This window comes from Bacteroides sp. 2_2_4 (assembly GCF_000157055.1).
Lineage (GTDB): Bacteria > Bacteroidota > Bacteroidia > Bacteroidales > Bacteroidaceae > Bacteroides > Bacteroides ovatus.
Map to the genome: position 1 here is coordinate 138,503 of NZ_EQ973366.1, position 53,669 is coordinate 192,171.

37 protein-coding genes, 3 tRNA genes and 2 pseudogenes are annotated in these 53,669 nt (G+C 42.2%); 7 read left to right on the top strand and 35 right to left on the bottom strand.

Going from position 1 to position 53,669, the window contains the following annotated elements; genetic code table 11:
- The 5 genes and pseudogenes from BSCG_RS29045 to BSCG_RS05770 form a co-directional block, all read right to left on the bottom strand.
- Positions 1-168 (bottom strand): annotated as a pseudogene (locus tag BSCG_RS29045) (DNA primase); the annotation flags it as partial.
- 163 nt (positions 169-331) lie between these two features.
- Entirely contained in the window at positions 332-1,405 is a 1,074-nt protein-coding gene (locus BSCG_RS05785) for an AAA family ATPase (protein ID WP_008776963.1), read from the bottom strand.
- 5 nt (positions 1,406-1,410) lie between these two features.
- Positions 1,411-1,698, bottom strand: coding sequence for a helix-turn-helix domain-containing protein (locus BSCG_RS05780; RefSeq protein ID WP_008776964.1), 288 nt, complete (start codon positions 1,696-1,698; stop codon positions 1,411-1,413).
- 124 nt (positions 1,699-1,822) lie between these two features.
- Positions 1,823-2,731, bottom strand: coding sequence for a hypothetical protein (locus tag BSCG_RS05775; protein ID WP_007479974.1), 909 nt, complete (start codon positions 2,729-2,731; stop codon positions 1,823-1,825).
- Between the two features lie 236 nt (positions 2,732-2,967).
- Positions 2,968-3,051 (bottom strand) — tRNA-Leu (locus BSCG_RS05770).
- 163 nt (positions 3,052-3,214) lie between these two features.
- Between BSCG_RS05770 and BSCG_RS05765 the strand changes: the two genes are divergently transcribed.
- A complete protein-coding gene (locus tag BSCG_RS05765; protein ID WP_008776965.1) occupies positions 3,215-4,297 on the top strand; it encodes a mannose-1-phosphate guanylyltransferase in 1,083 nt (360 codons plus the stop codon).
- Positions 4,298-4,444: 147 nt separating this feature from the next.
- Here BSCG_RS05765 and BSCG_RS05760 read toward each other — a convergent pair whose 3' ends face one another.
- The 3 genes from BSCG_RS05760 to rpsO all read right to left on the bottom strand — a co-directional run bounded on the left by BSCG_RS05760 (position 4,445) and on the right by rpsO (position 7,161).
- Positions 4,445-6,094, bottom strand: coding sequence for an AMP-binding protein (locus tag BSCG_RS05760; protein WP_008776966.1), 1,650 nt, complete (start codon positions 6,092-6,094; stop codon positions 4,445-4,447).
- A gap of 35 nt (positions 6,095-6,129) precedes the next feature.
- Positions 6,130-6,705, bottom strand: coding sequence for a helix-turn-helix domain-containing protein (locus BSCG_RS05755; RefSeq protein ID WP_004296396.1), 576 nt, complete (start codon positions 6,703-6,705; stop codon positions 6,130-6,132).
- 186 nt (positions 6,706-6,891) lie between these two features.
- Positions 6,892-7,161, bottom strand: a complete 270-nt coding sequence (gene rpsO / locus BSCG_RS05750; protein WP_004296393.1) for a 30S ribosomal protein S15 — start codon at positions 7,159-7,161, stop codon at positions 6,892-6,894.
- 155 nt (positions 7,162-7,316) lie between these two features.
- Between rpsO and typA the strand changes: the two genes are divergently transcribed.
- Positions 7,317-9,116 (top strand): translational GTPase TypA, encoded by a 1,800-nt coding sequence (typA, locus tag BSCG_RS05745; protein WP_004302390.1) that lies wholly within the window; start codon positions 7,317-7,319, stop codon positions 9,114-9,116.
- A gap of 80 nt (positions 9,117-9,196) precedes the next feature.
- On the opposite strand, the gene BSCG_RS05740 is transcribed toward typA, so the two are convergent.
- From BSCG_RS05740 to pckA, 5 genes are all read right to left on the bottom strand, one after another.
- Positions 9,197-9,721, bottom strand: a complete 525-nt coding sequence (locus BSCG_RS05740; RefSeq protein ID WP_004296410.1) for a chromate transporter — start codon at positions 9,719-9,721, stop codon at positions 9,197-9,199.
- Positions 9,718-10,275 carry a chromate transporter gene (locus tag BSCG_RS05735; RefSeq protein WP_004310700.1) on the bottom strand — a complete coding sequence of 186 codons (558 nt, stop codon included), beginning with the start codon at positions 10,273-10,275 and terminating at the stop codon, positions 9,718-9,720. Before BSCG_RS05735 ends, BSCG_RS05740 begins: the two co-directional genes overlap by 4 nt.
- A gap of 31 nt (positions 10,276-10,306) precedes the next feature.
- Positions 10,307-12,796 carry a glycosyl hydrolase family 95 catalytic domain-containing protein gene (locus BSCG_RS05730; protein ID WP_008776967.1) on the bottom strand — a complete coding sequence of 830 codons (2,490 nt, stop codon included), beginning with the start codon at positions 12,794-12,796 and terminating at the stop codon, positions 10,307-10,309.
- A gap of 117 nt (positions 12,797-12,913) precedes the next feature.
- On the bottom strand, positions 12,914-14,224 hold the full coding sequence (locus tag BSCG_RS05725) for a MutS-related protein (protein ID WP_008776968.1): 1,311 nt from the start codon (positions 14,222-14,224) through the stop codon (positions 12,914-12,916).
- Positions 14,225-14,373: 149 nt separating this feature from the next.
- Complete coding sequence (gene pckA, locus BSCG_RS05720; protein WP_004302393.1) at positions 14,374-15,981, bottom strand: phosphoenolpyruvate carboxykinase (ATP); 1,608 nt, start codon at positions 15,979-15,981, stop codon at positions 14,374-14,376.
- Between the two features lie 281 nt (positions 15,982-16,262).
- Here pckA and upp point away from each other — a divergent pair, with 281 nt between their 5' ends.
- Positions 16,263-16,916, top strand: coding sequence for a uracil phosphoribosyltransferase (gene upp, locus BSCG_RS05715; protein WP_004302394.1), 654 nt, complete (start codon positions 16,263-16,265; stop codon positions 16,914-16,916).
- 4 nt (positions 16,917-16,920) lie between these two features.
- On the opposite strand, the gene BSCG_RS05710 is transcribed toward upp, so the two are convergent.
- The 4 genes from BSCG_RS05710 to BSCG_RS05695 all read right to left on the bottom strand — a co-directional run bounded on the left by BSCG_RS05710 (position 16,921) and on the right by BSCG_RS05695 (position 21,984).
- Positions 16,921-17,796 carry a helix-turn-helix domain-containing protein gene (locus BSCG_RS05710; protein ID WP_008776969.1) on the bottom strand — a complete coding sequence of 292 codons (876 nt, stop codon included), beginning with the start codon at positions 17,794-17,796 and terminating at the stop codon, positions 16,921-16,923.
- Positions 17,797-17,834: 38 nt separating this feature from the next.
- Complete coding sequence (locus BSCG_RS05705) at positions 17,835-19,472, bottom strand: hypothetical protein (protein WP_004302396.1); 1,638 nt, start codon at positions 19,470-19,472, stop codon at positions 17,835-17,837.
- A 66-nt stretch (positions 19,473-19,538) separates the two neighbouring features.
- A complete protein-coding gene (locus tag BSCG_RS05700; protein ID WP_004296422.1) occupies positions 19,539-20,630 on the bottom strand; it encodes an HlyD family secretion protein in 1,092 nt (363 codons plus the stop codon).
- 22 nt (positions 20,631-20,652) lie between these two features.
- Positions 20,653-21,984, bottom strand: a complete 1,332-nt coding sequence (locus tag BSCG_RS05695; RefSeq protein WP_008776970.1) for a TolC family protein — start codon at positions 21,982-21,984, stop codon at positions 20,653-20,655.
- A gap of 390 nt (positions 21,985-22,374) precedes the next feature.
- Between BSCG_RS05695 and BSCG_RS05690 the strand changes: the two genes are divergently transcribed.
- Entirely contained in the window at positions 22,375-22,971 is a 597-nt protein-coding gene (locus BSCG_RS05690; protein ID WP_004310707.1) for a hypothetical protein, read from the top strand.
- Between the two features lie 151 nt (positions 22,972-23,122).
- Here the strand turns inward: BSCG_RS05690 and BSCG_RS05685 are convergent, their stop codons facing one another.
- Positions 23,123-25,636: a YfhO family protein gene (locus BSCG_RS05685; RefSeq protein WP_004310708.1), complete on the bottom strand. Its 2,514-nt coding sequence runs from the start codon at positions 25,634-25,636 to the stop codon at positions 23,123-23,125.
- Between the two features lie 151 nt (positions 25,637-25,787).
- On the bottom strand, positions 25,788-27,206 hold the full coding sequence (ahcY, locus tag BSCG_RS05680) for an adenosylhomocysteinase (RefSeq protein ID WP_004302401.1): 1,419 nt from the start codon (positions 27,204-27,206) through the stop codon (positions 25,788-25,790).
- A gap of 183 nt (positions 27,207-27,389) precedes the next feature.
- On the opposite strand from ahcY, the gene BSCG_RS05675 reads away from it, so the two are divergent.
- On the top strand, positions 27,390-28,592 hold the full coding sequence (locus BSCG_RS05675; protein WP_004310709.1) for a PAS domain-containing protein: 1,203 nt from the start codon (positions 27,390-27,392) through the stop codon (positions 28,590-28,592).
- A gap of 137 nt (positions 28,593-28,729) precedes the next feature.
- Here BSCG_RS05675 and BSCG_RS05670 read toward each other — a convergent pair whose 3' ends face one another.
- Both BSCG_RS05670 and BSCG_RS05665 read right to left on the bottom strand, forming a co-directional pair.
- Entirely contained in the window at positions 28,730-30,418 is a 1,689-nt protein-coding gene (locus BSCG_RS05670) for a S41 family peptidase (RefSeq protein ID WP_004310710.1), read from the bottom strand.
- A 45-nt stretch (positions 30,419-30,463) separates the two neighbouring features.
- A complete protein-coding gene (locus tag BSCG_RS05665; protein WP_004310711.1) occupies positions 30,464-31,453 on the bottom strand; it encodes an adenosine kinase in 990 nt (329 codons plus the stop codon).
- Between the two features lie 77 nt (positions 31,454-31,530).
- Between BSCG_RS05665 and BSCG_RS05660 the strand changes: the two genes are divergently transcribed.
- Positions 31,531-31,604: transfer RNA gene (locus BSCG_RS05660), tRNA-Asn, on the top strand.
- A 28-nt stretch (positions 31,605-31,632) separates the two neighbouring features.
- Positions 31,633-31,706: transfer RNA gene (locus BSCG_RS05655), tRNA-Asn, on the top strand.
- A gap of 144 nt (positions 31,707-31,850) precedes the next feature.
- On the opposite strand, the gene BSCG_RS30105 is transcribed toward BSCG_RS05655, so the two are convergent.
- The 14 genes and pseudogenes from BSCG_RS30105 to BSCG_RS05590 form a co-directional block, all read right to left on the bottom strand.
- A complete protein-coding gene (locus BSCG_RS30105) occupies positions 31,851-32,069 on the bottom strand; it encodes a hypothetical protein (RefSeq protein ID WP_157453715.1) in 219 nt (72 codons plus the stop codon).
- A 1,579-nt stretch (positions 32,070-33,648) separates the two neighbouring features.
- Positions 33,649-34,353 carry a ComF family protein gene (locus BSCG_RS05650; RefSeq protein ID WP_004310712.1) on the bottom strand — a complete coding sequence of 235 codons (705 nt, stop codon included), beginning with the start codon at positions 34,351-34,353 and terminating at the stop codon, positions 33,649-33,651.
- A gap of 30 nt (positions 34,354-34,383) precedes the next feature.
- Positions 34,384-35,187, bottom strand: a complete 804-nt coding sequence (locus tag BSCG_RS05645; protein ID WP_008776974.1) for an inositol monophosphatase family protein — start codon at positions 35,185-35,187, stop codon at positions 34,384-34,386.
- A 116-nt stretch (positions 35,188-35,303) separates the two neighbouring features.
- A complete protein-coding gene (locus tag BSCG_RS05640) occupies positions 35,304-36,443 on the bottom strand; it encodes an aldose epimerase family protein (protein WP_008646389.1) in 1,140 nt (379 codons plus the stop codon).
- A gap of 29 nt (positions 36,444-36,472) precedes the next feature.
- The gene (locus tag BSCG_RS05635; protein WP_032849707.1) at positions 36,473-36,994 is read right to left on the bottom strand and encodes an RNA polymerase sigma-70 factor; all 522 of its coding nucleotides are present in this window, start codon (positions 36,992-36,994) and stop codon (positions 36,473-36,475) included.
- Between the two features lie 226 nt (positions 36,995-37,220).
- Positions 37,221-40,475 carry a DUF5107 domain-containing protein gene (locus tag BSCG_RS05630; protein ID WP_008776975.1) on the bottom strand — a complete coding sequence of 1,085 codons (3,255 nt, stop codon included), beginning with the start codon at positions 40,473-40,475 and terminating at the stop codon, positions 37,221-37,223.
- Between the two features lie 39 nt (positions 40,476-40,514).
- Positions 40,515-42,404: a hypothetical protein gene (locus BSCG_RS05625; protein ID WP_008776976.1), complete on the bottom strand. Its 1,890-nt coding sequence runs from the start codon at positions 42,402-42,404 to the stop codon at positions 40,515-40,517.
- 26 nt (positions 42,405-42,430) lie between these two features.
- Positions 42,431-44,308, bottom strand: a complete 1,878-nt coding sequence (locus tag BSCG_RS05620; protein WP_083792328.1) for a hypothetical protein — start codon at positions 44,306-44,308, stop codon at positions 42,431-42,433.
- A gap of 36 nt (positions 44,309-44,344) precedes the next feature.
- Entirely contained in the window at positions 44,345-45,421 is a 1,077-nt protein-coding gene (locus tag BSCG_RS05615) for a cellulase family glycosylhydrolase (protein WP_008776977.1), read from the bottom strand.
- A 23-nt stretch (positions 45,422-45,444) separates the two neighbouring features.
- Entirely contained in the window at positions 45,445-46,923 is a 1,479-nt protein-coding gene (locus BSCG_RS05610) for a RagB/SusD family nutrient uptake outer membrane protein (protein ID WP_008776978.1), read from the bottom strand.
- Between the two features lie 20 nt (positions 46,924-46,943).
- Entirely contained in the window at positions 46,944-50,159 is a 3,216-nt protein-coding gene (locus BSCG_RS05605) for a SusC/RagA family TonB-linked outer membrane protein (protein ID WP_008776979.1), read from the bottom strand.
- A gap of 162 nt (positions 50,160-50,321) precedes the next feature.
- Positions 50,322-51,308 (bottom strand): FecR family protein, encoded by a 987-nt coding sequence (locus BSCG_RS05600; RefSeq protein WP_008646404.1) that lies wholly within the window; start codon positions 51,306-51,308, stop codon positions 50,322-50,324.
- Between the two features lie 321 nt (positions 51,309-51,629).
- Positions 51,630-53,159 (bottom strand): hypothetical protein, encoded by a 1,530-nt coding sequence (locus tag BSCG_RS05595; protein WP_008776981.1) that lies wholly within the window; start codon positions 53,157-53,159, stop codon positions 51,630-51,632.
- A gap of 13 nt (positions 53,160-53,172) precedes the next feature.
- Positions 53,173-53,669: pseudogene (locus BSCG_RS05590) on the bottom strand (hypothetical protein); the annotation flags it as partial.

Genomic DNA, 53,669 nt, shown 5'->3' on the forward strand with positions numbered 1-53,669 from the left:
AAAGTCATACCAAAGGTTGCGGTCAGTGTTCACCTTGAAAGACGGTTCGTGTTCCTCCCTGAACGGTGATTTGTACCATAAGCCGTTGCCCTGCTGCTTGACAGGAGAGTAGCCTAAACTGTGCAGATAGTCTGCGATGGGTATTTGTTTCACATCTTCGATATTCATAACATTTTCTTTTTTGGGGATTAAAAAATAGTTGAAAAGTGCACCAGTCCTGTTTAGTCCGTTATATATATACCCGTACCATACTAAACCTGCCTGTTCCGATACAGGGAAATAGTAAGTCCGTTCCTCTTGTATATACACCCGGACTAAACCAAACTGACTTTTAATAATGGAAATCGGGATTATAGCGGTAGCCCTTGCCCTCTTTCACAATCATACGCTTGTTCACAAGAAACTTGTTAAGTGACACAAGGACATTGCGTCCACGCTCGTAGCCGATACTCGCATAACCCTGCTTCAATGCCGCTATGACATTGGAATAGCCTTGTACCACCTGCTTGCCGAAACCGTTCTCCAACGCTTCCCGGTGTTGCTGTTCAGTCAGTTCCGTAAGCGGAAAATTCCTGTCCTGCTTAGGTTGTTGGAATACATAATCATCCACGATTTCGGGTAAAGCGTTGTCATTGATACGGAATGCGAACGGGTCAAATTCCCGGTCACGTATGTGCATCGCCTTTACCTCGCTTATGTTGCCGTCCTGCTGGCTTTTCGTGATTTGCAGGACGGTTTCAGCCTTGTTGTTCAGTTCCGTACCGATATGTCCTCTTGTATTGTCATCCCCCTTGTTCAAATGTAGAACAGTGTGGATATGCAGGTTATATCCGCTTGACCAGCGCATCAAGAGGTTGATTAGGTCGGTTGATTCGCTGGGGCTGTTGATGTCGTACATCAAGTCACGGATTCCGTCAATGATGAGTAACCCCACATCGGGCATATTTTCAAGCATATAGCCGATAATCTGTTTCCGCTTGTCGGGGGTCTGCTCCCTTAGCACGATGAAAACAAAATCGTCCCTGTCCTTGTCGGTAGGCAATCCGGCAAGGCGCAAAATACGCTCCATGACCTTATGGCAATGGTATTTGCTCTGCTCGGTATCTACATAGAGGATTTTCCGTTTGTTCGGTGGCAGGTATGCCGAATACTTCAGTACCTCGTCATTCTTCAACGCTGCCGCAACGATAGCGGAAATGTTGAATGTCTTTTTGCTCTTGGCTTTACCCGTGGATGCGCTGAAATTACCCAGCGTGCCAATGGTAGAGCCGTTCACCCAGAGTATTTCGGGCGGTACTTCGTAAGTGTCCGTAACCTTTAGATGAATGGTTTTCCAAAGGGCTGCGAAATCCTCTTTCTGCATGGTGACGTCCTGCCCGGCTTCTGTCGCTTTTCTATTTTCCATAGCCGTTATTTCTTTAGAGGACGGTTAAGGATATACTTCTGCGCTTCCTGCTCTATCTGCGCCTGCGTCTTGACCGGGTTCTGACGTAACCATGCTTCCAACTCCGCTTTCTCAAAATAAAGCATTTTGCCCTGCGGCTTGTAATGGGGTATCAAGTTACCCGAAGTCAGCTTGTACAGGTAACTTTTAGAAAGGTTCAAAAACATGCTCGCTTCATCGAAGCTAAGCACGTTCTTTGAAAGGAACAACATTTTTTCGAGTTCGGAAACTCTTAACTCTAAATCTCTTTCCATATTGTTTAGGAATTTAGGTGAAACAATATGAAGGTGCGCACCCTCGTTTTTTTGTTAACGGGGGCAAAGTTAAGAGCTTGAAAATGAAGTCTAATTGACCTTTGTTTGAGCGTTCAATCTATGCTCAACCTTTTTGCAGTTGTTTGATGTATTTGTCTATGATTTCATATCCTTTCGGATAGATATTTTTCGCTTGGTCTGTCGCACTCGACAGGTCAGTACGTGTAAGCGGTTCACCTTTTATCTTCTTCAATATCAGCTTATTGTTTGCTATAACAGACTGCCATTCATAAACGATGTAATTATAACAGCTAAGTTGCATCATAAGATAGGCTAACAGACGGGTATTATTAACTTTCAATACCCCATTCAGTTTGCAGTTGAAAAAATCGGTAAGTATTTTGGCACTGACGGTAGTAGTAAACATATTCGCTTCATTCACACAGTCGGTCAGAAGTTTGATTTCATTGGCTTTCAACGTGGACTTGAAAGGATTGCTTTTGCCCACAATCTTGGTTGGATTAGTATCTGCACTTTCCTCTTTCTCTTTTGGCAAGGCTTGCTCTTGGATGGCAACCGCATCTGTATGGTAATTGCTTTCCTGTTCTTGCAGATAGCGCAAATACTTGGAAAGCACGACAAGATTAACGATAATGGACAAATAGGGAAGCCGCCCATCATAACAGGACGGTTCATGCAAATATGCATCCATATCAAAATCAGAGCAGCGGAAACCGATATACTTTTTTCTTTCATCAGAATTCAAGTCCTCAAAATAACCACTTTCCCACAAAAAATCGGGAATATCCATATCCAATACAATGTTACGCACGACACGGTATTTTTGTTGGATGGCTACAATATTTTCAGTCACACGGAAAATTTCTTGTCGCAAATAATCCTTTAGCTGGGCTTGCGTCAAATATTCACGTTTTAAAAATAGTGCATCTACTTTAGTTTTATAGTCATGAGCTATACAACTATCTAATATCTTCTGTATTTCTCTGAAATTGGTTTCTATATGATTTTCCATAATCGTGTGCCTTTAAACGTTCTTACTACAAATATAAGGTAAGAATCTCACTTTTCCCGAAAACATCGGCAATAATAAGGAAGAAAAGATAGGATAAGCGTTAAGAAATTATAAAGATATGGGGAAGAAAACTATTAAAGTACACCTTTTCTTTGTATTCGTCATTCAGTACACATTTAGTACGCCCTATAAAAGCAGAAAACCCTGATAATCAGGTGATTATCAGGGTTTATTCGTACCCAGACCCGGGGTCGAACCGGGATGGAAGTGAATCCACTGGTGTTTGAGACCAGCGCGTCTACCGATTCCGCCATCTGGGCGCATACTTGATTTCTCAATTGCGGTGCAAAGATACGACATTATTTTGAATCCACAATAGTTTGGCAAAAAAAAGGGAAAAAAATAATAAAACATATCTTAAACACTTCTCTATTCAGAGAATAAACCGTACATTAGCAGAAACTTTAAAATAGAGTCACTATCATGACAAACCAGGATAATTATTGCGTGATTATGGGTGGCGGCATTGGAAGCCGCTTCTGGCCGTTTAGCCGCAAAACATTGCCCAAACAATTCTTAGATTTCTTCGGAACGGGCCGTTCACTTTTACAACAGACTTTCGACCGGTTCCAAAAGGTTATCCCAACAGAAAATATTTTCATCGTTACCAATGCAATGTATGCGGGCTTAGTGAAGGAACAATTGCCCGAAGTGAACGAAGAACAGATTCTGCTGGAACCCGCAAGACGAAATACAGCTCCGTGTATAGCATGGGCCGCTTACCACATCCGGGCACTGAACCCGAACGCCAATATCGTAGTCGCTCCTTCAGACCATTTAATTTTAAAAGAGGATGAGTTTCTTGCCGCTATCGAAAAAGGACTTGATTTTGTTTCACGCTCGGAAAAGCTACTGACATTAGGAATTAAACCCAATCGCCCGGAAACAGGGTATGGATATATACAAATAGACGAACCCGCAGGAGAAAACTTCTATAAAGTAAAAACATTCACTGAAAAACCGGAACTGGAATTAGCTAAAGTATTTGTAGAGAGCGGAGAATTTTATTGGAATTCCGGCCTATTTATGTGGAATGTAAATACAATCATCAAAGCAAGTGAAGATTTACTGCCTGAATTAGCTTCCAAACTGGCACCGGGAAAAGATATTTATGCCACCGACAAGGAGAAAGCATTCATCGAAGAAAACTTCCCAGCATGTCCTAATGTATCCATCGACTTCGGCATTATGGAGAAAGCGGATAATGTGTATGTATCATTAGGAGATTTTGGCTGGTCCGATCTTGGAACTTGGGGATCACTTTATGATTTATCGGAAAGAGACCCGGAAGGCAATGTTACGCTGAAGTGCCATTCACTTATATATAACAGTAAAGATAATATGGTAGTACTTCCGAAAGGCAAACTGGCCGTTATCGATGGACTGGAAGGATTTCTGATAGCCGAATCGGACAACGTTCTTTTGATTTGTCGCAAAGATGAAGAACATGCCATCCGTAAATATGTAAACGATGCCCAAATGCAACTGGGCGATGATTTCATTTAATAACACGCAACTTGACGCCGGAGACAAAACCGGATAAGAGCATACAAATAGTGAACGGTGAACAAACCGCATAATTGATTGCAGAGAGTTCACCGTTCACTGTTTATAATCAAAAAACTTTGTGTGTCTTTAAATAATCATGAGTTTCTAAATAATCTCTATTCCCTGCTCCTTGCAAAGTTGCAGTCCCAGATCTTTCAATCTGAACTTCTGAATCTTTCCACTACCCGTCATCGGGAATTCATTCACAAAGAAAATATATTTCGGAATCTTATAACGGGATATCTTATTTCTGCAGAAATCACGTACATCGGCTTCCTGCATTTGTACTCCTTCCTGCAAAATAATAAATGCTCCGACTGCCTCACCATACTTTTTAGAAGGAATACCAGCCACCTGAACATCTTTCACTCCGTCAAGCTTATAAAGAAACTCTTCTATTTCGCGCGGATAAATATTCTCGCCACCACGAATAATCATATCTTTGATACGTCCGGTAATCCGGTAATTTCCATCTTCATCCTTAATACCCAAGTCGCCGGAATGCAAGAAGTTGTTTTCATCAAGCACTTCCGCCGTTGCTTCCGGATTCTTATAATATCCTTTCATGGTATTATAACCACGGTTACACATTTCACCTTGTACCCCAACCGGACATTCTTCACCTGTTTCAGGATCAATCACCTTCACCTCCGTAAATTCGAAATCATGTCCTACCGTATTACAACGTACATCGAACGGATCATCAATACGGGTGGCCGTCATACCGGGAGCGGCTTCTGTCAATCCGTAGACGCTGGTCACCTTCATATACATTTTCTCTTCTACCTGCTTCATCAGTTCGACAGGACACAGCGAACCGGCCATAATACCTGTACGAAGACAAGACATATCAAAGAGATCGAACATCGGATGATGCAACTCGGCGATAAACATAGTCGGCACACCATAAAGAGCCGTACAACGTTCTTTATGAATAGAGGCCAGCACAACCAACGGGTCGAAACGTTCTACCATCACTTGTGTACAACCATGAGTCAGACAGTTCATGGTAGCCAATACTACCCCAAAACAATGGAACAACGGAACGCAACAACAAAGTTTGTCATCTGCCGTGAACTTCATGTGTTCCCCCGTCAGAAATCCATTATTGGTGATATTATAATGTGTCAACATCACCCCTTTCGGGAAGCCGGTAGTGCCCGATGTATATTGCATATTTACTACATCGTGACAATCCACTTTGCTTTTTAGTTCGTTCAAACGGTCATCTTCCACATTATCTCCCAACAGCAGGATCTCCGCTGTATTATACATACCACGATGTTTTTCCTGACCTACATATACTACATTTCGCATATACGGAAAGCGTTCGCTCTTTAAATGTCCACGCTCACAAGTCTTCAATTCAGGAAGCATCGTGTATGTCATCTGCACAAAATCACTATCCTTCTCACCATTCACAATACAAAGCGTATGCATATCCGAGTTCTGGCAAAGATACTCCAATTCCGATTGCTTGTAGTTCGTATTCACTGTAACATATACCGCACCAATCTTCGCGCAGGCATATAGCAATGTCAACCAATCGGGAACATTAGCCGCCCAGATACCCACATGGGTACCACGTTCCACACCAATGGCAATAAGCCCTTTTGCCATATCATCCACACGACGGTTCAACTGACTCCAGGTAAAACGGAGATTTCGGTCGGAATATACGATATATTCCTTATCGGGAGTCTCTTCAGCCCAGTGTTCCAGCCACTGCCCCAAAGTACGATCAAATAATTGCATGTAATTATACTTAAGTCTTGGTTCCTACTATTTCATTAAATCGGTGTGTAAACTACTGCCAAGATTTTTGCAGCCTGTCCCTCATAAGCATGTACATGATGAGGAACAATGGAATCATAATAAATGCTATCACCCTCTTCCAGCAGATAGGTGTTCTTGCCATAGCTGATTTCCATGATACCTTCCATAACCATGATAAACTCTTCTCCTTCATGAGAAGAAAGCACGAAGTCAGTATCTTCCGTCGGCATCACATCGATAATAAACGGTTCCATGTGACGGTCCGCCTTTGACTTGGACAACGAGTGATATTCCATGTGTTTGCGAGAGTGAATCGCATTATTGGAAAAACTGATCGCATCTTTGGCTTCTTTCTTACGGCATACGACCGGTCCGACTTCATCCTGATCATCAAGGAAAGTACCCAGACGTACTCCCAACACACGCGCAATCTTAATCAGCGGTGCGAGAGAAGGTATATCAATGTTATTCTCAATACGTTCAACCTGTTCGATAGCCAAACCTGAACGTTGCGCCAACTCTTCTATGCTTATTGATTTATCTTCGCGGAGGGCTTTAATTTTCTCGCCAACAATCTTACTTGTATCCATTTTGAAAGCATTTTAGTTATCAAAGGTGATAAATTATAATAATTAAGCTGCAAAAATAGCAAAATCTTTAGATGAACACAATTATAACCGAAGAAAATACGACTATCAGGAAGAAAAAGAAGAAACTAAAAAAAAGCCGTTCCTCTATCATGAGGAACGGCTTTAAATCTTTTCGCGACAAGTAGATTACTTACGCAAACCGAGCTCTTTAACAATAGCACGATATCTTTCGATATCTCTTGCTTTCAGGTAGTCGAGTAAGCGACGACGCTTACCTACCAACATCGTTAACGCTCTTTCAGTACTATAATCTTTTCTGTTGAGCTTCATGTGCTCAGTCAGGTGAGAAATACGGTAGGAAAACAATGCCACTTGGGCCTCAGCTGAGCCGGTGTCAGTGTTAGACTTTCCGTACTTTCCGAAGATTTCTTGCTTTTTAGCAGCGTCTAAATACATAATTCTTAGAATTTTAATTGATAAATTATTCTTTTGAGCGTGCAAAGATAGGCATTATCTTTATATCACACAACGATTTACAAGAAAAAATTGCTATCATTGCGCATATTTCTAATCCTATTTTCGTACCTTTGCAGCCAAATAATAGGTATTATATGCAAAATATTCGAAACATTGCAATCATTGCCCATGTTGACCATGGGAAAACAACGCTGGTTGACAAGATGCTATTGGCCGGAAATTTATTCCGCAGCAACCAAAATAGTGGTGAACTTATCCTGGATAACAACGATTTGGAACGTGAACGTGGTATAACGATTCTCTCCAAAAACGTATCCATCAATTACAACGGTACAAAAATTAATATTATTGATACTCCGGGACACAGCGACTTCGGTGGTGAAGTAGAACGTGTATTGAATATGGCCGATGGCTGTATTCTGTTGGTAGATGCCTTCGAAGGTCCGATGCCACAGACTCGTTTCGTACTGCAAAAAGCGCTCGAAATCGGTTTGAAACCCATTGTGGTAGTTAATAAGGTAGATAAACCTAACTGCCGCCCGGAAGAAGTTTACGAGATGGTTTTCGACTTGATGTTCAGCTTGAACGCAACGGAAGATCAGCTAGACTTCCCCGTGATTTACGGTTCCGCCAAGAACAACTGGATGAGCACCGACTGGAAGCAACAGACTGACAGTATTACTCCGCTACTGGATTGTATCATCGAAAATATTCCGGCACCCAAACAATTGGAAGGTACTCCCCAGATGTTGATTACTTCTCTGGATTATTCTTCTTATACCGGTCGTATCGCTGTAGGCCGCGTACATCGCGGTACATTAAAAGAAGGTATGAATATAACGCTTGCGAAACGTAACGGTGATATGCTCAAGAGCAAAATCAAAGAGCTCCATGTTTTCGAAGGTTTAGGCCGCGTGAAAACAAACGAAGTTTCTTCCGGTGACATCTGCGCACTGGTAGGTATCGACGGTTTCGAAATTGGAGATACTGTTTGTGATTTCGAGAATCCGGAAGCATTGCCGCCAATCGCAATCGACGAACCGACCATGAGTATGCTGTTTGCTATCAACGATTCTCCTTTCTTCGGTAAAGATGGCAAGTTTGTGACTTCACGTCATATCCACGACCGTCTGATGAAGGAGCTCGACAAGAATCTGGCTCTCCGCGTAAGAAAAAGTGAAGAAGACGGTAAATGGATTGTTTCCGGCCGTGGCGTACTCCACCTTTCTGTATTAATTGAAACAATGCGCCGAGAGGGATATGAATTGCAGGTAGGTCAGCCGCAGGTTATCTTCAGAGAAATCGACGGTGTGAAATGCGAGCCGATTGAAGAACTGACCATCAACGTACCGGAAGAATATTCCAGCAAAATTATAGATATGGTTACTCGCCGTAAAGGTGAAATGGTCAAGATGGAAAATACAGGTGAACGTATCAATCTTGAGTTCAATATGCCTTCACGCGGTATCATCGGTTTGCGTACCAATGTACTGACTGCCTCTGCCGGCGAAGCCATCATGGCACACCGCTTCAAAGAATATCAACCGCACAAAGGAGAAATCGAACGTCGTACGAACGGTTCTATGATTGCTATGGAAAGCGGAACAGCTTTTGCTTATGCCATCGACAAATTGCAGGATCGCGGTAAATTCTTTATCTTCCCGCAGGACGAAGTTTATGCAGGACAAGTAGTAGGCGAACACTCTCATGACAACGACCTGGTTATCAACGTAACCAAATCGAAGAAATTGACGAATATGCGTGCTTCCGGTTCGGATGATAAAGTACGCCTGATTCCACCTATCCAGTTCTCACTTGAAGAAGCACTGGAATATATTAAGGAAGATGAATATGTAGAAGTTACTCCTAAAGCAATGCGTATGCGTAAAGTGATTTTGGACGAAATCGAACGTAAACGTGCAAACAAGAACTAACTATTCTTTCATAATATTATAAAAGAGCCCCCGGTTAAACGCAGTGTTCAACCGGGGGGCTCTTTTTCCCATAAGTATTACTAATACAACAGTAATCCTACCACACCCGCCAGACAAATCAACAGAATAGGATGAAGATTCCATTTCCATGTAACCAAAAAGGCGGCTGCGAAAATACCGATACTTTTATAGTCTATAAAATTCTCTCTATTCATCATAAGTAATGCAGCCGAAGCAATCAGCGCGACCGACATAGGAAGCAGTCCAGACATAGCCGCTTTAATATACTTATTATCCTTACACTTCGCAAAGAAATAAGAAATGAGCAACACCAAAATAAAAGAAGGCAAGCAAACGGCTACAGTGGCCAACACAGCTCCCCAAACACTTTGTGTTACCGCATAACCTACGTAAGTAGCACTATTTATGCCAATCGGTCCCGGAGTCATCTGCGAAATTGCGACCACATCCGTAAACTGTTGAGGAGTCAGCCAATGATGAAGATCCACTATTTCATGTTGAATCAGGGAAAGCATCGCATATCCACCCCCAAAACCGAACATACCTATTTTAAGATACACCCAAAGTAATTGCCAATATATCATACCTGTTTATTCGCTATTTTTTCTTTCAACCATAATGTATATACCAATCCCCCTATAATTCCGGCCACCACAATATAAATAGGTGATAAGCCGAACTGCCAGATCAACACGGTAGCTATGGCAGGAGCAATCAACTGAAAACACTTCAGTTTCAAAGCTCTAACAGCAGAAATGCAAGGAAACAGAATCAATGCTACCACGGCAGGACGTATTCCATTAAAGATACGAATCATCACTTCATTATCCTGAAACTGTGCAAAAAACATGGCTATCAGCATCATGATAACGAAAGAGGGAAGAATCGTAGCCAATGCACACACCAGGCTACCACCCACCTTATACAACTTATATCCTACAAAAATAGAAATATTCACTGCAAACACACCCGGAAGCGACTGCGTCAAAGCAAACATCTCCATAAATTCTTCTTTATTCATCCATTGCTTGTTAACAATCTCCCGTTCAATCAACGGAATCATGGCATAACCGCCACCAATAGTAAACATTCCAATCTTCGCAAATGTCACGAATAATTTTAAATACTCCAGTACCATCCTTTCTTTCTAATTTTCCGATATTTTGTGTTTATTTTTTAATGAGCCCTTTGGCTGCATCATATCCAATCTGATAACTGCGTCCTTTCACAGTTTTAAAGGAGATAGTCTGATCCGCATACTTTATGACACAGTCGCCTCCTGCATTAGAGCGTACAACAGCTTCTTTCAATTGATGATTCTCCCAGATCACATCCACCTCAAAATTTCCTTTTGCACAGATACCACTGATAGAACCGTCTTTCCATGCATCCGGCAAAGCCGGTAATAATTGAATAAAGCCCATGTGACTTTGGAGCAGCATTTCGGTGATTCCCGCTGTCCCACCAAAGTTCCCATCAATCTGGAAAGGCGGATGCGTATCCCACAAATTATCCATGGTTCCGTTCTTCAATAAATTGCCGAATAAAGTATAAGCATGATTACCATCCTGCAAACGCGCCCACTGATTCAACTTCCAACCCATACTCCAACCGGTAGCACCATCACCACGATGCACCAATACCACTTTAGCAGCTTTCGCCAGTTCGGGAGTAGTGACCGGAGAAACAGTATGTCCCGGATGCAGGCCGAACAGATGATTCACATGACGATGTTCATCTTTCGGATCATCAATATCCACCGACCATTCCATCAACTGACCATAACGACCTATTTGATAGGGAACGAGATTGGCAAGCACATGCTCCCATTGCTTACGTTCTTTCTTATCTACACCCAACACTTTGCTTGCTTCAATCGCATCCATCAGAATTTCACGCACTACGGCATGCACAAAAGTAGCTCCCTGATCGATAGGACCATGCTCGGGCGAAGTGGACGGAGCAGCCGTATAGGTTCCATCCGGCTTATGCCACAGGTAATCGACTGCAAAATCCGCACTACTCTTTATTAGTTCATAGCCGGTTTCTTTCAGAAATTTCAAGTCTCTTGTATAGTCGTAATACTCCCATATATGAGTAGCCAGCCAGGGACCTGCCATCGGATTGAAGTTCCACGACATATCCTGACTTTCCAACGGAGTGGTAAAGCCGAAAATATTGCCGGAGATAGATGCCGTCCATCCTCTTGCTCCGAAATAAGCTTGTGCAGTCTTCTCCCCCGGTTTCACCAGTGTACGGATAAAGTCAATCAACGGAAGCACGCACTCATTCAAGTTGGTAGAACAAGCAGGCCAATAATTCATCTGGATATTGATGTTATTATGATAATCCACACGCCACGGTCCATCGACATTATTGTGCCAAATCCCCTGTAGATTAGCAGGCATATTGCCCGGACGGGAACTGGCAATCAGAAGATAACGTCCAAATTGATAATACAACTCTTCCAGATAATAATCCGGCTGTCCTTTCCGATAATTTTTCAGACGTTGGGAAGTAGGCAGATTCACTCCTTTCACCGCTGGGTTCAGATTCAGCCGAACCCGGTTGAACAGAGTAGCATAATCATTATAATGTTGATTGAATAAAGCTGTATATCCCTGCGCCACTGCATTATTCATCCACTGCTTTGTCGTTTCTTCGGGATTAACGCCTATATATGTTTTCGGATCTTTGAAATCCGGATCAAAGTTAATCTTATAGTCAGTGTCCGCTGTGATATAAAATACAACTTCGTCTGCATCCTTCACCGTCAACTTTCCATCTGCATTAGACAGTGTTCCTCCTTTTGTTTCTGCCTGGATGCGCACAACATACTTCATTCCATTATTATCCAAAGAAGCTGTGTAAACCAGTCCTTTATTTCCATCAGAAACCATGCTGCCGGTAGACAGGGGATTGGGCGCATAACTGAAAACCAGATTTTGTTTCCCCGATTGATCCGCGCTGAAACGTACCACCATTACATTGGCGGGGTAAGAGATAAAAAAATTGCGTTGATAAGCCACACGATCCTTTTTGAATTGTACGACTGCCATAGCCGAATCCAAAGAAAGAATGCGCTTATAATCGCTCATTCCTATCATATTCAGTCCGGTTTCTACATAAAACTCTCCCATTGTAGTAAAGCTACCGAAACGGAAAGGATTTTCTCCGTCAGCTTCATACGACACTTCACTATTGAAGTTCTGTCGCGTTAGCATTTCAGCCTTTTTCTGATCTCCCTCTGTAAATGCTTTGCGTATTTCATCTAAAAGATGGGCCGATTGTTTATTGACATTCCAATAATAGTCCGCACCTTTCGCTGTGTTCGGACCACCGCGCCAAAGCGTTTTTTCATTGAAAGTGATACGTTCGGCTTCCACCGATCCCATAATATTTGCGCCGAGGCTACCGTTACCAATAGGCAATGACTGTGACTCCCAACTGGCATCCAGATTATGTCCGCTTCCTGCTGTTACCGGTTTATTTTCATCTTTCCACAAATCCGGTCTTCCGCCATACCAGGCAGCATATCCCTGCAAAGTATTCGGAGTATCAAACCAGATGGAAAGTCCTTGAGTATAATCTGTTTCTCCCGCATAAAGCCCGGAGGTAAGGAATAGGGAACTAATAAGAAGGAAATAAAAATTCTTCATGGTCGTCGCGTCGTTATTTAAGATTAATAACCTATTTATAGTCTGTACAAAAGTAGTCAAAATATATATCTAATAAAAATAAAACAGAATCTCAACAACCTCTATAATGAGGTAAAATTACATCAAACCATCCGACAGTATTTTTTTCACGACCCAATACCCGACTCTGGCCTCTGAAATCCCTGACAACAACCGATGAGGACAGACAAACGCATCATCAATAATTTCTGCTTCCATATAATAAAAGCAACAGGAAGAATCCTTTTCAAAGGCTTTCGCATATTCCAAAATATGTGTCGATATCAAGAAATGACAATGAAAGAAGCTTTTCAGTAATTCATTGACGGCAACGGAGGCTTCAAACGCATCTTTAGCATTCGTCCCGCGAAACATCTCATCTAATACCACCAAACAGCGTTTTCCGGTCACAGCTTTTTGCATCACTTCTTTAATACGGAGTACTTCCGCCATAAAATGACTTCGTCCGTCCCGCAAAGAATCCGGCAGATTAATAGAGGTATAAATCCCCTCGTAAAGAGGACAAATCATTGATTTCACAGGAACAGGCAAACCGCAATGTGCCAACCAGACAGCCAAGGTCAATGCTTTTAAAGTTGTTGACTTTCCCGCCATATTAGAGCCTGTAAAAATGCATATATTTCCCCGGGACATCTGCCAACTGTTTGGCTGCGCATCTTTCACAAAAGGATGAACGACTCCCTCCACCGAGAAGTCCATTGTCGGTACCATTATCGGCATACAACAGAAGTTCTTCTCTTTTGCCACCCGGTGAGCTGTACGGCAGACATCAAGTAGATATATAACAGACAGAAGTTCCTTCAAAGATAACAACCGAGTACACCGGAACAGATAATCGAATTTGTCTATGACAAAGTTAGATAGTCGTTTTTCCTCATCAGAGGTCTGCTCCAATACTTCCTCCAATTCACTTCCATGGAGAATATTATCAATCATAGCAGCAGATTCTTTCATGAGTTGCGGGGCGCCCTGTGGTAGTTCTGTCGCCCATTCCTTCAGACAATGCAAGAGATGAACCACTAATTTCACCCCTCTGCAGATCACATAACGGGTCGAATCATATCGCACCAGACGGTCGATAACAGTAGCACATGAAAGTAAAATATGAGCTTCCCGTATCTGGTCACGATAAGCCAGGTAATACTCAATAAAATCCAGCTCTTCTTCATTCAAAAGAAGTTCGGGCAAAGCATCCCAGACAATAGCCTCCTGTCTTTTACGGATTTCCCCCAAATCACTTAGCGGATACATAATCCAGTTCAACATCAGCGCTTTTCCTTCTTTTGTCTCTGTTTTGGAAAACAAAGAGAAAAGAAATTGCTCATTATTAGCAGTCTCTGTAATGCTTAGATCCGCATAGGTCTGTTTGTCAGTAGCTAGATATACCATAACCGCCTTTAAAGGTTAGTACTCCTGTTTTGGCAAATATAGGGAAAAGTTTTAAACAAACAGCATTTATTCTCATAGAAAGGCACAGGCATAAACAAAAAAGGCGGTTCGAAATCGAACCGCCTTCCATATTATATCTGATTCTCCAATTAGAGTTTCGGACCAGCAGCAACCAAAGCCTTACCAGCTTCGTTACCAGTAAATTTAGCGAAGTTCTTGATGAAACGTCCAGCCAAATCTTTTGCTTTTTCTTCCCATTGGCAAGCACATTCGTAAGTGTCGCGCGGGTCAAGGATCTTCGGATCAACACCCGGAAGTTCTGTAGGAACAACGAAGTCGAAGTAAGGCATAACCTTAGTAGGAGCTTTGTCGATAGAACCGTCAAGGATAGCGTCAATGATACCACGAGTATCTTTGATAGAGATACGTTTGCCAGAGCCGTTCCAACCAGTGTTCACCAAGTATGCTTTAGCACCAGCTTTCTTCATCTTCTTAACCAATTCTTCACCATATTTAGTTGGGTGCAATGACAAGAAAGCAGCACCGAAACAAGCAGAGAATGTCGGAGTCGGTTCAGTGATACCACGTTCTGTACCAGCCAATTTAGCTGTAAAGCCAGAAAGGAAGTAGTACTGAGTTTGTTCCGGGTTCAAGATAGATACTGGAGGCAATACACCGAATGCGTCAGCTGACAAGAAGATAACTTGTTTAGCGTGAGGACCTTTAGACACCGGTTTAACGATGTTTTCGATGTGATAGATAGGATAAGAAACACGAGTGTTTTCAGTTACTGACTTGTCAGCGAAGTTGATTTCGCCTTCAGCGTTAACTGTACAGTTTTCCAACAGTGCATCGCGTTTGATAGCATTCCAGATGTCTGGTTCGCTTTCTTTATCCAAGTTGATAACCTTAGCGTAGCAACCACCTTCGAAGTTGAATACACCTTCGTCATCCCATCCGTGTTCGTCATCACCGATCAACAGACGTTTCGGGTCAGTAGACAAAGTAGTCTTACCTGTACCAGACAGACCGAAGAAAATAGCAGAGCTCTTACCTTCTTTGTCAGTGTTAGCAGAGCAGTGCATAGAAGCCATACCGTTCAAAGGCAACAAGTAGTTCATGTAAGAGAACATACCTTTCTTCATTTCACCACCGTACCAAGTATTCAGGATAACCTGAATCTTTTCAGTCAAGTTGAATACAACTGCAGTTTCTGAGTTCAAACCCAGTTCTTTGTAGTTTTCAACCTTAGCTTTAGAAGCGTTCATGATAACGAAATCAGGTTCACCGAAGTTAGCCAATTCTTCAGCTGTCGGACGGATGAACATGTTTGTTACGAAGTGAGCTTGCCATGCAACTTCCATGATGAAGCGCAATTTCAAGCGAGAGTTTTCGTTAGCACCACAGAAAGCATCAACAACGAACAGTCTCTTGTTAGACAATTCTTTAGTTGCCAATTCTTTAACTGCTTTCCAACATTTTGCGTCAACTGGTTTGTTGTCGTTTTTGTATTCTTCAGAAGTCCACCATACTGTATTTTCGCTGGTTTCATCTTTTACGAAGAATTTATCTTTAGGAGAACGTCCTGTATAAACGCCAGTCATTACGTTTACAGCGCCCATGTTAGTTACCTGGCCTTTTTCGAAACCTTCCAAACCTGGTTTTGTTTCTTCAGCGAACAAAACGTCGTAAGACGGATTGTGCACAATCTCGGTCACACCTGTGATACCGTACTTGCTTAAATCTAAATTTGCCATTTTCTTTTGAATTAATTAAAATTGGTATTTTGTTTTCTATCTCTTTTCACCTTAACATGGGGAGCTTTGGATACCCCCTTGTAAATCCGGCTACAAAAGTAATACTTTCTTTGGAAAGGAAGAAGGTATTAGAGAAATTTTTCCCTAATTGAAACTCTTTTATAAATTCCTAACAATATCTGCAAACTGAATATTGCAATTTGAAAGATTATCGTTTACTTTGCAAGCCAGTATGTTATCAATACTATGAAAATGAGATTAAAATTTGATTAAAATATAATATGAGAGTAATTGATTTTGGCCAAACTAATTCGATTCTAAACCAGTACATATCCGAAATTAGAAATGTAGAAGTTCAGAACGACCGCCTGCGTTTCCGCCGTAACATTGAACGGATCGGAGAAATCATGGCTTATGAAATGAGTAAAGAGTTTAAATACTCGGTAAAGAATATCCAGACACCACTGGGAATTGCTCCGGTCAGTACACCGGACAACAATTTAGTAATCAGTACTATTCTACGTGCAGGTCTGCCTTTCCACCAAGGTTTCCTTAGTTATTTCGACGGGGCGGAAAATGCATTTGTTTCTGCTTACCGCAAATATAAAGATACGCTGAAATTCGATATACATATAGAATATATCGCATCTCCCCGTATTGATGACAAAACATTGATTATCACCGATCCTATGTTAGCAACAGGAGGCAGTATGGAACTAAGTTACCAGGCAATGCTGACGAAAGGTCATCCCGCTGAAATTCACGTTGCTTCCATTATTGCCAGCCAAAAGGCCATTGACCATATAAAGAATGTATTTCCTGAAGACAAGACAACTATCTGGTGCGCTGCCATTGATCCGGAAATCAACGAACATTCTTATATTGTTCCGGGCTTGGGTGACGCAGGCGACCTTGCCTATGGTGAAAAAGAATAAACGTTTAAAGATTCTTCCGATATTGCTGCGGTGAAACCCCAACCTGCTTCTTAAAGAACGTACCGAAATAAGAAGCATTGGGGAAGCCGAAGGCATTTGAAATCTCCTGAATATCCTTCTGCGTATTTTTAAGTAATGAGATGCTCTTGCGAATGATAGCTTTGAATACAAGTTCCTGCACGGTATATCCGCAGATACTCTTAGAAACGGCAGAAAGATATTTAGGAGACAAACACAATTTATCCGCATAAAACTCAACACCCCGTTCCTGCATATAATATTTTTCGATTAACTGGATCAAGTGAATAAAGACTTCATTTTTGCGTCCTCCCACTTCCCGCCCGTCATTGACGAGTTTGCGATTATAAATAGAGCAAATCCTGTACGTCAATGCAAGTAGAAGTAATTTCTGCTCATAAAGTTTAAATGAATTTTCTTCCGACTGTAACACATTGTCCAACAAGGACATATACTTTACGATCTCTTCTTCCTCACCAGTAGACCAGACACAAGAAGGTTCTTCGGGAGTAAGGCGGGAATACATATACATGGAAACAACCAGATTCCCCATAATATCCCGGATCGGTTCTATCTGATAAATCAAAATCTGCACCTCCATGTCTTCCGACTCTTGCAAAACCTGAAACTCGCCATCTTCGGGAATAAACAAACTTTCGCCCGCTTCAGCGAAATGCTTTTTCTGATTAAGCGAAAACTGGAAATTACCCTGGCGGCAAATAACCAGCCCCAGTCCTTTCATTTGGAAAGGTTTCTTCAGTGAGGGTGGAAAATTTACAAATATCCCTTCGGAGCTACATATATTTTTCCCACTTAACAAATCGCGATCAAACTGCAATAAACGATCTTGTCCGCTATTCATCATACTAATATATTAACAGATCATTATCAAAAACGACGCTAAGTTAGCAATTTTCGTTTAGGATAAGGAACAACAAGCACAAATATCATACAAATTAATCCACCATAAATTGTCCATCCCGCCATCTCTTTGAGCGCAGAGAGCGTGGCCTGCACCTGAATACGCCCTTTGGTAGATATAGCAGCCATGTTACGGGCTTCCGTCTCACTCTTTCCCTGATATTTCATACCCTGTACCGTACCAAGGAAGGAAGTGGAAGCATCCGGATTAAGCAGGTCTACATTTTGCGCATAACGGGTTATATAGTGTTGTTGCCGCTCCTGCAAAACATTTGTATAAATTGCTCCGCCAATACTCGGTCCCACAACCATACGCACGGTAAGCATAATACAGATCCAGGTAGAAAGATATTTAAAAGGCATACGTTGATTGGCATAAGCAGCCGTCAGCGCATACAGAATCATCATGCCTGTGGCACGGATGATAACCGCATATTTCAGACGCTCGTAAACTCCTGCTGTCTGTACCTCGAAATACATGAAAACAGCTGATAAAGACAGGAAGAAGAATCCCATCGCAAACAGATACTTAAAATGTAACCCTTTACCTCCCAACACCATAGCAATCACGGCGCCAATAGCATAACCTACCATACACCAATTACCTAATGAAGCATTTTGCAGATTATCGAGATGCATCCCCACTCCTGCAAATACATTGACAAACATAGCACTGGAGTTTATCACCATTAATAATAAGTAAAGTAATGCTCCCATACGTATAGTACGCAGTTTGAACGCATCCAGCAAAACATAAGGCGACCGGCGCGTTACGTCCATATATAGAAAAATTCCCGCAAAAAGAATACTTACAGCTGTCGCCCAACGGATAGATTCGTCATCATACCAGTCGAGTACTTTTCCATAAACCAGCACATACGTGAGACAAGTCAGCGAGATGCAAAATGCAGTGACATTGCCGAACTTACGGAAATTAATAGGAAACCTTCCGGGAAACTTATAATTCGGCATGGTAATAAACAGGAGCAAAATAGAGATCAAAAGAATCCCCATCATAAAGTAATACACATATTTCCACTCATATTCAAAGGACAGCCAAGCCGTCAATGCTGTGCCCGACTGTCCCAGAATCATAAAAAACAGATAAACAGCCGGCTGACTCACACATCTTTCAATGTCCAATTTATTCCAACCGGCAGTATCTTTCGGCTCCAACCCCGGAGTAATATTGCGGGTAGCTTCCATTCCACCCGCATACCAAATGAGTGTGAACAGATTGACCATCATCAGTACCATACGCAAGAAACCCGTCAGAAGACTACAAAGCGCCAACAGAAAAACGCTGTCTGTCTTTGCACAGATATAACTGAATATATACATGAACGCAAACCCGACAATACACATCATCTTCTCCCGCCGTACACACACCAACTGATATAGGAAGGGAGCAAAGGCTGCCATACCAATAGAAGTAACAAAGTTGGCAAACTGGATATGCTCGGATATAATGCCAAGCCCGCTCATCATTTCGGTGCTATTCACCGAATAAACCCCGCCTACCGTAAGAATCGGTAGAAAGAAAAATAACAGAATGATAATACCCAACGGTTTGGGCATCCAGCTATAGAAAGGATAATTTTTAGGATAAGAGGGCATCGGACTAATTAAAAATATAAATTAAAAATTATAAGGCACTGTATATAGACAGAAGAGGCGGAGGGATTAGAGTCTGGCTTTCACTACTACCATCATGCCTGCTGCTAACCGTTCGTTATCTTCTTTCGATAAATCGGTGAAATCGATTCGTACGGGAATACGTTGCTGAATCTTCACAAAATTACCTGCCGAATTATCCGTCGGCACTAATGAATATTTAGACCCGGTAGCTCCTGATATAGAGGTGACTTTGCCTTTAAACTCTTTATCGCTAATGGCATCTACTGTGACAAATACTTCCTGTCCGATATGCAGATTCTCGATTTGTGTCTCCTTATAATTGGCAACGATCCATTTCTGGGTATCAGGAAGAATATAGGTGATGGTCTGCCCTGCCGAAATAAACTGTCCTTCCTCTAATGAGCGACGGCCGAGTTTTCCGTCACAAGGAGCTATTACAACCGTATAGGAAAGATTCAACCGGGCCATTTCGAGCGCAGCTGTTGCTCTTTGAATAGCCGCTTCGGTATTCATGCGACGGTAGGACACTTCATCTACACCGGAAAGAGCTGCTTTTTTCTGCCTTTTCGTAGCTTCCAACTTCTTACGCGTAGCTTCATAATCAGTGACAATCTGTTCAAGTTGGATAGGAGTAGCCGCATTTCGTTTCACGAGATTCTCATATCGTTTCCGGTCTTTTTCCAGTTTCGCCAAACGTACTTCAATCTCGGCAATAGACGCATCGTAAACAGATGCTGTTGTCTGCGTGGTATTGAGTGTAGCATTGATGACGGTCGCACCGGCTTGCGCATCTTTCAAGGCAGCTTCAGCCTCCATTACGCGAATTTTATATTCACGATCATCCAGTACCAGCAAAGTATCTCCTTTATGTACCTCCTGATGTTCTGTAAAGTAGATTTTGTCAATGTAACCTGAAGCACGTAAATTGATAGGAGACACATATTGTTCTATTTGTGCATCGTTACTAGTCTCCGTCTGGCTATAATTCAAAAAAAGGCAGATCACTTCAATCACTCCCCAAACAATAATAGCCACTCCGAAAAGGCTGATAGCAATCTGCCAGCGACGAAGTTTCTTCATTTTTTTTGCTTTCTCCTGATGAGTAGCGGAAGGAAGGTTATTTTCCATTGTTTCCATATTTATGATTGTTATTTGCGTATTATTTGACTAATGATTCTATTTGTCCGGTCAGTTTAAGCAGCATCAGGTTAGTCACCCGATAGTTATAATGTGCGCTGATATAGTTGTTTTGAGCTTCGCTCATCTGCATTTCATCTTGCAGCACTTCCGTCATAGAAGCAATGCCTTCCCGGTAACGGTCAGAAGTGACTGCGTACACATCTTCGGCAAGCAAGTAGTTATCCTTTTGTTTCTTAAAGTTACGCTGATTGTTCATCAGGTCGTTCACAGCATTCAGATATTGAGTTTGCAAATTCTTCCGGGCATCTTCCCATGCCAGTCTTTTGTTCTCTATATCGATCATCGCCTTCTTTATTTTATAGGTTTTATCCAGTCCGTCGAAAATCGGAATACGCAAGGTTAGCCCCACTCCATAGGAACGAAACCATTGATTGGACGGACCGGAGTGGAACCAATGATAACCTTTATCCGTATATGCAGCATATCGCCAGCTACCTGTCAGACTAAGGGAAGGGATATATCCATTAGTAATGATCTTCTTTTGCCGTTCCGCCAGTTGCACTTGCGATTGTGAGAGTTGAAGTTCATAGATATTTTCCGACAAGCCGGTCAGGGCTACCGTAGTAATGCTATCGGTATTTACCGGTGTCAGCGCGATTTCCTTTTCAGCCGGATAATCCATAATGTATTTCAGCATATTCAATTGCTGTTTCATCATTGCTTGTGCATTGTCATATTGCACCTTCAGATTTTCCAAATTGATATTGACTCTTTTCAGATCGACTTCCATAGACATTCCGTTATCGAAGAAAGCCTGTGTAATATCTCTCAATTCCTCCAGACGGGTGATATTAGCTTTTATCAGCATGATTTGTTCGGCCGTGACCTGTCCGAGATAATACATCTTACTGATTTGAAGAATAACATCTTCCCTGGCTTTTCCATAAGACAGACGACTGATTTCTTCCATCACTTTAGCTATGGACATAGAAGTATAAAGAGTCTGATTGAAAAGCGGCATCTGCATTTCCAGTCCTGCATTAGCAGAATGTTGCAGCGTCTGCGTTATATTATAAGGAACACCGTAAGATGATCCGTCTGTGACGGACACCGGAGGATCAAAATTGTTACTATAACCGGCTATCGCATTTATTTGCGGCAACAGCTTCGAACGGTTTTCAGATACGCCATACTTACTTCTTTGTATTTCTTTACGTTTTCCTTCTAGCGACAAGTTATTGTCAATACCAATGCGGAGGCAATCCTCTAATGTCAGAATCTCTACCTCCTGTGTTTTTCCGTTTAACACGAACAAGAAAAAAAAGGAAAAAATGAATAGTAGTTTTTTCATAATATATGCTCTATTATTGGCTACAAATTTAGCAGCTTATAGCATAATGAGACTATCCACAAACTATTTGTTTATATTCATATTTTCCTTTTTCAATGGGTAAATGAATGGACAGTCACTCTCATAGATAAAAACAAGAATCCTCTTTCACCTATCACCTATATTATCAAACCCTTTATTCATCGTATTTTCAGAATGGTAATAGGTTACTGTTGTAGTTTCAAGGCGGGGAACCTTCCTCCACCCCAAAGCATAATAGCATAAACCCATCGGACGAAGAAAAGTCAGGCATTTGATAGACAAATCTCCACCCTTAGTCGATTTTATTTTTATCTGCTCCAGTATCTACTTAGCTTTGAGATATTAAAACAAATAAAAGCAGTAAGAGAAATGAGAAAAAACATGAAATTGATAGGATTGGCAGTCAGCTTAACATGCTGTGCAGGTTTTATAGATGCACAAGAAGCCAATGAGCCGCAAGAAAGGCAGCAACAAGAAAAGCATCTTCCACGCGAAGTTCTGAATCCAGAGAAGGTAGCAACCCAGATGACAGAGCAAATGAATAAGTTGCTCCAACTGACAGATAAACAATATAAGAAAATATATAAGCTGAACCTGAAAGAGCAAAAAGCATTTTTCAAGGCTATGCAAAATTCGGATGACTATCGCCCACCAATGGGAGAAGGTCCCGGTATGCGGGGAGGACGTCCGCCAATGGGTGGAGGCCAACCGCCAATGATGGGAGAAGGTGGTTTCCCGGGCAGAATGGGAGGTGGTCCGATGATGAGCAGAGATACCAATTCTGCCGACTCACAAAAGAAAGCCGCAGAAACCAAAGAAAAGAAAATAAAAAAGATTCTGACAAAAGAACAGTATGAGAAATGGCAGGCCGAACAAAATTCCGCACGTAAAAAAGCTTCTCAAAGAAGAATGCACAAAGATAATCATCCTGACAAGGGTCCGGACTTTGAACAAAAAAATCTCTAAAACATCACACTTAATATGTTTCTATGAACAGCGTTTGTTTTTCATAATTTTTTAGTGAATGTAAAGTAGCGGCTCTCTTCGTGAGGAAGAGAGCCGCCCTTATTTAATAACCTTATGATACACAACAGGTTTACGTACTATTTCATTTCGCTTAGGACTTCTTCGCTATCTTGCTCCGCTGCGTCCACGCAAGAAGCATAACTCCGATTAACAATAAAGCCAATGCTGCATAAGCAATACTTTCCGTGACGTGTATGCTTTGCGGATCAAACCACATCTCGATGGTATGTTCCCCTGCCGGCATATTTATCGCACGCAAGATATAGTCTGCACGGGCAATATCCACCGGCTGGCCATCAATAGTCACCTGCCATCCCGGATAATATATTTCAGAGAAAACAACAACTCCGTCTTTAGGAGTGGAGGCCTTATAAACCAAACGATTTGGCTCGTAACTGGTTAACTGGATGGTAGATAGTGAATCTTTATATCCTTCTGTCACACCTTTCAGCTGTTCTTTAAACTTCACATCCACTACGGCTGTTTCCGTTGGAAGAATATCGTTCAAAGCATCTATTTCTTCATTTGCATTATTTACATACTGCACCTTATCTACGAACCATGCATTACCGTATGCATAAGGATTCATGACAGGAACAGCCTGCCCTTGCTCTCCGGCAGGGAAAATGAAGTATTTGGTATTCAGCATATTCAGTACACGGAATTTAGAAGCATCCACACTGTCCATCTGTCCACCGGCAGTAGCCACAGCCTGATAAGTTTCTTTCATTTCGGGCACGATGTGATGGTCTATCATTTCCTGATAACGGCGAAGTTTCGCTGCATGATAGCCACCGACACTCTTATGCCAATATGCTGTATTGTTTTCATTAAATGTATTACCGGGGAAACCGATGAAGTTCAGTACACGATAATTCGGAGTCGTATCCTGAAGAATAATCTCATCCGCCTGTGTTTTCACGAATGCTTCTGACCGCTTCGACTTCGGCACGAACTGTTCGTCATTCAAATAGCGTTTATTGACACTCCACATATCTATCAGACACAAAAGTGCAACACCCGCCAGTGTGAAAGAGGCTTTCAACTTCCGCAGTTGATACAAGAATAAGAACAGGCAACCGATCACTATAATAAAGAAGCTGCGCCATGCATCCGAAGCAATAATGGCTTCGCGCATTTCAGTCAGATTGGCCACAAACGGAGCCAAATGTTCGGCAGGAAGTGCTTGTTTCAAAGCAGTCATCTCCTGTGTCGTTATAAAGCTGGAGAAGAAAGTGCCCGGGGCGACAGCTAAAATGAGTGCCACACCGGCAGTTAGTACCAACGCAGCAATCACTCCTCTGCAGTTCTTTTCCTGTTTCAGCATATCCGGTTTACTCAAAATCTCTTTCAAGGCAAAAATCGCCAACAAAGGTATTGTAAATTCAGCTATTACCAGAATAGAAGATACAGCGCGGAACTTATTATACATCGGGACATAATCGATAAAGAAGTCCGTCAGCCCCATGAAATTCTTTCCCCATGAAAGCAGAATCGAGAAGATAGTAGCTCCCAGCAGCGCCCATTTAAGAGGACCTTTCACTATAAAGCACCCCAATACAAAGAGGAACATCACAAATGCCCCCACATATACCGGACCGGCTGTCCACGGCTGCTCACCGAAATATTGAGGTAACTGTGAGTAAATACCGTTATACATTGGATTGGCCTTTGCCATAGCAGCTTCGCTCTGTGACATCGTAGATCCTGATCCTCCCCCCTTTACATTCGGAACCAGCAACGTCAACGTTTCACCGATACCATAACTCCAGTTGGTTATATAATCACGATCCAATCCGCTACTAGTCTGACTGGCAGCAGCTCCCTCCTGCTTCAATTCGCTCTTGCCACGCATCGTCTCCTTACTATATTCATACGTATGATACAGATTGGAAATATTGATGCAGACTCCTACCACGGCAGCCAGTGCTAAAACCCCGCTAGCCTTGAAGAAATGAGGCAATTCTTTCTTTTTGTAAGCATCTTCAAAGTAAGCTCCTACAAAAAACAAAATCACAAACATGAAATAATAGCTCATCTGAATGTGATTCGACTGAATCTGAAGGGCGATGAACAGGGCCGTAACGATTCCGCCCAACAGGTATTTCTTCCGGTAAGCCAGAACGACACCTGCAATCGTAGGTGGTATATAAGCCAATGTCACAAACTTCCAGATATGCCCTGCCGGTATCAGAATGAAGAAATAGGAAGAGAATGCCCATATCACTCCGCCTAATCCTGCCAGCCAGGCCGATATTCCAAACGCCCGCAAGAGGATATAGAATCCCAGCATCATGATAAAAGTCAGCACTACATAATCCGGGAGAAAGAGGCGATAAACCTTCTCCACCCCTTTCAGGGACGTTGTCGAGTCGTAACTCGGAGACATCTGATAAGTAGGCATACCTCCAAAAATCGAGTTTGTCCAGCGCGTACGTTCTCCGGTACGCTCGAGATACTCTTTCGATTCTTGTCCTGCACCGACTCCGGCAGCCGTGTCATGCTGAAACAAGATACGACCTTCGATATCAGCCGGAAAAAAATAGGCGAAAGAAAGAATGATAAAAGCCAGAATGGCTATTAAGTCAGGAAGAAACTTTTTCATTTACGATGACACGATTTACTATTTACGATTGAAGTTTGAATATAAAAATAAATACGACCGGACAATCTAACATTTACAATTGATAACAGTGGAATATCGATCTCCCTCACTTATCAATCGTAAATGGTAAATCGTCTAATCGTAAATCAAATTAGTATCTATAATGATCTGCTTTATAAGGTCCGTCCACCGATACACCAATATAAGCGGCCTGTTCGGGAGTCAGCTTAGTCAGTTTCACACCGATCTTTTCAAGATGCAGGCGAGCCACTTCCTCGTCCAGATGCTTCGGCAAGCGATATACATTGATATCATATTTCTTGTTGAACAGTTCTATCTGCGCCAATGTCTGATTGGTAAATGAATTACTCATCACGAATGACGGGTGTCCTGTTGCACATCCCAGATTTACCAGACGACCGTCGGCCAACAAGATAATGCTATGTCCATCCGGGAAATAATAACGGTCTACCTGCGGTTTGATATTCACACATTTGATGCCCGGATAATGTTTCAAAGCATCTACCTGAATTTCATTATCGAAATGGCCGATGTTGCAAACGATAGCCTGGTCTTTCATTTTCTCCATGTGGTCGATACGGATAATATCGATATTACCTGTCGTAGTCACGAAGATGTTACCTTCCAGACAAGCCTCTTCCATCGTCACTACTTCGAAACCTTCCATTGCAGCCTGCAGTGCACAGATCGGGTCTACCTCCGTCACGAGCACCCGCGCTCCATAAGAACGCATGGAGTGAGAACAGCCTTTACCCACATCACCATAACCGCATACCACTACTACTTTTCCGGCAATCATCACATCTGTTGCACGCTTGATTCCGTCGGCCAACGATTCGCGGCAACCGTACAGATTATCAAACTTAGATTTCGTTACCGAGTCGTTTACATTGAATGCCGGGAACAGCAATTTGCCTTCTTCCTGCATCTGATACAAACGGTGTACGCCTGTCGTAGTCTCTTCAGATACGCCACGCACTTCTTCCGCCACACGATGCCAGCGAGTACTGTCTTCTGCCAACACTTTCTTCAAGATGGCATTCAGTTCTATTTCATCCTCCGCGTGTACTTCCTTATCCAATACGGCAGCATTATTTTCAGCATCATAACCCACGTGGATCATCATTGTTGCGTCACCGCCATCATCTACAATCACATTCGGTCCCTTACCGCCGTCAAAGCTCAATGCCTGCAACGTGCACCACCAATAATCGGCAAGAGTCTCGCCCTTCCATGCAAATACCGGTACACCGGCAGCAGCTATCGCAGCAGCAGCATGATCCTGCGTTGAATATATATTACAAGAGCACCAACGTACTTCAGCTCCTAAAGCCACTAATGTTTCAATCAGCACAGCCGTTTGAATGGTCATGTGCAACGACCCCATAATGCGGGCACCTTTTAACGGTTTGGATTCTCCATACTTTTCGCGAAGAGCCATCAGGCCGGGCATTTCTTTTTCTGCCAAATCGATTTCCTTGCGTCCGAAATCAGCAAGTGTAATATCTGCCACCTTATAGGGCAGAGTAGAGAATAATTCTGTAGACATATTGTAAATCATTTATATATAATGGATGCAAAGATAGAACATTCTGATTAGTAGGGCAAAAGCTATCCGTTTTTTTTATATTATAATAACTAGGGAGGCTGTCAGCATCTCGGAATATTGTTTTATATTTGCAACAGATAAAACAACTTCTACAACATTCTAATGAATAATAACGAATCTTCTATGAGAAATTACGAAAACAAAACAAAGGAAGATCTTTTGGAAATAATCGAACAATTAGAGAAGAAAATAGATTTTCTTTCCTCTCATTCTTCTTCTGATTCTTCCTCTCCTTCCAAAGAACGTTTTCGTGATAAATATAGTACCCGGATACTGGATGCTCTTCCTGACATGCTCACCGTCTTCGACCATGACGCCAATATCATAGAGCTTGCTTCTTCTCCGGCAACTAATCACGTAGAAGGTATCAGCCCCAACAATATCACTACCACTAACGTAAAAGACATTCTGCCCAAAGAGGCTTATGAAAGTGTCCGCAAGAATATGGATAAGGTGATTCTCACAGGAGAAAGCTCCACAGCCAGGCATGAATTAATGCTAGACGGTGTTTTACATCACTACGAAAACCGTATCTTTCCTTTGGATAAAAAGTATCTGTTGTGTATGTGCCGTGATATATCCCAACAATGGGAGGCGGAACAGACGAATGCCCAACAACAGAAAGAACTAAAGGCTGCCAGAATCAAAGCGGAAGAGTCGGACCGATTGAAATCTGCTTTTCTGGCAAACATGAGTCATGAAATACGTACCCCGCTCAATGCCATTGTAGGATTCTCCAAACTAATCACTTACGCAACATCTGCGGAAGAGAAGAATCAATATTCGGAAATCATCGAACGAAATTCGGAAATGCTGCTGAATCTATTTAATGATATTCTGGATCTGGCATCGCTTGAAGCTGATTCTCTAAAATTCAATATCCGCCCGATCAAATTAATAGATATCTGCCTGCAGCTGGAACAACAATTCTGGCATAAGACGCAAAACGGTGTCAAACTTATTTTGGACGACGTAGATACGGACATGTATACTTCGGGAGACTGGAATCGCATCATACAAATTATAAGTAACTTGCTTAGTAACGCTACGAAGTTTACCCCGAAAGGAGAAATTCATTTCGGATATCGGGAAAAGGAGGATTTTGTAGAGTTCTACGTTAAAGATAGCGGCATCGGCATTCCGGCAGCAAGAATTGCCACAATTTTCCGGCGCTTTGGAAAGGTCGACGATTTTGTTCAGGGAACAGGATTGGGATTAACTCTTTGCAGAATGTTAGTAGAGAAGATGGGTGGACGTATCTGGTTGCGCTCTCAGGAAGGCCAGGGAAGCAGATTCTATTTTACCCTGCCTTTGGTTCGTCAATAAAGATCGATTAAGGACACAAATATCAGTGTCCGGGCATGACCTTACAGGACTTTTACAATTAAATATAGATATACAGAAAACGCGGCTTGTTGGTAACAAAACCGCGTTTTCCGCATATATCTATGTTTGAAATATATTTATTCCTTAGCAGCCGGAGCACTAAGCATTTCTTTATATTTCACCGGATCATTCAGAATTTTCATCGCTTCCTTCAAACCATCATCATCCTTCAACTGCTGGATGATATTACCACGTTGGTAATAGTAACGCTTGATAATTTCAGTAGCAATCATCTTCTTTATATCAGATGAGAAATAATCCAAGTCGCGATCAAGATCATGGTTCAACTTCTTTTCAAGTGCTTTGAACTCCTCTGAAGCATCATCCATATACCCTTCAAACTCGGCAGCTTCTTTCAACGTTTTCAGAATTTTCTCGCTTTGCTGGTCATATTTGAAGTCGGCTTTCTTCACCAACGCTTTAAAATCATTATAATCAGCATCTGTCACCTCAAACTTCTCCGGAGCAACGATGGTAGGATGTTTCAAACAATACTGAGTTGCATAATCAAAAATCAGATTATCACGTACCAAATAGAAGAGGATATTCGGTAATTTCTCCTGTTTGATAACAATATCCGGCATTACACCACCTCCATCGCGTACTTCACGTCCGGCAGCCGTATGGAATACCTTAGTCAAACTGTCAGGAATGGTTCCTACACTTCCATCTTCATTACGATGCTTGTAGTCAATAGCCTGTACACAACGTCCACTTGGAATATAATATTTGGAGGTAGTCACTTTCATCGTTCCGCCATAAGGCAAAGAGCGGGGAACCTGTACCAGTCCTTTTCCGAAGGTACGGTTACCAACGATAACGGCACGGTCGAGATCCTGCAGAGAACCTGATAAGATTTCGGAAGCAGAAGCGGTTCCACTATTTACCAATACCGCAATCGGAATATCCAAGTCCAACGGCTCGCGCAATGTCTTATAAGTGTTACTAGCTTGTTTGATTTTCCCTTTGGTCGTTACAATCACCTTTCCACGCGGCAAGAAATAATTCGCAATTTCTACTGCTTCATCCAGCAATCCACCGCCATTACTACGGAGGTCTATCACCAACGAAGTAGCTCCCTGTTTCTTCAAATCCAGAAATGCTTTCTTAAACTCTTTGGAAGGGTTGCCGGAAAAAGTGCTAAGGCTAATGTAACCTACATTATTATCCAATACGGCAGTATAAGGAATCGCCGGATTCTGAATAGACTCACGTACAATCGTGAACTCCATCGGCGTACGTCCACCTTTCTCATTCGGGCGCTCAATCTTTAGCTTAAAACTGGTACCTGCCTGTCCGCGTAACATCTGGCTGACTTCCGCATTATTCTTACCGGCAAGATCCTGTCCGTCAATCTCCATCAGTATATCTCCCGCTTTCAGACCGGCTTTTGCAGCAGGCGTTCCCTCAAAAGGTTCAGAAATCATCGAACGTTTTAGTTTCGTATTATAAGCAATGTAAGAACCCATCCCACCAAATGATCCTTTAATCATCTGCTCCAGTTCACTCTGATCTTCTTCCGGGAAATATTCCGTATAAGGATCCAGCGTATAAAGCATATTATCGATTCCTTCCCGAATCGTTTTATTCGGATCAATGGTATCTACATAGAACATATCCAGTTCTTTCACAATCGCATTAAATATATCCAGATTCTTTGCAATCTGGAAATTACGGTCGTCTCCACTCTTGAAACTAAAGAAAGCAACTGTTGCTATCACCGCTACTGCAACAATAGCTATCTGCCTGTTCAGCAATTTTTTCATACCTCTTTCAATCTAAATGAGTCGTAAAAGTAGCTCAATCCTTTGTTATTCCGCCAGAACCCTGTTAATATTTAACTTAATTTCATCCCAGCGTTCCTGTGATATCGTTGTTCCGATTACCTGAATAACATTTCCCGAGAGAATAGAACCTATTTTTGCACATTTATCCAACGAATATCCGCAAGTCAATCCGTATAAGAATCCGGAAGCAAAATAATCACCGGCACCGGTAGTATCTACCACTTTTTGAACCGAAATGGCCGAAACCTTTATTTCTTCTGTCCCTTTGCGGATATAAGAACCATTTGCCCCGACTTTTACAATAGCAATACTGCATTTCTTGGCAATCACTCTCAAAGCTTCCTCCGGCTCCTTGCCGGTAAAGGCTTTCGCTTCCTCTTCGTTTGCAAAGACAATGTCGACATATTTGTTTATTAACAAGGTGAAGAATTCCAGATCATTAGCCACAATGTTATAACTAGCCATATCGAGACAAATCTGCAAACCGGCTTCTTTAGCCAGTTCAATGGCGTGAAGAATCATTTCGTGGTCCTGAACAAGATAGCCTTCTATAAATAGGTACGCGTAACCTTTAAACATATCCAAGGTCAGTTCCTCTGCTCTCAAAGAAGCCGCTGCTCCCAGATAGGTTCCGAAAGTGCGCTCTCCATCCGGTGAAATAAAAGTGGATGCCACACCGGAAGGCAGTCGATCCGAGGTCAATAATTTGTCTTCAATCTTATTTTTCTGCAGATTTTCACGAAAAAATTCTCCATAATTATCATTTCCCACTTTTCCGATAAACCCTGTTCCAGCACCCAAACAAGCCAGTCCGAGGATGGCATTTCCTGCCGATCCGCCTGTTGCCAAGTGAGTTTTCATCTGTGAAAATTTTGTGTTAATCTGCTGTAACTTAGCGTCATCGATGAGCTGCATGCTTCCTTTGGGTAAACCCATTTCATCCAAAAGAGTATCATCCTTCAGGGTTGCGAGTACGTCTACCAGGGCGTTGCCCAATCCTATTATTTTGTCCATTCCTAATATTTTTTTTGCAAAGATATTGCATATTTCAAAAAAACCTAGTACTTTTGCATCGCAATTGAGAAAAACATTCTTCCTTAGCTCAGTCGGTTAGAGCATCTGACTGTTAATCAGAGGGTCCTTGGTTCAAGTCCAAGAGGAAGAGCAAAGTTGAAAATCTTGATTGCAAACATTCTTCCTTAGCTCAGTCGGTTAGAGCATCTGACTGTTAATCAGAGGGTCCTTGGTTCAAGTCCAAGAGGAAGAGCAAAAAAGAAGCCACCTAGAAGGGTGGCTTTTCTATTTATTCACCTTTCTTATCATCCAAAGGACTAATAATATATCTTGTGGGATTTGGCTCAGAACAACCATATCTCTAAAAGTAGGTACATCATATCGGTACAAAAAGGAATTAAATAGTGATTAACTGGTGTGGTATTGAATCACAACAGAATTGAATAAATTCTCTTATTGGATATTTATTTTCCATTTTTCCATGTCCCCCTTCATCTTTTCTCTGTCTCTCCGATGAATAAGGAATTTGCGGGTGAAGGATAACAACTTCACCATCTCTTCTCCTGTAGCGATTAGTTTCAAAAATTGTTTCAAGGCTTGAAACAATCCGTTTCACACCGAGAAACACTTCGTTTCACTGCTTGAAACACTTTGTTTCTCGGCGTGAAACATCTAGTTTCAAATAGGGTTGAAACTAATTACGAAATAGCTTTACTAATCTTGCTTAATGGTGGAATCTGAAAGTAGCAATTTGACTTGATTCACGATGAAGAGAAGGTGAAGGGGCGGCTATTCACCTGCAAACTCCTTGTTTATCGGCAATACAGAAGAAAAGTGAAGGAGCTGGAAGAATTGAACATGTTATAGAAAAGAGCATCGAATTGTTCAAAACCCATATGGAATGAGTCGAATCGTCTATTCATAGGAAATGATTTTAATTGGGCATTTCTATTTATCCGTTTGCCTATCCAGATTCGTTCCACTTGCTATTTTTATTTCGTTCCATTATAGTGGAACGAAGTAAAAGTAGCTAATTGAGATAATCTGACTAGGCAATAAAGATAATTTGTTTGGGCAATTAAAAAAGTCTTATTGGCACACCTAACGGAGATACGGTGGCGAGGCATGCATTCGTTTAGCTCAAAACTGTGCAGGAACGAACTTTTTTGGTATAGGCTGCCCTAAAGCACATTACCCAAACTTTTAAACTGTTCCCCGATTTTTCAGACTAATCTAAAATTTATCCCCGCTGATTTGCTACTACTCCAAAGACAGCGGTTCAGTTTGAAAACGGCGGCTTAGTCTGAATATTGGGGATTTGGGGATCAGTTTGAGAACAAAGACGAAAGAATAAGGGGAACCTCCCGGATAAATCCATTAGTCCCCCTCTGATACTGGTCGTACCTCATCGTTTCTTGATAAAGGCAAGTAGTTACACATAAATGTAATGTTTTCGACCTTTTAACCGTCAGACACCACTCCGTCCCATTTGACTTGCCTTTAAAGTTTAAATAACATTAGATCTTGGCGAAAAATAGCAAACCACAACCAACTGGCTGCTATAGATTCGCCGTGACACTTCATTTGTTTAATGAAAAAATAGACGAGGCAGTCCTACCGTTTGGATATAAACCACCTCGTCTTGGGGTCTTAGCCGAACCTGTTTATTTCTCTATCTTCATTCATTTCAAATCGGTTTAAATACATAAAAGAAGGAAAGAATACCATAAGAGATGTCCAGCCGGATGATTTCTTGATTGTATGGCGATGCAGCCAAGAAGGGTATTCTCAAGCAAATCACACGATTGCTTTGAGGAGAAAGCGGGCATATCTTTTTTGTTCTTTCCATTTATAACAAATGATGGTTTGCGCCCTTTTACAAACCCTGTATATACAAAAAAAGCGGTAGGGCATTTGCCTATCCGCAAGCGAGGGAGTCGAAGCCCTATACGCACAAACAGGAAATACCCCCCGCATATCGCAAGGAGCATTTTACTGTTTCATGTGCGTATTTGAATTTTCGACTTTTCGCTTGCACAGAAATCTGCTAAACGCTTTTTTTCTTCAAAAACATAAAAACATGTCGATCTACGACAGTGCAAATATAAGAAATTATTAATTCATTCGGTTCTCAATCTCGTTTTTTTTATAAAAAGTCATCTTTGAGAAGCCCTTTATACATTCTTGAAACAAATTTAAGCCGTTGCCAACGTCAATATACTAATCCGTATTCCTTCCACATTCACTAGGCAGGAAGCACATGCCAGAGTAGTAGAACCAGTGGTCAACACATCGTCAACTATCAATATGTGTTTTCCGGCAAGTGTTTCGGGATGCTGAAGCTCGAAGATACCTTCCACATTATCCCGACGTTCAAACACAGATTTACGCGTTTGCGTTTCCGTATTTTTCTTACGCAATATGGATTCTGTATCGATGGGTATTCCTGTTACAGCAGCAATACCACGGGCAATCCACTCACTCTGATTATAACCACGGATTTGCTGTTTTTTCTTATGAAGCGGTATGGGGATTATCACATCAATTCCCTGAAAAAAATGGGAAGACAAAAGTTCGGCAGCCATATACCGCCCCATAATTGCACCTATTTCCTTTTGTCCACCATATTTCAACCGATGAAGAATCAACCGGAAGTCGCTTCCTTTCTCATAAAAGAAAAAAGAAGTAGCCCGTTCCAAAGGGATTTGTCCCCAGAAGAGCCGTTCTACCGGATTATCTTTTCGAAGATGATAATTAGTACGGGGTAGATTGATATTACATACTGTACAGATACATTCTTCACCCTTTGCTAACGGCCGGTCGCAAACAACGCAGCAACGGGGAAATAGCAAAGATAAGAAGGAACTAAGCCAGTCTTTGATAAGAAGTGTGTGTTTCATAATAATAGAAATTTGAAGTTGCAATAGCACCTACATATTCAATGGAGGGACTTCTGCTAGGAGCTTCTGAAAGAAAGGATGAAGATTCCCGTTCGTTGCGATAATATGATGTCCTTCTATGAAATGATCCTCACCATAAAAATCAGTCACCTTTCCTCCCGCCTCCTGAACAATCAGTGCTGCCGCAGAATAATCCCATTTTCCGAGAAATGCTTCCATCCAAGCATCCAAACGCCCAATAGCCACATAGCAGATTGCGGCAGCAGCCGAGCCATTCATTCGAATACCGCCCACTACCCCATAAAGCTGATCGATGAGATGAAGAGCAGTCTGTTTATATTGCAGATGATTATAAGGTAATTCTGTAATGACAAATGCATCTTTGATGTCCTCAACGTTCGACACATGAATTTCTTCACCATTCATAAACGCTTTTCCGCCTTTCCAAGCATAAAAACATTCATCCCGGCAAACTTCATAAACGACACCTAAAAGAAGTTCGGTACGGCTACGTAAAGCGATGGACACACAATAAGGAGCCTCATCATGAATATAATTCGTGGTTCCATCCAAGGGGTCAATCACCCAACAGTAGGGTTCATCCTGATAAGTGGCAGAGCCTTCTTCTGTAATGAATCCCGCTTCAGGCAATAAAGCAGTAAGGGCTTTCACCACTCGCACTTCAGATTCTTTATCCACATAAGACACATAATCGTGTGCATGTTTTTCCACCACACGCTCACGACGGAAGTTCTTTCGTTCTTCTTTCAAAAAATATCCAACTTCTGTAGCAATCCGACATACATCAGCTGTAAGTTGTTTTAAATCTAACATTCTATCTTTCATAATTTAGGCAATCCGCAAATCAATGCCAAAATTATTACTTTTTTTGATAGAAATAAGAGTTTTCCCGGAAAAAGATAAGTAATTCCAAGGTATACTCTATTGAATTACTTTTGCACAGTAAATCTATATTCCGTAACGGAATAATATTTCTCATGAGGACGCAACACACAGGATGGAAATTCAGGATGATGTGGCGTGTCCGGATGATGGATGGTTTCCAATATCAGACCACCATATTTCTGTTGTGGACCACCTTTAGCCACTATCTTTTCTGAAAGCCCGATACCGGTATAGATCAACAAGCCGGGCTCTGTAGTGTAAGTTTCTAATTGACGGCCACTTTGAGGTTCCGTGACAGTTGCAGCATAACGCAAATCTCCGTTATAATCACGAAGTATCCAGTTAGCCGAATAACCACCCATAAGTTTCATGTGTTCATTAGGAGAGGTGACACGTTCTGCAAAGCTATGAGGAGTGCGAAAATCTAAAGGTCCTCCTACTACTGATTCAACCGAAACCGGCACATACCACGGAGTATTTACCGTAACTGAATCCGCATTAATTTGTACGATATGATTTAAAACCGAACCTCCGTCATAACCCTGAAGGTTAAAATAGCAATGTTGCGACATATTAACGATAGTCGGCTGATCGGTAACTGCCTCATATTCTATACGCCAAGTATTGTCCGGAGTCCAGTAATAAGTGACTTTACAGTCCAAATTACCAGGATATCCCTCCTCTCCGTCAGGACTGCAACGAGTAAAAACAATGCCAAGCGTATCAGAACAATTGACCGGCATCGCTTTCCACATGACACGATCAAATCCCTTCACACCGCCGTGCAAATGCCCGGGACGTCCGTTTGGAGATTCATTGCACGAAAGTTGATACCGAACAGAATCAATCATAAAATTCCCGCCGGCAATACGGTTAGCATAACGTCCTAATAAAGCCCCGAAAAACCGCTCGGCTCCAGTCTCATAATCCTTTAGGTTTTCATATCCAAGCACTACATCTGCCATTTTTCCTTCCCGGTCCGGCACCATAATATTCGTCACACGACACCCATAGTCAATGACCTTGAATTGAGCTCCTGAAGCATTAGTCAGGATATATTGAGTAACGGTATCACCACCTTGAGTAACACCATAAAATGCTGTTTTCACTCCAGGAATGACCTCACATTCCGCACAAGCACTAACAAGTACGGCTAAATACAAACAAGCAAAAAATCTATTCATCTGACATTCAATAGTAAAGAATAAATATTTTATCGAATAAACAGCCACAAAAATGCAAATGCAGAAGAAGATAAGATCTCTCTTATTCGTTTGAGCGCAATGCTTATTTGTGTCTCTACTGTTTTTACAGAAATCCCGAGACGTTCGGCAATCTGCCTATAAGAAAGTCCCTCCTTCCGGCTCAAGGAAAATATCTCCCTACATCTCTCCGGAAGCTGTTCAATTGCCCGATTCACCACTTTTGTCAAGGCATCAATGTCAAAACAATCTTTATATTTCCTTTCTTCCAGTTGCTGGTTAAACCAATTCTCTAACAACTGATGCCTGTTTTCCTCATCACGAAGATAGTTTAATACCCGATTTTTGGCAGCCCGGAAAAGATAGGTTTTTATATAGGTTATTTCAATACAATCTTTATTCTCCCATAGTTTGAGAAACACCTCCTGAATAACATCTTCTATGACTGCTACATCATGCGTATAGAAGTTGAGAAAACAACAAAGTTGTTCATAGTATGTATCGTAATAATTTCGAAAGGCTTGAATATCCATCGTTCCCGGAATTGTGTTTATCAGTCTCACAAATCTACAAAAAATAATCTTCTTTCGGAATATATTTTCGTAAAGAGAACCATACCTTCAAAACACTTTCTAATACTAAAACCGAAATTACATTAATTGCACTAAACAAAGATGCTGATAATGAAGCGGATCATACAGATTCTTTCTAAATATAAATCTGTATGAATCCGCGTCCAAATGAGCTTTACAAGATCGTTCAGAATTGTCTTTCTGCAAAAATATTCAGAGCATAAGGATCACTCACCGCTGCCTGCTCAATATATTTCTGTGCCAGCTTCGTATCACCGGTGTAGCGATAAGCCAGCGCTAGTAAATAACTATAATAAGCACTCCTTTGCTGTACGGCACGATCGCAGAAACTTATAAAGAAAGGAGTAGTGGCAAAATAACCCGCATCAACAGTCTTCATGCCTTCTTTCCAATCTTGCAGTTTATAATTGATGAGCATATCCCCCTTGAAAGGCATACCCGTTTCACGATAACAAAGTGCCTGATAAAATGGCAATTCCGGTAAGTTCATATTACTAAAATAATCTACCTCAATACCCGTTATAAAATCAAAATTCTCATTGGCCTTGTCTTCCTGCCCCAAAGATTTCAAACAGATTGCTTCATAATATTTAAATGGAACCAATCTAACGATATTCCACAAACCTGCTCCCAGATTTTGAGGCAGAGTTTGCGCAGCCTTAAAACAATCAACCGTTTCTTGCATTTTATTTTCTTTCATTAATCTACGCCCTTTCAGGAAATAAGCAAACATATACTGTTCTGCTACGGCATGTTCTCCACCTTCAGCCGGGACAAAGTTACGTCCCCTAAGAAGTTCTATTGCCTTATCCTCCTGTCCTGCCATGTTATAAGCTCGTGCCCATTCAAGCATAATATCATCGCGGCTAATTACAGACTTATGATTATTCAGGAAAGAAATACGTTCAATAGGAGCAACTCCTAACTTACCCATTACATAGACCGTTTCAAAAATCAACTGTTCGTCATTCGGCTTCAAGGATAATGCCTGCTTCAATAAGGGTAACACTTCATTTTTACGATCCATGTGTGAATAGTAAGCGACAGCCAGATTTCGTGCAGCACGATAATCAGTACCGGACAAGCCTTCCCAAAGAGCGACTGCCTTCTCATAATGTCCTTTGGCGTAGAGGGCACATCCCAACAGCAACTGCGCCTTCCGACTTCCCTGTTTTGCCCAATGAGACAAACTGTTCATTTCAATTCGCCGACTTGGGAAAGCAATCCCTTCCGTTGCCGAATCATTCGGAGAACCGCCTTTTATATCTGCATATATGGCAGACAGACTAAAAATCAGAGGTTCGTGTGTTTGCAACATCTCTATCAGGGAAACAGTCTCTTTCTGCAGATTAGCGACAAGCAAAGTTTCTATAAGATCGAGACATACCTGATTCTTATCCGTCTGTATCTTTTCCATAAAATCCCGGGCACTAACTTTACCGGTCAACACACCGAAATAACGTGCCAAATGATTAAGTTTATCATTCGCTTCTACAGACAAATATTGACGTTCCGATGCTTTTTTATCTCCCTGCAAATAAGAAGCATATATCATCAACGCATTGGCTACAGCATTATCTTTATGATAAGTAATGGCAGTAGTAAGATGTTGAACAGCCTTGTCATACTCCAGCTTACGTATGTCAAGCATAGCCGCATAAGTCATGGCTGAAGAAACATAAGCACTGCTCCATGCCGCTTTCCGGAAATAATCATAGGATTTCTCCTGCTCATCGAGCGCTAAATAAACATGCCCTAACAAATAGTACAGTTTCCCATTTTCAAGACGCGTATTGAACCGTGTCAACACTTTTTCCGCCCTCAAAAGATATTCCAAAGCCTCACTGTAAAAAGCATTGCGTAATTTTGCTTCTCCTAAAGCGATCAATGCAGGAGCAAAATTCGGATCACGTTCAAGAGCTTCTTTATAATAGCTCTCTCCTTTAGTGGCAGGATCACGGTATTGGTCCACATGCAAACCTTCAAGATACAACAAATGCGGACTTTCAACCTTTTTGATATTCGGCATATCCTGTGTTGTATGAGGAATATTAAAAGTATCGTGTTTCTTCACTGTATAAGACATTAAAACAGTTCCGTCATTAGCGGTGACATCTATTGAATATCCCAACTTCATTCTTACATCCGCAGGTAGCATATATTCTTCTCTGGCTTTGACCGTAGCTTTTCCTGAATACAAAATCTGATTATCACCTTTGACCGTAATCTTCACATTACGAGTCTTGTTCAGTTGCACTTTAATCGTATCCTTGACGTATATAGCTCCTGTCGTGTTCGCAAAATCCGGAACCCCGATTTCTCCGATCGGGAACCAATATTGCGAGAAGGTTTTAGTCTCCATCGGTTCAAGCCATGTAAAGTCCGGCTGATTGTCAGAATAACTGCCTGCCATTAACTCACAATAGGCTCCATCTGTATCTGTGAGAGCATTTTCCCAAGACTGGGACAACTGATTGTAAGCCCATGTGAACATTTTCTTACCGGGTGACACATGATGATCTCCGATGTGTACAACCCCGCATTTCCTGCCCGTATCATAACCGCCAAAGAAATCATACTGTGATGCCGCACTAAAATAAGAGGTAGGCTGAATCGTATTCTTATGTTTGCTTATATCAACTGCACCGTCATAACGAATACCATTAAATATCCCCGCCGCATTTGTTGCAACCGGATAAGTGGTAACCGAACGTTTGTAATGGAAAAACACATGGCTTACATCGTGCGGAAAGAATATCTCATAATTCTTATTCGAAGGTACCGCCACATTCTCCCACCATAAAAACGAATGTCTTAACGGTGTGATATTCGACAACTTGACTCTCGTTTCAAAGATAGACTCACCAGGATTAAGCACAATACCAACCATGCCTTTCATCCGGTCTGTCGGATCATGTTCCGAAACCCAAACAATCACTCCTCCGCCCGGCAGTTTTTCTATCTCATAATCAGTAGGCATAAAAGACGAAGCCCGATGATGAAAAGGCCAGTTAAACTCCAGTCCACCGGAAATCCATGACCCCAATGCACCGATAAGAGCAGGTTTTATGACATGGTTCTTATAGAAAAAATCATATCCATTCGTTTTATCTTTGGCAGCATATATCTTACCACCAATTTCCGGCAATATTTGAAGTTCCAAATATTCATTCTCCAATTTGATTAGTGTATATTCCTTATCCACTTTTTGTTCCCGATTCACTTTCAGAACGATTTTATTAGGATAAGGATTGCCACTCGACCGTTGGTGTACCCGGTTTTCAGCAAACATCGGCAGTTCTTCACGTTCGGGTTCTGTGTATGTCGGAATACTGACTTTACTTACAGACACCTTGACCGATTGCGCTTTCGCGCTTGTAGTAAGAAACAAAATCAGAAATAAAATATTGAAATATTTCATGAATGCATGTATTATTATGATTAAAAAATATCTTTCATTTTACTCTATCCTGACACAACGGACAGATGCTGCCGAAGCACGGTCCAGACCTGTAAAATTAAGATTTGCATTATTATAATAGAAGTAATAAGCTCCTGTTGTCCCCGGATTACTAGTCCATTGATACCCCCGATATTCCTGATAAGCAATTTTATTAGCTCCCCTATCCAGATAGCCTCCTGTCGGGAAGTAAGAAGTTTGCGAACCATCAATCACAAACAGATGCCCGTAATTATTATCACATTCTGTTTTTGAAGTAAAGATAAATCCCTGATAGCAATTCTGATCGGGCACACAATAACCTTCCGGACAGGGGTCATACACTGTCTTTACATTCTTAGTCAAACCGTCTGAATTTCCCCACAGTCCGTTATTCCGCCATTCATTATGCCAGTCATTCGCAGAAAAGATTCTTGTATCAGGATTGGAGATAGTATAACTCACAGTTCCTACTTCGGCAGAAGTGGTTGCATTGGCAGTTAATTCCTTATCACTCACAGTCGTCGCACTCGAACGGACAATATCAAGCGGACGCGGGAACGGATCTTTGCGCCCCCACTGATACCATGCACCATAAGCATTCTGGTCTTTAGGAGTAACAGAAGTTGCACCCAAATTACGATCCATCATTTTGAACGTTCCCCGTTCCTCGTTAATATAGGTAAGATCCGATGCTTCAGTCACCCAAATATGGAAAGACCATACATTCTTGCCCGATGCATCTCGAATAGCCACAAGGGCATTTCCTTTCACGCCGCTTACAGGGACTTTTAAAGTAGTTCCCTCCAATGCAGGAACAGCAGAAAGAACATCTCCTGATGAAGACGAATTCGTTTGTGTCCACAAAACAGCCGCAGACACAGCCTTATCTACCAATTCCCCATTGACATTCACTCTCGGACGATTTTCATAAGTATAATCTCCTGCCAATGAATAATAAGGTGTAACATCTATTTCAAGTGTTCCTGCAGATGCCGTACGATAACAGTTTGCCTTACCATAATACAACGTCACCGGCAACAATTCCATCGGTTTTACAACTCCGGCTTCAATAGTGAAAGCACCCGGAGTTGCTTGTTCGTAAATCCGTCCGGCAGCATCCGTTATGACGAAAGTCAACCCTTTGGTATAATTTACCGCAGGAAGAAATAAAACAAAGTCTGTATGAGCCGAGGGATTATTATCCGTAGAAAGAGGTACGCTTGTATCACAAGTAACCAATGCAGTAGCCGCAGCAGAAGGAGTGGAAGACTTCCGAAGTGATACGATTCCATCCGCTACATTAACATCAGCTATACCCGACACCTGTTCTCCGTCATTACCGCGTACAGCTACAGACTTAACGCTAATTCCCATTAACTGATAATCAGTCAGTTGTATCCGTACTCCACCACACAGATTCTTAAAAGAGAAGGCTTCACCATCAGAGGCTGCCGCCATCGGCAAAGATGATATTTCACTATCGGCATTAAATGCACCCATCCATTTCTGTCCGGCAAGTGCCGAAAAGTCAACAGCAAGTGTCGTACCTTCAAGTTGGCTGCCTGACGCAGCCGACGCCGGATAAACAGCATATCGGATGGCATCATCTACAGAAGTGTCCACCGGGTCAAAAACAGCGGTACGAACACTACTGGCAGTAGTAGTATAAACAGCTCCATTCGGTGTTGAAGTGCCAAACAGCCGTATCTCATCATTTTGGGTCCAAACCACATTCATGGATGCATTAAGCGACGTGCGTGTTGTGGCGGTAACAGCACAAATGGCCGTAATGGATTTTTCTCCTCCTTTTACGGTCGGTTCCGGAGAAAACGCCTCGTCATCAGTTTGCACACAACTACCCAATGATAAACCAATTACCAGAAGAATCAGAATTTTATTTTTTTTCATGGTCTCGCAAATTTAAAATGTTATCATTATTTCCATGTACCTTCCGTATCGCCATTATTCCAGGACGGTCCGGTACCGGTATCTCCTTCCCCCGGGAGAGGTTCAGGATCCGTAGCAGCTTTCAAAACGATTGGTAACCATTTCTCATAATTCGTAGCAGTCAGTCCAGTGAAGGTATCACTACCATTCTGATCGTATAAGGTAGCATTAAATATCAAACGATCGGCCACCACCCGAAGTAAAGTCCGTGGAATAGCCATTTCGACTACATATCCCTTATCGGCTGCCGTATCACCAAAAGTTCCGTGAACCGCACCCTTACAAGTTACTGAAGAATGACTGCATTTAATGGTATATTGAACTGCATCCGGAATAAGAGAGATTTTAAGAGGAGTTCCGGTAGCATCTCCACCCTGAAAAATCAATTCCATGCTGTCGTCTGTAGTCAAGTCTTTATCAAGACGTTCCACCAGACAATATACATTTTCTGCATCATAAGCAAAGCGGAACACGGCTTGTGTAGTGGACACACTTCCGATAAATAGCGCATCACTGACTGCACTCCAATCCGAGTTGTCGGCGTCTATCACCGGTGTCATTCCGGAGGCATTAATCCGATGATTCAGAACAAACTGTCCAATCTGAATACGGGCAGCATCTTTATTCTCGCTATTGACAAAAGTAGCAGGCATGGCAGCTACAAGAGTATGCGGATCAATAATTTCCGTTGCTCCCCAATATCCTTTTCCACTGAATGGCTGATACGTTTCTCCCCATTGGGAAGCCTCTGCGTTACCCACCTGCATGGTAAAGAGAGAAGAAGCATTGTACGACAAGACAGTCTCTCCCGAGGGGAATTGTACCAGATAAGGTGCTGCAGCCTTCTGCACAAAATTGAGTTTACGGTCCGAAGGCCCTACTTCATCTCCGGTCAATGGAGCCGAAGCCCAGTTGTCGGAGCTCCATGCCATTGAAATATGATAAACGTCGCCTTCATCTCTGAAACGTGTTTCTGTAGCTACTGCAATCTTCGTCGAATTATTTAATTCGCGGGCAGAAGGCATCTGATCCGAATAAATTTGTTTGCCCGAACCATCTATAGCCAGTCCGGTCTTTTGACGGATCACCTTTCCAACGACCGTCCATGTCCGCCCATTATCCATAGAGCGCAGCATGGCAGTCCCCGAATCGGCTGTGAGAGGCTCGCTATCCGTAAAATAGACCTGTATTTCACCCGAACGAAGTTGTAATGCATAAGGTTCCCAAGTCGTTCCCTGATAAATAATCTGGGCAGTCGACCAGGTACGTCCATTATCGGAAGAACGCCTCATCATAATGCCATTACTCTGCGGATCGACCCTGTATCCCTGATTCAAGCGAAAGGAAGCGAATGCCAAAATATCCTTATTTGCCAGAACGACTGCATCACATGATGAGAAACAGCGTGTATCACTGGCACCGGAAGTTTGCCGGGCACTTTCGCTCTGAAACAGAGGACTGGATGCATTCTGCCATGTAATCAGATTAGTACTTAAAGCATAATAGACATTCCAAGCCTGTGGTCCCTGCTGGTATAATAGCAAATAGGTCCCATCACCTAATTTCTTGATACGGGGATAAAGAGCATTCACAGCCGACAGTGCCGGACTTTCCAAAGTCAGCAACCGGCGATAGTCTAATTCGAGAGAACTATTCCCCCATTCATCCGCATGAGAGTTCACTGCTACATTTTCACTTTTATTGAGCGACTGAATAGAGGTAATCTCTCCGGTGACCGGTTCAGGGTCAGGATTTGAATTAGGACGCGGATTGGGCCACTCATCCGTTGAGGTATAAGATGTACAAGCAACGAGAAGCCCCATCACTGTTACCAAAAGGTATCTATGAGTTTTTAACTTTTTCATCATATTCATTCTTTTATTTATTCAATCCGTTATCTATCAGTTTGAAGTCATACTTTTTATAAAATCAATTTCTTGTTGACTATAAGGTGTACCATCCAGACGGAATATATCATGAAACCAAATTTCAGGTTCCGGATCTCCGGCCTTGCTCGACCACTGTAAATGGAAATTACACTTTCCTGCTGTCAATCCCCAACTGATGGCACCTACCTTTTCACGTTTAAGAATCGGCATTATTTCTTCAAAAGTTGAACGAGGACGTCCCATATACTCCTGACAGATAACCGGACGATCAAACTGCCTCATGAAAGCGATGAATTTTTCCATTTCTTCAGGTCCGTAATAACAGTGAAAGGTCATAACGTCACAATTCTCACCCAGAAAACTGATAATCGGCAAATTACTGCGTGTGCCATGTCCTCCGGGATAAATCCATATCGGAGACGACAGCGGTTGCGAGGGATTCACCTCACGCGCCCAACGGAACACTTCGCGCAACAATGGCATACTGTGTGCTTTCTGCTTGAAGTTTTCCGGTTCGTTATATAAACACCACAATAAAATACGATCATCTGCTTTAAAGGTAGTCATCACATCTTTCACGTAACGTTCCAGACGCGGATACGTTGACGGATCATTGACGGATGGCGCTCCGGGACTCTGTATCCATTGAGAGTTATGAACACCCTGTACAGAAGCCGGTTGTACACCGAGTTTCGGACTCTCAAAACGCCCGCCATTCGTAAAGAAAGTGACGATGGCACGCATACCATGTTTCTGACAGATACCCAGAAATGTATCCAGTCGTTGTTTAAACCCTGCCGGATCCGCTTCCCACACCATATCATGCAGGAATATGCGTACCGTATTGAATCCGAGCTCCCCGGCACGTCCCAACTCCAACTCCATGGTTTTCGGATCAAAAGTCTCCTCTTGCCACATCTCAAACTGATTGATTGCCGTAGCAGTAACGTAGTTGATACCCACCGGCCATTTTTGAGATGCGTACCATGCGTTTGCTTTTTCCGTCGACCATCTTTCAGCCTGTTGGGCACAACCGGTTGTTGTCAATAAAAAGAGAATTGTTACAATCAGTATATTCAATCTATTCATAAGAAATCAAATTAATTAAGTTGTTAATACCCAGGATTCTGGTCTTTTGTCTGATCCAATGCCATATTATAATTAAATTCATCGGTAGGGATAGGCCACCAGTAGGCTGCATCTCCCACTTCGGATAAAGTCGAAATACGTCCGGCAGCCAAAGCTGCTTCTGCAAGCTTTCCACAACGCTTCAGGTCATTGTAGCGTTTACCCTCAAAAATCGTTTCGTAGCCACGCTCCTGCAACACCAGTGCAAGGAAAGCATCTTTACTTGCATAATCAGCCAGTTTGTAGTCTGAAGAAGAAGCTTGTGTCGGTTTCTGTCCGTAAGCACGTCGCCGCACCATATTCAATTTTTCCATGGCATCATCGGTAGGAGCTCCTTTCCAGCGACAAACAGCTTCTGCATAATAAAGCAGAATATCAGCATAACGATATACCGGGTTGTCATTGGAAGTTGTACTGCTCCCTGTCCATTCCGAATCTCTGAATTTCGAGCAGACCATACCCGTTTTAGTCAGTGCATTGAGTGTTCCATTCTGCGTTTGTTTATACAATCCGAACTGATAGCGTAAATCATTCTGGTCCCAATTCTGAATAAATTTATTCTTCTGATAATCGGTATAAATTCCTACAGCTCCCATATTCACGAAAGGATTGGGCTTGCAGAGATACATATAGGCGATGGTCGATCCACTATCGCGGTTGAACTTTATATAGAAAATTTCTTCAGAAGTGGCATTAGCTGTATGACCGTAAAGGTCGAGGAAATCATCCGCTTTGCCAACCTCAACCAGAGAATATCGTTTGGATGAAATAATTAAACCGGCTGCTTCAGCCGCTTCTTCATAACGACCGGCATAAAGGCAAGCTTCTGTTTTCAATGCCAATGCGGCATAACGCGAAGGACGTCCGGCAGCTTTAGCCACTTCCGGCAGATTGGATGCAGCATAATCGGCCTCATCAATCACAAACTTCCAGATATCAGCTTCCGGAGTGCGGGGTTTATTAAAATCATTCATGTTCTGTTCATCGAAAAAAGGAACGGCGCCCCAATTCCGTACCAGCCATGAGTAGGCGAATGCACGTAGAAAACGTGTTTCCCCAGTAAGGTTGTTATACTCCTGTTGCGAGAGTGGAGTATTACCTATACCGTCAAGAATATTATTGGCAAAACGAATGGCGCGATACAACACCGCCCAGCTATCTTTGGAGAAGCCCACCCCACCACTGGTAAGCCCGGTATCATAAGCTGTGGCATAGTTACCTCTTCCAATGCAATAATCCGCCAGTCCTTCTTCCAGAACAATCAGATAACGGCTGAATCCCGGATCACGACGGAGTTGGAAATAGATGGAATTGATAACACTCTCCACTTCTTTGGCATTCGCCATAAAAGTCGTTGCATCCACTTTCTTCGGATGTTCTTCCAAAGAGCCCATATCTTCACAGGATGTGTTCATTGCCAGGATCATAGCAAAAGCGGCAATATATATCAATAATTTTTTCATAAGACATCAGTTTTTATATGTTAGAAAGTGAGTCGGCATCCAATCGTATAAGTACGGGCACTAGGATAACAATACGAATCTACCCCCTGAATCATCGAGCTTCCGCCACCATTGGCATTTATATCCGGATCCCAGAAAGGGTAGCTCGTAATAGTAAACAGGTTTTGGGCACTCACATAGACACGGGCGCGCTTGATGAATTTGCTACGGGCACAAGGTACATCGTAGGCCAATTCGAGGTTTTTCAGTCTGACGAAGCTGCCGTCATAGACAAACCGATCGGACATTTTATAGGAAGTCTGGTCGAGATTGGGATATTTTGCGGTAGGATTCTCGGGGGACCAGTGATTGTAGTACACCTCGCGCAACGTATTCCCGTTATATCCATAATCATAAGCTTGTGCAGCCATACTAAGCGAATATATATCATTACCTATTGAACTCTGGAAGAAAGCGCTTAGCGTAAACCCTTTATAACTGACTGCTGTAGTCAGATTGACCAGAAAATCAGGATTAGGATCACCGATGATAGTCTTGTCTGCTGCTGTGATGGCAGGATCGTCATCCATATTCTTATATACAATATGACCGTTCTCATCATATCCATCTTCAACATATCCGTAGAAAACATACATTGGCTCACCCACACGCATCAGATTGAGCTGGTCTTTCAGAATGGTGTTATCCAATTCGCCACCGAAAATATCCTTATCTTCCGAAAGAACTAACACTTTGCTGCGATTGAGCGAAAAGTTGACACCCAAATCCCATTTCACAGCACGATCAATAATCCGCCCGTCGAGTTGCAACTCAAAACCCGAGTTACGGATGGAACCGATGTTACGCAGGGCAGTGGTGTATCCACTTGAACGAGGCATCTCTACATTGTTCAACAAATCAGTCGTTTTCTTCCGATAGTAATCTGCAGTCATGCGGAGGCGATTATTAAACAGGGACAGATCAACCCCCACATTAAACTGTGAAGTTGTTTCCCACTTCAAATCACCGGTGTAGGTATCTGACGGAACATACGCCACTGTTGTATTCTTATCGAATACTACATTTTCCGTCCTCAATGTGTTCTGCGTAGAATACGGTGAGATGGCAGTGCTACCGGTTACTCCGTAACTCAAACGGAACTTTAGATCTGAAAGCCACTCTACATCACGCAAAAAAGACTCTTGCGAAAGACGCCAGGCCGCTGCCGCTGAAGGGAAGTATCCCCATTTATTTCCTTTACTATAACGTGAAGAACCATCAGCACGAAGACTGGCAGTCAATAGATAGCGATCAGCATAATTATAGTTGACACGTCCCAAAAATGAGAACAAACGCCAATCTGAATAAGAAGATGTCGGCAACCCCTTAACGGTAGCTGCATCCATGTCATAGGTTTCGGTCACATCACTCAAGAAGCCTTCGGCCGTACCCGTTCCCGCAGTTTTCGATGTACTCTGTTCGTAGGTAAAACCACCCATCACACTCAAATGGTGTTTTTTTAGAAAACTCTTATTATAGGTTATGATATTATTACTTGTGATACCAACTGTTTCTCCAAATGTAATAGAGGCAGCTCCTTGTGAATTAGGGTATTGCAATGACTTATAATAATCTTTGCGATTCTGGTTATTGTTAACGTTGGCAGATAACTGAATTGAAAGTCCGTCTATCGGTTTTATTGTCAATGAAGCATTTGCCATAATCCGGTTGGCGTACCATTTATTATCCACTTCTTTCACATAAGCCAACGGATTTACCGGTGCAATCGGTTGTGTTTGGAAGTCATTCCAGGTTCCGTCGTCATAATGAGGTGTCGCTGTTGGCGGCAGAATCAGTGTAGAACCGATAACAGACGTTCCCCGGCTACCTCCCTGCGAATTCATCTGATTATGATTGGAGCGGCTGAAAATCAAGTTGCTCGACACGGTGACATATTTTGATATATGATAATTCAGGCTCGAACGGATAGACATACGTTTATAGCCACTTTCCTTCACGATACCTTGCTGATCGAAATAGCTGGCGCCTAACGTTCCCTGAACTTTTTCTGTACCACCAGAGACATTCACAGAGTGGTCGGTAACAAGTGCATTACGAAACAGTTCACGCTGCCAGTTGGTACTATGCCGAGTAGATTTAATCTCTTCATCGGTATATATCGTCGGCTGATTATTAATCGCTGCTTTTTCATTCAGATAGCTCATATATTCCCAAGCATCGAGTAGCTCAAGTTCTTTAGCCAGACTCTGCACACCGAAGCTGGCATTGTATTCCACCGTAATCTTCCCCTCTTTAGCTTGCTTCGTCGTAATCAAGATGACACCATTGGCACCGCGCGAGCCATAGATAGCAGTTGCGGAAGCATCTTTCATCACTTCAACAGATTCGATATCAGCCGTATTAATCATATTAATGTCACCCGGAAATCCGTTGATAATCCAAAGCGGTTCATTGTCACCCCGAATAGAATTGGAACCACGTACCCTCACTTGTATTCCGGCTCCCGGCTGGCCATTAGTTTGCTGAATCTGTACGCCTGACACGCGTCCCTGTAATGCTGACGCAACAGAAGTATTTGCATATTCAGTAATGATATCGCCTTTGACGGAAGCTATCGAACCGGAAAGGTCCCGTTTACGTTGTACGCCGTAACCTACCACTACTACTTCATCCAATGTCTCTGTATCTTCTTCAAGAACGAAATTCATTGAACGTACTCCGGCCACCACCTTTTTGCTCTGTGGGGCGTAACCTATAAACGTCACATCAATAGTGGCACTTTCTGGTACATTCTGCAACTCAAACTTTCCGTTAAAATCGGTAACCGTACCGTTGGTGGTACCTTTTACCAATACGCTCGCTCCGATGACCGCTTCTCCCTGCTCATCTTTCACCACACCCGAAATCGTCCGGTTGGTCTTCGTCTGCACCTTTTGTAAAACAATCTGTTTGCCTACTATTTCATACGCAATGTCACTTTTATCAAAGGCCTGTTTCAGCACATCCGAAAGATATTGAGAACCTCCTTTCAGGGAAACAATACGTGACAGAGGGATAGAATTATCGAACACAAAAGTATAATCTGTCTGTTTTTCAACAGCTTGTATCAGATTTTTTAAAGAAATCTGCCTGGCAGCGATATTGACTTTAGTCTCTTTCTGCGCCCATAGCGAAGGGCTGGAAAGCAGGCTGCCCAAAACAAGAATGCTACATAATATTTGTTTTAGCTTCAACATTGTAAACTCATTTAAGGTTAAATAAAGGAATTAATTATTACCTTTGTCTGCATAAAGCAAGGCGATACCTGTGCCATCCGTCTGACGGATAGCATACATACGCAGGTTTTGCTCTTCGGACGTGGAAGATGGCACTCTTCTGCGTCCTTTTTTATTCTTCGATTACTTTCTTCCGGTTATGCTCACCTCCTCTCCGTTAATAGTGTATGTAATCGGAGTCACCCGATTAATGATCTCAAGCATCTCTCGCAAAGATTCTGTTTTAATTGTCATCCAATAACGTTTATTTTCCGGTACATCATGCAATTGAATTTTGATGCCATACCATCGTTCCATTTTTTGAACTATTTCCTGCAGATTCTCATTTTCAATTTTCAGCTTGCCCAATCGCCATACGGATTCTACTTCAGCATCGCAAGCCGCCAATTTACACTTCTCCATTTCACGCAAAGGAATAATGGCTTTCTGATTGGGTTTCATATCTGCCAGCAGCTTGTCCGTTAAAGCCGAGACAACCGTCACGTGCCCTCTAAGCAGTACAACTTCCAATTCTGAATGGTCTCCATATCCATTGACATCGAATGCCGTACCATGAACCAACACTTTCACATCACCCACTGATACATCAAACTGTCTCTTACTGTCTCGCACCACATCAAAAAAGGCCTGTCCGTTCAATTTTACAGAACGGCGGTCTTTGGCATAATCCGTAGAATAGGTCAAAGTAGAACCGGAATTCAACCAAACTTTAGTGCCATCCGGCAAACTGACTTCAGCTTTCTGGCCAACAGGAGCTGTAAATGAGACTAATCCTACTTCTTCCTCTTCCGAAACCAGCAGAGAGAGTGAGAAGCCCAACACCAGTGCCAGCATAGCAGCAATTCCCACTGCCCGATACAACAACCGCCGCGTGTACATCTTCACAGGTTTCACCAGATTCAGATTACTCATTATCTTTCCCCACACACGTTCTTTATCAGGAATTACCGGATGTATTCCCGCATGAGCTATCTGCCAGCTCTCGCACAGTTCCTGAAATTCCTGTTCGTGCCCGGCATCAGCATTCCGCCATTCCATGATTTCTTTCTCCTCCTGCGGAGAAGCAGTTCCCAATAGATATTTAGATATGATAATATAAATGTCTTCCATATTTAAATGTGTTTTATAAGCTCTTTTATTAAATAGACCCGTAACTTTTGAATTACCCTGAAAGCATTCGACATTTTTTTCATAACACTCACTAAACAACTCTATTTTTTCTCATTTAATGCATAAGTCAATGACTTTACCCTAAAAAGAAAAATCACCCTTACTACGATATATTTGTAGTAAAGGTGATTTTAGTAAGCTCAAGGCTTTTCGGACTACTTTAACTATAGCCAATTATTAAGGAAGCATCTCAAATTCAGAGCCAACCCTCTTGATTCTTATATAAAATACATATTTTTTCATTCTTCCATTATAATAACCTTACTTCTGAACCACAATTTTCAACTTACAGGTACGTCCATAGAGTAATGCCACACCGTCATAAGTGAGTCCGGTTATGCCAGCTCCCGAATAGGCTGGCCCCTGGCTTCCTACCACTCCTGTAGGAGTAGCTATTTTACATCCTCCGGCAACTAATGCATCCATATCGTTTGCGGCTTCAATAACATGAATGACACCGTATTTGCCCGCCACAGTAACAAAGGCAATATAAGAATTGTCTTTTATCTGCAGACTACAAGGATCATTCGGGTATCCATCAGACGCATTGACTCTTTGCATTAACATATCGGCACCTCCTTTAGTTATACTTTCCAACATATTCAACGCCTCAAAAGTATGAACGTCCGAAGCCGCATTCGCCATCATCACATCAATACCAAGATCAGTAACCTTATCATCAGGGATAAGGGTAAACAGCGTTTTGTTGGTAGCAACACCTGCCGGTTTGATCCAGTCATTCACATCGTAAGCTCGCCCTATCGGTCCTCCACTAATTCTTGACGCACTGACATAAGAGAAACCTCTGTTTTTAACGGCAACAAAGCTTGGATTTCTCCATATATTGATGAAAGCAAAGTCTACGCTATTTGCCTTTGAGCCATATCCTTTAATTTCCTTCAGGCTTAATACATGCTTTTGCACACCTTGTACCATTATTCCCTCTATGGAGAAAATATAAGGTTGATCCGGTTCTGTTGAATGTTCCCATTCGGGTGCCATTTCGATATCGTTGAAAACAAGCGCAACATTATTGTCAACACCCTCAAGACCTTCGATATTGATAATCTTTTCCTCTTTCAACCCTTCTATATCTTCCACCACGATCTTGATTCCATTGGTCTCTTTATTGTCTACGACAGTTTTTAGGATAAATTCCATTTCCAACGGATTGCCTGATACCGGAATAGTCGTATATTCCTTCAGGTCACCCAGTACTTTATTACACAACGTATGTTTTATAGACTTAATGCCCACAGCTGAACGAATCACTACAGACAGAGAAACCTCTTCATCGGGTACTAAAACAGGGAAATCTGATGGTTCGGTGAATATCTGGGATGGAAGTTTAGTTATCTTTTTAATAGGTATTACCTTTTGTGCCGTTTTTGTCAAAACGTCCGTTGATGTTACCAATATCCCGGCTGCTTCACGCGTGTTGACCTTGACATTCAAGTCAAATTCAAGTGTCATATCAGTTTGCAGAGTATCTATCTTTAAACGTTGGCGTTCAGTCGCGTTTATCTCTTCATATTCTCCATTTTCATCCATCTTCAACAAGGTAGCATATATACTATGTATACCCACAGCAGAGAAACTTTTAGCAGATACAGTCACCGTCGAGTTATACTCCACCACATCTATTTCGGAAGGAGAAGTGAGTTCTACAGTAGGTGGCGGATACGCGTTGTCGTCCGAATAATCAGACTCACTATCACTACAATTTGTCAACAATAAACCCCATGGAAGGGCAAGTATCAGGATCATTATATTTTTGATATATTGCTTCATGACCGTTCATTTTTTATTTTAAAGATTCGATTTGTAATTGAAAACAATGTAAATCTCCGCTTACACTTGTTTCGGTTACCCCCCTAAAAGCCCATTTGTGTGAAGTCAGGACAAATATACAATACTCGGAGTCTCTATTTCTATTTTCCACTTCTACAAAAGAATAGGTATCAGAAGTTAAGTTAGAAGTAATTGCCGACTCAAGATTAGGCAATAACGCACGTTTAACAGTGCCTACCAGAACCGTCTGTTCGTTTACCTTTTTCTTGAAAACGTTGACAGCCGGAGCTATCAGGTCTTCACTATTTAATGATACAGAACAGAAGAGCATATCTACTCCGTTCACTGCTTCTGTTTTTGTTTCAAGATATCTGCAATCGTTTTTTACTACATATTGTGTCATTTCGGAAATAGTAGAAGGAAAAAGCACAGTACTGCCGATTATCTTTTTCTCTCCGTTACTATAGCTGACAGGTACAAACACCGGCACTTTCTTACTTTCAGGGATAG

Coding starts and splice junctions, on each gene's coding strand:
- BSCG_RS05785 (WP_008776963.1), bottom strand. CDS start 1,405: ATGGAAAATAGAAAAGCGACAGAAGCCGGGCAGGACGTCACCATGCAG.
- BSCG_RS05780 (WP_008776964.1), bottom strand. CDS start 1,698: ATGGAAAGAGATTTAGAGTTAAGAGTTTCCGAACTCGAAAAAATGTTG.
- BSCG_RS05775 (WP_007479974.1), bottom strand. CDS start 2,731: ATGGAAAATCATATAGAAACCAATTTCAGAGAAATACAGAAGATATTA.
- BSCG_RS05765 (WP_008776965.1), top strand. CDS start 3,215: ATGACAAACCAGGATAATTATTGCGTGATTATGGGTGGCGGCATTGGA.
- BSCG_RS05760 (WP_008776966.1), bottom strand. CDS start 6,094: ATGCAATTATTTGATCGTACTTTGGGGCAGTGGCTGGAACACTGGGCT.
- BSCG_RS05755 (WP_004296396.1), bottom strand. CDS start 6,705: ATGGATACAAGTAAGATTGTTGGCGAGAAAATTAAAGCCCTCCGCGAA.
- rpsO (WP_004296393.1), bottom strand. CDS start 7,161: ATGTATTTAGACGCTGCTAAAAAGCAAGAAATCTTCGGAAAGTACGGA.
- typA (WP_004302390.1), top strand. CDS start 7,317: ATGCAAAATATTCGAAACATTGCAATCATTGCCCATGTTGACCATGGG.
- BSCG_RS05740 (WP_004296410.1), bottom strand. CDS start 9,721: ATGATATATTGGCAATTACTTTGGGTGTATCTTAAAATAGGTATGTTC.
- BSCG_RS05735 (WP_004310700.1), bottom strand. CDS start 10,275: ATGGTACTGGAGTATTTAAAATTATTCGTGACATTTGCGAAGATTGGA.
- BSCG_RS05730 (WP_008776967.1), bottom strand. CDS start 12,796: ATGAAGAATTTTTATTTCCTTCTTATTAGTTCCCTATTCCTTACCTCC.
- BSCG_RS05725 (WP_008776968.1), bottom strand. CDS start 14,224: ATGGTATATCTAGCTACTGACAAACAGACCTATGCGGATCTAAGCATT.
- pckA (WP_004302393.1), bottom strand. CDS start 15,981: ATGGCAAATTTAGATTTAAGCAAGTACGGTATCACAGGTGTGACCGAG.
- upp (WP_004302394.1), top strand. CDS start 16,263: ATGAGAGTAATTGATTTTGGCCAAACTAATTCGATTCTAAACCAGTAC.
- BSCG_RS05710 (WP_008776969.1), bottom strand. CDS start 17,796: ATGAATAGCGGACAAGATCGTTTATTGCAGTTTGATCGCGATTTGTTA.
- BSCG_RS05705 (WP_004302396.1), bottom strand. CDS start 19,472: ATGCCCTCTTATCCTAAAAATTATCCTTTCTATAGCTGGATGCCCAAA.
- BSCG_RS05700 (WP_004296422.1), bottom strand. CDS start 20,630: ATGGAAACAATGGAAAATAACCTTCCTTCCGCTACTCATCAGGAGAAA.
- BSCG_RS05695 (WP_008776970.1), bottom strand. CDS start 21,984: ATGAAAAAACTACTATTCATTTTTTCCTTTTTTTTCTTGTTCGTGTTA.
- BSCG_RS05690 (WP_004310707.1), top strand. CDS start 22,375: ATGAGAAAAAACATGAAATTGATAGGATTGGCAGTCAGCTTAACATGC.
- BSCG_RS05685 (WP_004310708.1), bottom strand. CDS start 25,636: ATGAAAAAGTTTCTTCCTGACTTAATAGCCATTCTGGCTTTTATCATT.
- ahcY (WP_004302401.1), bottom strand. CDS start 27,206: ATGTCTACAGAATTATTCTCTACTCTGCCCTATAAGGTGGCAGATATT.
- BSCG_RS05675 (WP_004310709.1), top strand. CDS start 27,390: ATGAGAAATTACGAAAACAAAACAAAGGAAGATCTTTTGGAAATAATC.
- BSCG_RS05670 (WP_004310710.1), bottom strand. CDS start 30,418: ATGAAAAAATTGCTGAACAGGCAGATAGCTATTGTTGCAGTAGCGGTG.
- BSCG_RS05665 (WP_004310711.1), bottom strand. CDS start 31,453: ATGGACAAAATAATAGGATTGGGCAACGCCCTGGTAGACGTACTCGCA.
- BSCG_RS05650 (WP_004310712.1), bottom strand. CDS start 34,353: ATGAAACACACACTTCTTATCAAAGACTGGCTTAGTTCCTTCTTATCT.
- BSCG_RS05645 (WP_008776974.1), bottom strand. CDS start 35,187: ATGTTAGATTTAAAACAACTTACAGCTGATGTATGTCGGATTGCTACA.
- BSCG_RS05640 (WP_008646389.1), bottom strand. CDS start 36,443: ATGAATAGATTTTTTGCTTGTTTGTATTTAGCCGTACTTGTTAGTGCT.
- BSCG_RS05635 (WP_032849707.1), bottom strand. CDS start 36,994: ATGGATATTCAAGCCTTTCGAAATTATTACGATACATACTATGAACAA.
- BSCG_RS05630 (WP_008776975.1), bottom strand. CDS start 40,475: ATGAAATATTTCAATATTTTATTTCTGATTTTGTTTCTTACTACAAGC.
- BSCG_RS05625 (WP_008776976.1), bottom strand. CDS start 42,404: ATGAAAAAAAATAAAATTCTGATTCTTCTGGTAATTGGTTTATCATTG.
- BSCG_RS05620 (WP_083792328.1), bottom strand. CDS start 44,308: ATGAAAAAGTTAAAAACTCATAGATACCTTTTGGTAACAGTGATGGGG.
- BSCG_RS05615 (WP_008776977.1), bottom strand. CDS start 45,421: ATGAATAGATTGAATATACTGATTGTAACAATTCTCTTTTTATTGACA.
- BSCG_RS05610 (WP_008776978.1), bottom strand. CDS start 46,923: ATGAAAAAATTATTGATATATATTGCCGCTTTTGCTATGATCCTGGCA.
- BSCG_RS05605 (WP_008776979.1), bottom strand. CDS start 50,159: ATGTTGAAGCTAAAACAAATATTATGTAGCATTCTTGTTTTGGGCAGC.
- BSCG_RS05600 (WP_008646404.1), bottom strand. CDS start 51,308: ATGGAAGACATTTATATTATCATATCTAAATATCTATTGGGAACTGCT.
- BSCG_RS05595 (WP_008776981.1), bottom strand. CDS start 53,159: ATGAAGCAATATATCAAAAATATAATGATCCTGATACTTGCCCTTCCA.